The 50,435-nt window shown below is 68.6% G+C and carries 48 protein-coding genes and 1 pseudogene; 16 read left to right on the top strand and 33 right to left on the bottom strand.

Annotation, left to right across the window (positions count from 1 at the left end; genetic code table 11):
• On the top strand, positions 1-611 hold a 611-nt coding region (locus tag A4R44_RS10420), incomplete at its 5' end, for a VC0807 family protein (RefSeq protein ID WP_067578799.1).
• Here A4R44_RS10420 and A4R44_RS10415 read toward each other — a convergent pair.
• On the bottom strand, positions 608-856 hold the full coding sequence (locus A4R44_RS10415; RefSeq protein ID WP_067578667.1) for a helix-turn-helix domain-containing protein: 249 nt from the start codon (positions 854-856) through the stop codon (positions 608-610). The two genes, A4R44_RS10420 and A4R44_RS10415, sit on opposite strands and share 4 nt — an antisense overlap.
• 182 nt (positions 857-1,038) lie before the next feature.
• Here A4R44_RS10415 and A4R44_RS10410 point away from each other — a divergent pair, with 182 nt between their 5' ends.
• The gene (locus tag A4R44_RS10410; RefSeq protein ID WP_067578665.1) at positions 1,039-1,437 is read left to right on the top strand and encodes a hypothetical protein; all 399 of its coding nucleotides are present in this window, start codon (positions 1,039-1,041) and stop codon (positions 1,435-1,437) included.
• Positions 1,434-2,048 (top strand): DUF3558 domain-containing protein, encoded by a 615-nt coding sequence (locus tag A4R44_RS10405; protein WP_067578662.1) that lies wholly within the window; start codon positions 1,434-1,436, stop codon positions 2,046-2,048. The genes A4R44_RS10410 and A4R44_RS10405 overlap by 4 nt, the downstream gene beginning before the upstream one ends.
• On the opposite strand, the gene A4R44_RS52265 is transcribed toward A4R44_RS10405, so the two are convergent.
• Positions 2,026-2,334: a hypothetical protein gene (locus A4R44_RS52265; RefSeq protein ID WP_369805867.1), complete on the bottom strand. Its 309-nt coding sequence runs from the start codon at positions 2,332-2,334 to the stop codon at positions 2,026-2,028. The two genes, A4R44_RS10405 and A4R44_RS52265, sit on opposite strands and share 23 nt — an antisense overlap.
• 393 nt (positions 2,335-2,727) lie before the next feature.
• Here A4R44_RS52265 and A4R44_RS52260 point away from each other — a divergent pair, with 393 nt between their 5' ends.
• Both A4R44_RS52260 and A4R44_RS10395 read left to right on the top strand, forming a co-directional pair.
• Complete coding sequence (locus tag A4R44_RS52260; RefSeq protein WP_369805866.1) at positions 2,728-3,291, top strand: hypothetical protein; 564 nt, start codon at positions 2,728-2,730, stop codon at positions 3,289-3,291.
• Positions 3,288-3,998: an ESX secretion-associated protein EspG gene (locus A4R44_RS10395; RefSeq protein WP_067578659.1), complete on the top strand. Its 711-nt coding sequence runs from the start codon at positions 3,288-3,290 to the stop codon at positions 3,996-3,998. Before A4R44_RS52260 ends, A4R44_RS10395 begins: the two co-directional genes overlap by 4 nt.
• Here A4R44_RS10395 and A4R44_RS10390 read toward each other — a convergent pair whose 3' ends face one another.
• Positions 3,999-4,367, bottom strand: a complete 369-nt coding sequence (locus A4R44_RS10390) for a MerR family transcriptional regulator (RefSeq protein WP_067578657.1) — start codon at positions 4,365-4,367, stop codon at positions 3,999-4,001.
• A 101-nt stretch (positions 4,368-4,468) separates the two neighbouring features.
• Between A4R44_RS10390 and A4R44_RS10385 the strand changes: the two genes are divergently transcribed.
• Complete coding sequence (locus A4R44_RS10385; protein ID WP_067578655.1) at positions 4,469-5,161, top strand: SDR family oxidoreductase; 693 nt, start codon at positions 4,469-4,471, stop codon at positions 5,159-5,161.
• A gap of 36 nt (positions 5,162-5,197) precedes the next feature.
• On the opposite strand, the gene A4R44_RS10380 is transcribed toward A4R44_RS10385, so the two are convergent.
• From A4R44_RS10380 to glf, 4 genes are all read right to left on the bottom strand, one after another.
• On the bottom strand, positions 5,198-5,764 hold the full coding sequence (locus A4R44_RS10380; protein ID WP_067578652.1) for a hypothetical protein: 567 nt from the start codon (positions 5,762-5,764) through the stop codon (positions 5,198-5,200).
• A gap of 115 nt (positions 5,765-5,879) precedes the next feature.
• Positions 5,880-6,830 (bottom strand): decaprenyl-phosphate phosphoribosyltransferase, encoded by a 951-nt coding sequence (locus A4R44_RS10375; RefSeq protein WP_067578797.1) that lies wholly within the window; start codon positions 6,828-6,830, stop codon positions 5,880-5,882.
• Positions 6,831-6,916: 86 nt separating this feature from the next.
• Positions 6,917-7,435 carry a phosphatase PAP2 family protein gene (locus tag A4R44_RS10370; protein WP_067578650.1) on the bottom strand — a complete coding sequence of 173 codons (519 nt, stop codon included), beginning with the start codon at positions 7,433-7,435 and terminating at the stop codon, positions 6,917-6,919.
• Entirely contained in the window at positions 7,428-8,651 is a 1,224-nt protein-coding gene (gene glf / locus A4R44_RS10365) for a UDP-galactopyranose mutase (protein ID WP_067578648.1), read from the bottom strand. Before glf ends, A4R44_RS10370 begins: the two co-directional genes overlap by 8 nt.
• A gap of 89 nt (positions 8,652-8,740) precedes the next feature.
• Between glf and A4R44_RS10360 the strand changes: the two genes are divergently transcribed.
• On the top strand, positions 8,741-10,753 hold the full coding sequence (locus A4R44_RS10360) for a DUF6541 family protein (protein ID WP_067578646.1): 2,013 nt from the start codon (positions 8,741-8,743) through the stop codon (positions 10,751-10,753).
• 40 nt (positions 10,754-10,793) lie between these two features.
• Here A4R44_RS10360 and A4R44_RS10355 read toward each other — a convergent pair whose 3' ends face one another.
• The gene (locus A4R44_RS10355) at positions 10,794-11,681 is read right to left on the bottom strand and encodes an LLM class flavin-dependent oxidoreductase (protein WP_067578796.1); all 888 of its coding nucleotides are present in this window, start codon (positions 11,679-11,681) and stop codon (positions 10,794-10,796) included.
• A gap of 57 nt (positions 11,682-11,738) precedes the next feature.
• On the opposite strand from A4R44_RS10355, the gene A4R44_RS10350 reads away from it, so the two are divergent.
• Complete coding sequence (locus A4R44_RS10350; protein ID WP_198545236.1) at positions 11,739-12,563, top strand: HAD family hydrolase; 825 nt, start codon at positions 11,739-11,741, stop codon at positions 12,561-12,563.
• A gap of 115 nt (positions 12,564-12,678) precedes the next feature.
• Here the strand turns inward: A4R44_RS10350 and A4R44_RS10345 are convergent.
• Both A4R44_RS10345 and A4R44_RS10340 read right to left on the bottom strand, forming a co-directional pair.
• Positions 12,679-13,439 (bottom strand): annotated as a pseudogene (locus A4R44_RS10345) (lysophospholipid acyltransferase family protein).
• Between the two features lie 64 nt (positions 13,440-13,503).
• Positions 13,504-15,021, bottom strand: a complete 1,518-nt coding sequence (locus A4R44_RS10340) for a hypothetical protein (protein WP_067578645.1) — start codon at positions 15,019-15,021, stop codon at positions 13,504-13,506.
• Positions 15,022-15,241: 220 nt separating this feature from the next.
• On the opposite strand from A4R44_RS10340, the gene A4R44_RS10335 reads away from it, so the two are divergent.
• A complete protein-coding gene (locus tag A4R44_RS10335) occupies positions 15,242-17,137 on the top strand; it encodes a DUF6541 family protein (RefSeq protein WP_232791561.1) in 1,896 nt (631 codons plus the stop codon).
• Positions 17,138-17,156: 19 nt separating this feature from the next.
• Here the strand turns inward: A4R44_RS10335 and A4R44_RS10330 are convergent, their stop codons facing one another.
• The 3 genes from A4R44_RS10330 to A4R44_RS10320 all read right to left on the bottom strand — a co-directional run bounded on the left by A4R44_RS10330 (position 17,157) and on the right by A4R44_RS10320 (position 22,142).
• Positions 17,157-17,555 (bottom strand): hypothetical protein, encoded by a 399-nt coding sequence (locus A4R44_RS10330; RefSeq protein WP_067578639.1) that lies wholly within the window; start codon positions 17,553-17,555, stop codon positions 17,157-17,159.
• Positions 17,556-17,568: 13 nt separating this feature from the next.
• A complete protein-coding gene (locus tag A4R44_RS10325) occupies positions 17,569-18,045 on the bottom strand; it encodes a hypothetical protein (RefSeq protein WP_067578637.1) in 477 nt (158 codons plus the stop codon).
• Between the two features lie 131 nt (positions 18,046-18,176).
• Entirely contained in the window at positions 18,177-22,142 is a 3,966-nt protein-coding gene (locus A4R44_RS10320; protein ID WP_067578635.1) for a nucleic acid/nucleotide deaminase domain-containing protein, read from the bottom strand.
• 390 nt (positions 22,143-22,532) lie between these two features.
• Between A4R44_RS10320 and A4R44_RS10315 the strand changes: the two genes are divergently transcribed.
• Positions 22,533-22,940 carry a hypothetical protein gene (locus tag A4R44_RS10315; protein ID WP_067578633.1) on the top strand — a complete coding sequence of 136 codons (408 nt, stop codon included), beginning with the start codon at positions 22,533-22,535 and terminating at the stop codon, positions 22,938-22,940.
• A gap of 47 nt (positions 22,941-22,987) precedes the next feature.
• Complete coding sequence (locus A4R44_RS10310) at positions 22,988-24,526, top strand: tachylectin-related carbohydrate-binding protein (RefSeq protein ID WP_157904847.1); 1,539 nt, start codon at positions 22,988-22,990, stop codon at positions 24,524-24,526.
• A 67-nt stretch (positions 24,527-24,593) separates the two neighbouring features.
• On the opposite strand, the gene A4R44_RS10305 is transcribed toward A4R44_RS10310, so the two are convergent.
• The 7 genes from A4R44_RS10305 to A4R44_RS10275 are packed head-to-tail and all read right to left on the bottom strand — an operon-like array spanning position 24,594 to position 31,072.
• Positions 24,594-25,607: a lysylphosphatidylglycerol synthase transmembrane domain-containing protein gene (locus A4R44_RS10305; protein WP_067578632.1), complete on the bottom strand. Its 1,014-nt coding sequence runs from the start codon at positions 25,605-25,607 to the stop codon at positions 24,594-24,596.
• A gap of 14 nt (positions 25,608-25,621) precedes the next feature.
• Positions 25,622-26,866: an acyl-CoA reductase gene (locus A4R44_RS10300; RefSeq protein ID WP_067578631.1), complete on the bottom strand. Its 1,245-nt coding sequence runs from the start codon at positions 26,864-26,866 to the stop codon at positions 25,622-25,624.
• Complete coding sequence (locus tag A4R44_RS10295) at positions 26,863-27,915, bottom strand: acyl-protein synthetase (protein ID WP_067578630.1); 1,053 nt, start codon at positions 27,913-27,915, stop codon at positions 26,863-26,865. Before A4R44_RS10295 ends, A4R44_RS10300 begins: the two co-directional genes overlap by 4 nt.
• Positions 27,912-29,321, bottom strand: coding sequence for an AMP-binding protein (locus tag A4R44_RS10290; protein WP_067578628.1), 1,410 nt, complete (start codon positions 29,319-29,321; stop codon positions 27,912-27,914). The genes A4R44_RS10295 and A4R44_RS10290 overlap by 4 nt, the downstream gene beginning before the upstream one ends.
• A gap of 28 nt (positions 29,322-29,349) precedes the next feature.
• Positions 29,350-30,081: an SDR family NAD(P)-dependent oxidoreductase gene (locus A4R44_RS10285; RefSeq protein WP_067578626.1), complete on the bottom strand. Its 732-nt coding sequence runs from the start codon at positions 30,079-30,081 to the stop codon at positions 29,350-29,352.
• The gene (locus A4R44_RS10280; protein ID WP_067578624.1) at positions 30,074-30,319 is read right to left on the bottom strand and encodes an acyl carrier protein; all 246 of its coding nucleotides are present in this window, start codon (positions 30,317-30,319) and stop codon (positions 30,074-30,076) included. Before A4R44_RS10280 ends, A4R44_RS10285 begins: the two co-directional genes overlap by 8 nt.
• Before the next feature lie 9 nt (positions 30,320-30,328).
• Positions 30,329-31,072, bottom strand: coding sequence for a UDP-N-acetylglucosamine acyltransferase (locus tag A4R44_RS10275; protein WP_067578622.1), 744 nt, complete (start codon positions 31,070-31,072; stop codon positions 30,329-30,331).
• Positions 31,073-31,263: 191 nt separating this feature from the next.
• Between A4R44_RS10275 and A4R44_RS10270 the strand changes: the two genes are divergently transcribed.
• Together A4R44_RS10270 and A4R44_RS10265 are read left to right on the top strand one after the other, a co-directional pair.
• Positions 31,264-32,370 carry a DegT/DnrJ/EryC1/StrS aminotransferase family protein gene (locus A4R44_RS10270; RefSeq protein ID WP_067578620.1) on the top strand — a complete coding sequence of 369 codons (1,107 nt, stop codon included), beginning with the start codon at positions 31,264-31,266 and terminating at the stop codon, positions 32,368-32,370.
• Positions 32,367-33,320, top strand: coding sequence for a Gfo/Idh/MocA family protein (locus A4R44_RS10265; protein ID WP_067578618.1), 954 nt, complete (start codon positions 32,367-32,369; stop codon positions 33,318-33,320). Before A4R44_RS10270 ends, A4R44_RS10265 begins: the two co-directional genes overlap by 4 nt.
• Here the strand turns inward: A4R44_RS10265 and A4R44_RS10260 are convergent, their stop codons facing one another.
• The 7 genes from A4R44_RS10260 to A4R44_RS10230 all read right to left on the bottom strand — a co-directional run bounded on the left by A4R44_RS10260 (position 33,321) and on the right by A4R44_RS10230 (position 38,949).
• On the bottom strand, positions 33,321-34,055 hold the full coding sequence (locus A4R44_RS10260; RefSeq protein ID WP_067578615.1) for a hypothetical protein: 735 nt from the start codon (positions 34,053-34,055) through the stop codon (positions 33,321-33,323).
• Positions 34,052-34,552: a SigE family RNA polymerase sigma factor gene (locus A4R44_RS10255; protein ID WP_067578612.1), complete on the bottom strand. Its 501-nt coding sequence runs from the start codon at positions 34,550-34,552 to the stop codon at positions 34,052-34,054. Before A4R44_RS10255 ends, A4R44_RS10260 begins: the two co-directional genes overlap by 4 nt.
• 125 nt (positions 34,553-34,677) lie before the next feature.
• The gene (locus tag A4R44_RS10250) at positions 34,678-34,962 is read right to left on the bottom strand and encodes a hypothetical protein (RefSeq protein ID WP_067578609.1); all 285 of its coding nucleotides are present in this window, start codon (positions 34,960-34,962) and stop codon (positions 34,678-34,680) included.
• Between the two features lie 10 nt (positions 34,963-34,972).
• The gene (locus tag A4R44_RS10245) at positions 34,973-35,590 is read right to left on the bottom strand and encodes a DapH/DapD/GlmU-related protein (protein ID WP_067578607.1); all 618 of its coding nucleotides are present in this window, start codon (positions 35,588-35,590) and stop codon (positions 34,973-34,975) included.
• Positions 35,590-36,807: a glycosyltransferase family 4 protein gene (locus A4R44_RS10240; protein WP_232791560.1), complete on the bottom strand. Its 1,218-nt coding sequence runs from the start codon at positions 36,805-36,807 to the stop codon at positions 35,590-35,592. Before A4R44_RS10240 ends, A4R44_RS10245 begins: the two co-directional genes overlap by 1 nt.
• A gap of 37 nt (positions 36,808-36,844) precedes the next feature.
• Complete coding sequence (locus A4R44_RS10235) at positions 36,845-37,774, bottom strand: NAD-dependent epimerase/dehydratase family protein (RefSeq protein ID WP_067578603.1); 930 nt, start codon at positions 37,772-37,774, stop codon at positions 36,845-36,847.
• Positions 37,775-37,800: 26 nt separating this feature from the next.
• On the bottom strand, positions 37,801-38,949 hold the full coding sequence (locus A4R44_RS10230) for a DegT/DnrJ/EryC1/StrS aminotransferase family protein (protein WP_095213273.1): 1,149 nt from the start codon (positions 38,947-38,949) through the stop codon (positions 37,801-37,803).
• A gap of 114 nt (positions 38,950-39,063) precedes the next feature.
• Here A4R44_RS10230 and A4R44_RS10225 point away from each other — a divergent pair, with 114 nt between their 5' ends.
• Positions 39,064-42,141, top strand: coding sequence for a BTAD domain-containing putative transcriptional regulator (locus A4R44_RS10225; protein ID WP_067578599.1), 3,078 nt, complete (start codon positions 39,064-39,066; stop codon positions 42,139-42,141).
• The gene (lhgO, locus tag A4R44_RS10220; RefSeq protein WP_338080505.1) at positions 42,101-43,387 is read left to right on the top strand and encodes an L-2-hydroxyglutarate oxidase; all 1,287 of its coding nucleotides are present in this window, start codon (positions 42,101-42,103) and stop codon (positions 43,385-43,387) included. Before A4R44_RS10225 ends, lhgO begins: the two co-directional genes overlap by 41 nt.
• Positions 43,388-43,424: 37 nt before the next feature.
• On the opposite strand, the gene A4R44_RS10215 is transcribed toward lhgO, so the two are convergent.
• The 3 genes from A4R44_RS10215 to serS all read right to left on the bottom strand — a co-directional run bounded on the left by A4R44_RS10215 (position 43,425) and on the right by serS (position 46,220).
• Entirely contained in the window at positions 43,425-44,426 is a 1,002-nt protein-coding gene (locus tag A4R44_RS10215) for a DUF3558 family protein (protein ID WP_067578594.1), read from the bottom strand.
• Positions 44,427-44,450: 24 nt separating this feature from the next.
• Positions 44,451-44,864 carry a hypothetical protein gene (locus A4R44_RS47815; RefSeq protein WP_157904846.1) on the bottom strand — a complete coding sequence of 138 codons (414 nt, stop codon included), beginning with the start codon at positions 44,862-44,864 and terminating at the stop codon, positions 44,451-44,453.
• Positions 44,865-44,951: 87 nt separating this feature from the next.
• A complete protein-coding gene (serS, locus tag A4R44_RS10210) occupies positions 44,952-46,220 on the bottom strand; it encodes a serine--tRNA ligase (protein WP_078870231.1) in 1,269 nt (422 codons plus the stop codon).
• Between the two features lie 152 nt (positions 46,221-46,372).
• Here serS and A4R44_RS10205 point away from each other — a divergent pair, with 152 nt between their 5' ends.
• Positions 46,373-47,653, top strand: a complete 1,281-nt coding sequence (locus A4R44_RS10205) for an aspartate aminotransferase family protein (protein ID WP_067578591.1) — start codon at positions 46,373-46,375, stop codon at positions 47,651-47,653.
• A 203-nt stretch (positions 47,654-47,856) separates the two neighbouring features.
• Here A4R44_RS10205 and A4R44_RS10200 read toward each other — a convergent pair whose 3' ends face one another.
• From A4R44_RS10200 to A4R44_RS10190, 3 genes are all read right to left on the bottom strand, one after another.
• Positions 47,857-48,771, bottom strand: a complete 915-nt coding sequence (locus A4R44_RS10200; RefSeq protein ID WP_067578589.1) for a haloalkane dehalogenase — start codon at positions 48,769-48,771, stop codon at positions 47,857-47,859.
• A 37-nt stretch (positions 48,772-48,808) separates the two neighbouring features.
• On the bottom strand, positions 48,809-49,261 hold the full coding sequence (locus tag A4R44_RS10195; RefSeq protein WP_067578586.1) for a DUF350 domain-containing protein: 453 nt from the start codon (positions 49,259-49,261) through the stop codon (positions 48,809-48,811).
• Positions 49,262-49,315: 54 nt separating this feature from the next.
• On the bottom strand, positions 49,316-50,435 hold a 1,120-nt coding region (locus tag A4R44_RS10190), incomplete at its 5' end, for a glutathionylspermidine synthase family protein (RefSeq protein ID WP_067578790.1).

Here is a 50,435-nt window from a genome sequence, read left to right as displayed (position 1 = left end):
CCGATCTCGTCGCGCCAGTCGGCGGCTATTACCTGCTTCGGGCCTTCGACGTCCCGCCGGTGTGGGCGCTGCTGCTGAGCGGCCTGCCGCCCGCGCTGCGCGTGCTGTACACGCTGGTCACCCGGCGACGCGTGGACGGGATCGGCCTGCTCGTCCTGATGTTCCTGGCCGTCGGCCTGGCCACCACGCTGATGACCGGCGACGCCCGGCTGATGCTCGTGCGCGGAGCCTGGTTCAGCACACTGGCGGGCGTCTGGCTGCTCGCGAGCCTGGTCGTCGGCCAGTACCCGACGACGTATCAGGCCGCCCGCGCCCTGCTGCCCGGCCGCGGCTCCCGGCTGGACTCGGCCTGGGAAGAGCGGCCGTCGTTCCGCCGGACGTGGCGGACGCTGACCGTGGTGTGGGGCGTCGGCAGTTTGGTCCACAGTGGACTGAGCATCGGGATGGCGTACACCCTGCCGGTCGACGACGTCCCCGCGCTCGACGCGGGGCTGTCGATCGCGTTTTTCGTCGGACTGCAGGTGATCACGCAGATTCTGCTGATCCACGAGGGCACGCTGCGGCAGGTAATGCGCCCGTCCACAGTGGACTACTCACCGGGCAAGGGCTAATCCGGTTCCGAAGGCGGACGCAAGCCGTCCACGAGTTTCGCGGGGTTCACCCCGAGCCCGTCGGCGAACTTGAGCAGGTTGTGCAGGTTGATGTTGCGCAGGCCGCGCTCGACCTGGCTCACGAACGTCCAGTGCACTCCAGCCGCCTCGGCCAGCTGTTCCTGATTGAGCCCAGCATTGTTCCGGCACTCGCGCACGCGCTCGCCGATAATGCGCGCGGCAGCGGAGATCGGGGGCTTGGCCATGGTCAGGTAATCACACACGTCTAGCGCCAGCAAAACCAGAGCACAAATAATCAGAGTATTTATGTCCATAGCATTGATGTCTAGTCGTTGAGCACCTTTCAGAATCGCGTCCACCGCGGGTGATTGATCGGCTACCGTGCTACCTGTAACCAATTGCCGACACCAGCGTCGAGGGGGCACAGGTGTGGGAGGACACGGCGTTCACCGTCGCGAGCGGGCAGGCCAAGGCGACCGCGCCGGACGGCTTCGTCCTGGAGCCAGATGAGGCAAAACAGCTGCTCAGCAAGCTGATCGGGGTCAAAGAGAAGCTGGCGGAGATGCGCCGGAAGGCGATCAACCTGTGCGGAATGAAAGCTCCGGCGCAGGATCCGTCGACGCTCGCCGCACATGTGGCAATGGTCGGGGACGGCACAAGCGAACTAGGCGCCTACTCCTACGGCGGAGGTCACATCGACCTTCAGATCGCCTACGTCGATGAATTCATCCAGCGCATCGCGGAAGCGCTCGGCATGACAAAATCAAACGATCGCCAGCAGACGACCCTCATTAACCGAGTCGACCCCCAGGAAACGACCGAATGAACCTCCGCACGCCAATCGTCCTGCTCAGCTCCGCAGCCCTGCTCACCGCTTGTTCGGGCACCACCGCCGGACACCCGACGCCGGTGGCGAGCAGCAGTTCATTGCCGGGCAACGAGGTACCGCCCTACGGCGGCGCCCCCAAGGTCGAGGCCCCGCTGCCCGATTCCGTGCTCTCCGGAAGCGCGTGCGACGCGCTCAGCCCCCAGCAGATCCGTCAGGACATCGGCGAAGGCGTTACCGGCAAACCCGAAGACGGAGCTCTCGGCCCTAAATGCACCTGGTCGGATCACCAGGGCGGCTCCATGCTGACGATCTTCTACACGACCAAGCAACGAGAAGGCTTGAGCATCATCTACAAGCAGGTCAAGCCGCAGATGAAGCGTTTCGACGTGCTTCCGCCCATCCAGGGCTTCCCCGCCGTCGCCTACGACCCGAAGCCAGGCCCGCGAACAGATGGGTGCCAAGTAGCGGTCGGGCTTTCCGACACTCTCGAATTCGAGGTCGGACTTGACCTCGGCTTGTCCAACAGCGGCAAAGCTGACGCCTGTGACCTCGCGGCCGAGGTCACCGGGGACGTGATTACCACGCTCAAGAAGAAGGCGGGGCGCTGAAATGGGCTGGGTGGAATCCACCAAAGCGCTGCTCGACAGGTACCAGGAGATGACGGTGCCGATCGAGGAGATCGTCCCGCAGATCCAGGCAGGTCAGCCCGGCATCTGGCATGAAGGAAGCGACATCGCCAAGGAACTGGCGCGTGATCAGGAAGCGGTCAGCCAGGACGTCTCGGCGGTTCTCGGCGGACTCGAATCCGTCTGGAGCGGCACCGCGGCGGACATGGTCTCGCAGCGGCTGCGGACGGTGCGCTCCTCGATGACCAGTGCTCAGCAGACGTTCCACGACAACAGCGGCACACACGCCTCCGCGGCGTCGATGCTCGACAATCTACGCAACCAGATGACGCCCATGTCGGCCGAACCGCTCACGAACGCGCTGAAGAGCGGGAAAAACCTGTTCGACTCCGACGTCATGACCGAGATGCGCGACCACAACGCGGCCTCGGCCAAGAATCTCCAGCTCTATCAGGACTTCACCCACCAGACCCAGGCCAACTCGGGGCAACTGAAGTACGACTACGGCAAGATCAGCGCATACGACGGCGGCGTCACGGTCCACCATTCGCCGAGCGTTCCCGGTCCGGCCCATCCGCCGGCTGGCAAGTCGGCCCCCGGCGGTCAGTGGCCAGGAGGCAGCAGCCCACGCACGACTGGACCGGCCGGTCAAGTACCCAGCGTGAGCGGGACGAGCGGCCAGACTCCCGGGGTCAACGGGGGCCGCGGACCGTACAGCGGCAACGGCAATCCGGGCAGCTACCCGCATTCGCCGAATCCGGCGGACGCGACCAGCACCTCCAGCTACCTTGAGCCGACCGGTTCCGGCCAGTCTCGGTTCGCTCCTCCTGCGATCGCCGGGTACCAGCCCGGCGCCGCCGGTCCGAATTCCGGTGGGTCTGGCCTCGGCTATCCCTCCGGCATCGGATTCGGCTCGACCGGCGGAGGAAGCGAAGGCGCGACACCACCCCGCGGCCCAGGCGGCGGTTCCCGTGCCGGCACTGGGGAATTCGGCCCACGGGGCAGTGGCAGTGCCGGGACGGGCGCCCCGCGCGCAGGTGCGGCCGGCGAGCGCGGCATGCCCGGGGCCGGGATGAGCGGCGGCGGTCGCGGCGGCAAGAAAGAAGACGACGCCGAACACAGCCGCAAGTACGTCCTGGACACTGACGACATTTTCTCCGGCGAAGAGGCGACCGTCGATCCCGCCACCGGCCTCCGGTCGACACCGCCCACTCTCGGCGCATGACCGGACTGGATCCGGTGGTACGGCTGCCGACGGCGGTGTTGTCCGTGGTGTGGGACATGCTCGACCTCGGTGAAATGCATCCGATGCTCGACGGTAAGCGACTTTGGGTGCGAGACGGCGCAGACCGCCGGCTGCATGCCGAGACCATCGAGTACCTCGCGCAACTCGGGCTGGCACGCAACGAGGCGCCAACGCCGCGCTTGCGGGCGACCTTGCAGGTGATCGCATCCGCCGAAGGCGAATACTTCGCGCACTCGCAATTCAGCACCGGGACCGATCGCGGAGCACTAGTCGCGCGGCGCGGGACGGACGCGGTGGTGGCGGCCGTACAGGACGACGTGGTCGAACTCCGGCCGACTGCCCCGAACAGGCTGGCCACCGCGCTTTTCGACACGTTTCCGCAGCTCCCCGGCGCGCCGGTGCGCTCGGTGTCGGTCGCATCCGACGAAACACCGGACCCGTTCGACGAAAGCACCAGCGCCGAGTACCTCAACGCAGTACTGGATCAGCCCCGGGAAGCGGTGCACCAGTTGTACGTCGGTTGCCGGACCGGCGGCAGGCACCTCACCGGCGGCCCGATCTTCGCCGTGGACCTGGGAACCGGCCGGGTCCTGACCTACCGGACCACCGCCGGCCGGACCGAACTCATCTCCGGCACCCCGCGCGCGATCGTCAAGATTCTGAACGACGCTTTCGAGGCGCTCTGATCAGCCCAGCACGACCGGGCAATGCGGATTCGGCGTCTCCGCCAGTTCGATCATCTTTTCCAGCCGCTCGCGAGTGCGTTCGAGCCCGGAGATGTACTCGTCGAGCCGGGCCTTCTCCGCGCGCAGCCGAACGCGCGACTCCGGCGTGCTGACGCCCGCGTGCAGGCACGGCATCAGCTCGCGGATGGTCGCGCTGGACAGCCCGGCCGCGTAAAGCTGCTGGATCAGCCCCACCCACGACACCGCGTCCTCGCCGTACCGGCGCTGCCCGCCGGACGTGCGCGTCGACTCGATCAGGCCTTGCTGCTCGTAGTAGCGCAGCGAACGCACACTGACCCCGGCGCGCTCCGCCACCTCTCCGATCCGCATCCGAGCCTCCGTGATCCGCACCACAAACCCGAGAACCTGACATTGACGTCAGGATCCAGGATAGCCGTTGTCCCCTACCGACGGCTTTCCAGGAGAACCCCATGCAGATCGCAGGCTCGACCGCGCTGGTCACCGGTGCCGGACGCGGGCTCGGCACCCACTTCGTCCGCGCCCTGCTGGAGCGCGGCGCGGCCAAGGTCTACGCCACCGCTCGCCGTCCGGTCGACCTCGACGGTGCCGTGTCGCTACCGCTGGACGTCACCGATCCCGATTCGATCGCGGCCGCGGCCGCCGCCGCCCCGGACGTCAACCTGCTGATCAACAACGCCGGAATCGCGTCCTTCACCGACCTGGCGACCGGCGACCTGGACTCGATTCGGCGCGAAATGGAGACCAATTTCTTCGGCCCGCTGCAGGTCATCCGTGCATTCGCGCCAGGGTTGAAGAATGGCGCGATGCTGAACGTCCTGTCCGCCCTGTCCTGGGCGACCTACCAGGGCTCCGCGGGATACGCCGCGTCCAAATCGGCGGCGTGGAGCATGACCAACTCGGTGCGGCTGGAGCTGCTGGCCCAGCACACACTGGTGAGCGGCCTGGTCATGGCCAGCACCGACACCGACATGATGGCGGGCTTCGACATCCCGAAAAACGACCCCGCCGACGTCGTCCGCGCCGCATTGGACGGGGTGGAGGCGGGAGAGATCGAGATCATCGCGGACGCGGACAGCGCGACAGCGAAAGCCGGGTTGTCCGCGCACCCGACGGTGCTGTACCCGGCACTGCTGGGCGACTGAGGTCGAGCGGGCAGAGATTCTGCGTGAATGAGCCGCTCAGTTGCCTGTTCCGGAGCTGGTGCCGCCGCCGTTGCCGAACCCGGGGCCGTTGTTCTGGTTGCCGCCGTTCTGGCCGTCCGGAACGCGGTGGCGCTGGCCGGGACCGCCGTCGTTGAAGCGGTGGCCGCCCTGGTGCTGGCTCATGCCGGGGTGGTGTGTCGCGGCCATGACACCGCCGACGATGCCGCCGCCCACCGCCAGTCCCAGGACCCCCACCGCGACCAGTTGCGTGGCCCGGTGGGCGACGAACCGGCGGAAGCCGCTCTGCTTCGGCGGCGGCAGCGGCATGCCCCACGGGCCGGGTTGAGCGAAGTGGCCGGGCGGATTCGGCTGCTGAGCGGCCGGGCCGGCCTGCTGACCAGTCTGTTCCGCGGCCGGAGCGGGCTGGTCCAGTTGGCTGGTCCGCTCGGCGGGCGGCACTGCCTGACCGGGCCGCGCGGCCTCCCCGGCCGCCCCCGGCTGACCAGCCGAGCCCTTCCCGGAAGAGTCCCCGACCTGGCCGAACTGCTCGGTCGGCTCCTGCCCGGCAGGCTCGCCGGGCGAGGGGTTCTTGTCGTCGTTCATCGTCGGTCCTCCGGGCTGAGCGGGCGGGAGGCGGGGTGTCCCGGCTCCCACCCCCGAGGGTGACCTTCGATGCTGTGCAGAAGCTGAATCCCAGCTGTTTAAATCCGCGCGCCGTTCACAGGTAGAACGACAGGAACAGGGTCACGACCCAGGCCGCGCCGAGCACCTGCAGCACGCGGTCCTTCAGCGCGATCTCGTCGGGCGCGCCGGCGTTGCCGCCGTCCACGTCGACCGCGTAGCGGAGCACCGCGATGACGAACGGGACCATCGACACGACCGCCCACACCGAGTTGTGCTCGGCCTGGCGGATCTCGAACGCCCACAGGCAGTAGGACATGATCAGGATCGCCGCGGAGGTCGCCCACACGAAGCGCAGGTAGCTCGCCGAGTACTTCTTCAGCGAGGACCGGATCTTGGCTCCGGTGCGCTCGAACAGCATGATCTCCGCGTACCGCTTGCCCGCCACCATGAACAGCGAGCCGAACGCCGTGACCAGCAGGAACCACTGCGACATCGCGATGCCGCCCGCGACCCCGCCGGCCACCGAGCGCATCAGGAAGCCCGAGCCGACGATCGCCAGGTCCACCACCGGCTGGTGCTTCAGGCCGAAGCAGTAGCCGAGCTGCACGGCTTCGTAGACCGCCAGCACGATCGCCAGCCGCCAGTCCGCCGCGAACGACACGGCGAGCCCGGCGAGGAAGAACACGACGGCCGAGGCGTAGGCCACCGGGACCGGAACGATGCCCGCCGCGATCGGGCGGTTGCGCTTCGTCGGGTGGGCCCGGTCGGCCTCGACGTCGACCGCGTCGTTGATCAGGTAGACCGACGAGGCGGTGAGCGAGAACGCCACGAACGCGATCAGCGCGTCAACGACCAGCTCGGTCCGGTTCGTCGCCTTGGAGAAGGCGAAGAACGGCGCCGCGAAGACGAGGACGTTCTTCACCCACTGCTTCGGCCGCGCTGTTTTGATCACCCCGAGCACGAGACCCACGGGGCTCGGGCCCGACGCCGGGGCGGCCGGAGCCGGGGATTCGGTCTTCTCGACCTTCTCGGTCTCCTCGGCCACGTCGGTCTTCTCGGCAGCCGATTCCTTCGCTTCCGCGGATTCGGCCGTACCGGACGCGTTTTCGGTTCGCTCGTCGGTCGTTTCGCTCATCGCTTCTTGGTCAGCTTCCGTCGGATCAGACCGCCGACGACGCCTCCCAGGGCGGCTCCGGCCAGAACGTCTGTCGGATAGTGAACGCCGAGCAGCAGCCTCGAGGCGAGCATCGGCGGTACCAGGGCGGGGACCAGGTTACGCCCGGTCAATCCGGAGTAGAGCACCGCCGCCGCTGTCGTCGACGTCGCGTGCGACGACGGGAAGCTCAGCTTGCTCGGCGTGCCGACCAGAACCTCCACGCTGGGATGGTCCGGACGGCGCCGCCGCACGACGCGTTTCACGGCGATCGACGCGGCGTGCGCGCCCACCACTCCGGCCGACGCGACCAGCCAGTCCTTGCGCCGGTCGCGGTCCACCGCCGCTCCGAGCAAACCCAGCGCGAACCATCCCGCGCTGTGCTCCCCGAACAGCGACATACCCCGCGCGACCTGCACTGTGCCCGGCTTCTTCAGCACCTTCTGGGTGCTGGAGAGCACGGCCAGTTCACCGCGCGGGGTGTCCTTCTCAAGCATCAATCGACCCGTCCAGCGGTGCACCGTCGGTCAGGTGCGGGGCGATCTTGTTGTCGAACATCGACAGCGCCGACCCGATCGCCATGTGCATGTCGAGGTACTTGTACGTGCCCAGCCGTCCGCCGAACAGCACGTTCTTCTCGCGTGCCTCGGTCTTCGCCAGCTCGCGGTAGCTTTCCAGCTTCTCGCGGTTCTCGGCGGTGTTGATCGGGTAGTACGGCTCGTCGTCTTCCTTCGCGAAGCGGGAGTACTCGCGGAAGATGACCGTCTTGTCCTTCGGGTAGTCCCGCTCCGGGTGGAAGTGGCGGAACTCGATGATCCGGGTGTAGGGGACCTCTTCGTCGTTGTAGTTGACGACCGAGGTGCCCTGAAAGTCACCGGTCTGCGCGACCTCGGACTCGAAGTCGACGGTGCGCCAGGTGAACCGGCCCGCCGAGTAGTCGAAGTAGCGGTCGAGCGGCCCGGTGTAGACGGTCGGGGTGCCCGCCGGGATGTGCTCGCGGACGTCGAAGTAGTCGACGTTCAGCCGGATCTCGATGTTCTCGTGCTCGGCCATCTTCTCAAGCCACGCGGTGTAGCCCTTGACCGGCAGACCCTCGTAGGTGTCGTTGAAGTACCGGTTGTCGAAGGTGTAGCGGACCGGCAGCCGGTTGATGATGTTCGTGCCGAGGTTCTTCGGGTCGTTCTCCCACTGCTTCGCGGTGTACCCGCGGATGAACGCCTCGTAGAGGGGGCGGCCGACCAGGGAGATCGCCTTTTCTTCGAGGTTCTGGGCGTCCTCGGTCCGGAACTCGGCGGCCTGCTTCGCGATGAGCTCGCGCGCCTCGTCCGGCGTGTGCGACTTGCCGAAGAACTGGTTGATCAGGCCGAGGTTCATCGGGAACGAATAGACCTGGTCGGCCACCCTGGCGAAGACCCGGTGCTGGTAGCCGGTGAACTCGGTGAAGCGGTTGACGTACTCCCACACCCGCTTGTTGGACGTGTGGAACAGGTGCGCGCCGTAGCGGTGCACCTCGATACCCGTTTCGGGCTCGACCTCGGAGTAGGCGTTGCCCCCGAGGTGGTGGCGGCGTTCGAGGACCAGGACCTTCTTGCCCAGCTCGGCCGCGGCCCGTTCGGCGATGGTCAGGCCGAAGAAACCGGACCCGACGACGACGAGGTCGTAACCGCGAAAGTCGTCTTCAGTAATCTTGGCGGAGTTCGTGTGCTCGCTCACGGGCGCTCAGGGTACGCAGTCGTGCGACCGCGGCCCGAACCGACCTCGGCATCCCGCCAGGTTTTACCCGCACTACACACGTGAGAAGCATGCCTGCACCAGACACCTTCTGGACCTATCTCGGCGCGGTCGCCAGCTACCTGGCCGTGCTGGCAGTCCCGGGCGGCCTCATCGGCCGGGCCGCGGGAGTGCGCGGGTGGGCCCTCGCCGGGCTCGCGCCGCTGCTCAGCTATGCCGTCACCGGTTTGGCTGGGCCCTGGTTGTCGACTGTCGGTCTCCCGTACAACGTCTTCACCGCCGCGGCCTGCACGCTGCTGCTGGCGGGGGTCGCGTGGGGGGTCCGGCGGCTCTGCGTCGTCCGCGGCTGGATCAAACCGGGCGTGGAGGAGCCTCCTGCCGTCTGGAGCACGCGTGCGCAGTGGTCGGTCGCCGCGTGCGTCGCGGTGGCGACGGCGCTGTCGATCGCCGTGGTGCTGTCCGCGCGCGGCGGGACGACGGCGGTCTTCCAGCGCTGGGACACCGTCTTCCACGCGAACGGCATCCGCTACATCGCCGACACCGGCGACGGCTCGCTCATCGGCATGGGCAAGATCAACTGGTATCCGAACGGATCGTTCTATCCAAACGGCTATCACCTGGTCGGCGCGCTGGTGTACCAGATCTCCGGGTCGAGCATCCCGGTCACGCTGAACGCCATCACCATGCCGGTCGCAGGCATTTTCGCGCTGTCGATGGTCGCCCTGATCCGCCAGATGGGCGGCCGTGCGGTCTTCGCGGGCTGCACCGCCCTGATCGCCGCTACTGCGACGACGGGCGCGTACGAGTCGGTGTCGAGCGGCCTGCTCCCGTACGCGCTGGGCATCGTTCTCACGCCGCTTACGGTGGTCGCGCTGCAACGCTTCCTCGTACGCCCGGGCGTCGACACTGGCCTGGTGTTCGCGTTGGCCGCGGACGGTCTGCTCACCGCGCACTCAAGCGCGTTGTTCGGCGGCGTCCTCTTCGCGGCACCGCTGGTGCTACAGCGCTGGTACCGCTCGCTTCGCGGGCTTCGGGTGGACGGTGTGCCGGAGGGGCGCAACGGGCTGCGCGTGATCGGCGGCGACATCGTGCGCACAGTGCCGGTCATGGCGGCCGCAGTCGTCTTCGCCGCGCCGCAGATCCTGGGCGCGATCAGCTTCACCTCCGGCGCGTACCCGTACCAGCCGTGGAACTCTGACCTGCCGGTCCTGTCGGCGCTGAACATGCTCGGCACGTTCCAGCAGGTGCTGCACACGCCGCAGCTCTGGCTCACCGTGCTGCTCGTGGTCGGCGTGCTGGCCTTCCGCACGCTCGACCGGATGCGCTGGCTGATGCTGTCCGCGATCGGGCTGTCCGGACTGTTCGTGCTCGTCACGTCGTACGGTGCCTCGCCGCTGGTCATCTCGATGTCGCGGCCGTGGTGGAACGACCGGTTCCGGCTGATGGCGCTGGCCGCGATCCCGCTGTGCCTGCTCGCCGGGCACGGCATGGCGGAGCTGCAGCGCTGGACCGCGCAGCGGATTCGCTCGATCGGCTGGGCGAAGACGCGGCCGAGGGTGGTCTCCCGGCTCGGGATCGCGGCGGCGGCGGTCGTCGTGGCCGTGACCGCGGTGCTGACCGGCGGTTTCTACCGCACCGCGAACGCCACCGCGGTGTCGTTCCTGTACTACAACGGGCCGGAGGGCGAGGTCACGCCGCCGGTCAGCCCGGACGAGATCGCGGCCATGGATTTCCTCGGCCGGATGCACATCCCGCCGGAGGAGAAGGTGCTGAACGACCGGCTGGACGGCACCGCGTGGATGTACGCGCTGACCGGCGTGCACCCGGTGGCGGGCCACTACGACGGCGGCGGCCCGGTCTCGCCGGACGCGACCTACCTGTCGCTGCACTTTCGCGACTACGACCTCGACGTGCGCGTGCGCGAGGCGGTCCATCGGCTGAAGGTGCACCACGTGCTGGTGGGCAGCGGTTCGATCGCCAAGGGCGCGCCGATCTCCCCCGGCCTGCGCGACCTCATGGGCAGAGATTTCCTGCGGCTGGTCTACCGCAACCCCGGCGCGCAGATCTACACGATCATCAACTGAGCCTGGTGGCCGCGACCTCCCCGGCCGCGGCCATCAGGTGTCATTCGGCCTTGAGGCCCGGCAGCACTTCTTCGACGACCTTTTCCAGCACCGATTCGTGCCCCTCGTACGGCCCGCTCGAGCGCGGCCAGTGCGCGATGACGTCGGTGAAGCCCAGCTCACCGGCCCGTTCGGTGGCCTCGCGGAACGCCGCGACGCTGCTGAGCGAGAACACCGGCGCCGCGTCGAGGCTCAGGTGCCGCTGAATGCCCGCCGGTTCGCGGTCGGCCGCTTCGAGCCGCTGGTCGAACGTGCGGACCAGTTCGGCGATGCCGGTCCACCACTCGTCGAGGGTGTCCCCGCCGCGCCCGGTGGTGACCCAGCCCGCGCCGAACCGCGCGGCCAGCGTCATGGTGCGCGGGCCGTTGGCCGCGACCAGGAACGGCAGCCGCGGGCGCTGCACCGTGCCGGGCAGGTTCCGCGCGCCGCGCGCGGAGTAGTACTCGCCGGAGAAGTCGAAGTTGTCGGTCATCAGCAGCCCGTCGAGCGCCTCGACGAACTCGGTGAAGCGGTCGACCCGCTGCCGCGCGGTCAGCTCCGGCGCGGCGAGCACCTGCGCGTCGTAGCGCGAACTGTCCACGCCGGCTCCGACGCCCAGCACGAACCGCCCGTCGGACACGTCGTCAAGGGTGATCAGCTCGCGCGCGAACGGCACTGGGTGCCGCGCGACCGGCGAGGCGACGAAGGTGCCCAGCCGGATCGTGGAGGTGACCATGGCGGCCGCGGTGAGGGTGGGCACAGCGGAGAACCACGGCCCGTCGACCAGCGATCGCCAGCCGAGATGGTCGTAGGTCCACGCGTGGTCGAAGCCGTACTCCTCGGCCGCGCGCCACTTCGGCTCGGCCGCCCACCAGCGGTCTTCAGGAAGAATTACGATGCCTGCTCGCACGAGGCCGACCGTAACGTCCGGCACTGACATTCGCTCGAACGGGCGGCGACCGGGAGAATGAGACGCGTGGAGAAACCCCGGTTGATCGCGTCCGACGTCGACGGCACCCTGCTCGGTCCCAGCGAACAAGTGACGCCGCGCACAGTGTCGGTCGTACAGCGAGTGCTGGCCGACGACGTGCCGTTCGTGCTGTGCACCGGCCGCCCGCCGCGCTGGATCGCGCCGATCGCCGGACCGCTCGGGCTGACCGGCTACGCGGTGTGCGCCAACGGAGCCGTGCTGCTCGACATCGGTACCGACTCAGTGGTCGCGGTGCACGGCGAGCTTGAGCCGAAACTGCTGCACGACCTGGCCTCCGCCCTCGACAAGGCACTGCCCGGCTGCCGGCTGGCGGCGGAACGGATCAGCACCGGATCGGTCGACCACGAGCTGCGCAATTTCGTGATCGAGCCGGAGTACCACAACCCGTGGGGCGACGAGGAGAGCCGGATCGCGCCGCGTGCCGAGGTGCTCGGCAAAACGGCGATCAAGCTGCTGGTCAGCCGCCGCGGGATGACCTCGGAGGAGATGGCCGTAGCGGTGCGCGCGGTGCTCGACGGGGCGGTGGACGTCACGTACTCGTCCTCGGGCGGGCTGATCGAACTGTCCGCACACGGCGTGACCAAGGCGACCGGTCTCGCGGACATCGCCGAACGCTTCGACGTGCCCCAGTCGTCGGTGATCGCCTTCGGCGACATGCCCAACGACGTCGAGATGCTGCAGTGGGCCGGGCACGGCGTCGCGATGGCCAACGGCCACCCAACCGTGCTGGCGGTGGCCGACGAGGTGACCGGACCGGCTGCCGAGGACGGGGTGGCGCAGGTGCTGGAACGCTGGTTCTAAGCGCGCCCCGGCCGACTGCCCCGGCGCGCGCGATGCCGTAGTACGTGAGGGGAACCCTGCGGGAATCAGAGTCAATGAGGGTTCCCCTCACGTACTTTCGCGCACTGCGCGGGGCTCACGAACGGCGGTCGAGCGCGGCGGCCTCCTCAGGTGTCGGCGCGCTGCCGCCGAGGTGCGCGGGCAGCCACCAGCGCTCGGCGTCGCTCTCCGGGGCCTCCGGGTACTCCGCCTGGGCCTTTTCCAGCAGCTCCGACATCCGGGCGCGCAGGTCCGTCGTCAGCGCTTCGCACGAGTCCTCCGGACCGGCGCGCATCGGCTCCCCGATCACCACCCAAAACGGCACGNCTCGCCGATCACCACCGAAATCGGCACGTGCCTGCGGGTGAGGTCCCTCGGACGGCCCTTCGTCCACAGCCGCTGCGTGCCCCACAGCGCCATCGGGATCACCGGCACCCCCGCCTCGGCGGCCATCCGGACCGCGCCGGTCTTGATGTCCTTCACGGTGAACGACCGGCTGATCGTGGCCTCCGGGAAGACGCCGACGACCTCGCCCGCGCGCAGCCGCGCCACTGCCTCGTCGTAGGACGCCTGCCCGGCGGCGCGGTCCACCGGGATGTGGTGCATGCCGCGCATCAGCGGGCCGGCGACCGAGTTGCTGAAGATCTCCTGCTTCGCCATGAACCGCACCAGCCGCTTCGCCGGACGGGCGCCGAGGCCGCAGTAGATGAAGTCCAGGTAGCTGACGTGCGTGCAGGCGAGCACCGCACCGCCGCGGGCGGGCACGTGTTCGGCGCCGGTCACCCGGATACGGTTGTCGAGCAGCCGGAACATCAGCCGCGCGGCGACCAGGACGGGCGGGTACACGAAGTCAGCCATGCGCCCAAGGCTACGGGACCGTAGGTTTCCCGCCGGTAGGTCGCGCGGTCGGCTCCGCCACACTTCAGGGGCAGGACACGTAGTGAAAGTCCGGGGCGCGGTCGAGTTCGCCGACGAGCCTGCTGGCGTCGTCGGAGCGCGGGTAGACCGAGATCCAGAACGGCGTCCCGGTGCGCCGGAAGGTCGCGACGCGATACCAGGCGGGCAGGTCGTCGGCACAATCCTGGCGATCGGCGTACCCCGACCGGCCGGGCACGGCGAGCGTCGACCGTTCCGAATCCAGCCCGACCACCAGCACTCGCGAACCGGCCCGGCTCGCGAGCAGCCCCGGCGACCCGGCGCTCACGGTGGATCCCGGCGGCAGGTAGCGGGCGAGCCAGTCGCCGACCTCGGCCAGCTGCGCGCCCTGTGTGCTCCAGGCCCGCACGCGCTCCAGCACTTCGGGGCTGAACACCGAGACCGCCACCGCGACCCCGGTGAGCGCCGCGGCAACCATCGGAACCGCCCGGGAGATCGCACGCGGCCTCGGCACCGGAATGAGGACTCCGCACCCGGCCACCGCGGCGACCGCCAGCAAGGGCGGCACCGGCACGAGCAGTCGCCACGACAGTCCCGGATCCTCCTCGAAAAGCAACACGATCCCGGTATGGCAGAGGGCGAGCGCCAGCAACAACCACAACGCCGACCGGGCTTCCGCCGCGCGTCCCCGGGACGCCACCAACCCCGCTACGACCGCGGCCGGGACGAGAAAACCCAAGTGCGCCAAGGCGAAGCTGCCCAGATACGGCCAATCCGGTGCGGGCGGCAGACTCGCGGCCGGCACGAAACGGTCGTAGTAGGTGACACGCCAAGCCGTCCACGGGGCCAGGAATACCAGCGCACCCAGCACAAACCCGACCGGTGCCCACCAGGTATGCCGCCCGCGCGCCGCGGCGAAAACGAGCCACCCCGCGCCGACGACCGCGAGCACAATCCCTTCCGGCCGCGTCATCACCGCACTGGCCACGAGCACGCCGGCGACCAACGGCCGGCCAGCCACCAAGGCGTACGCGACACAGAGCATGAGCAACGCGAACATCGGCAGCTCAGTGCCCGAAAGTCCATACACCGCGAGCCCGTTCGCCCCCGCGGTCAGCAACGCCGCCGCGACCCCGGCCGCGCGCCGAGGCTCAACCCCTTCCGGCAACCCGAGCGCGGCAAGGCGATTGGCGAGGAAATACGCCATCAACACGCACCCCAGCGCGGCCACGCCGCTCAACCCGACGGCCGCCGTCGGCACTTCCGCTCCGAATGCCCCGCGCGGCAAAGCGATCACCACGAGCCAGAGGAAATTCGCGTAGGTCTCGCTGCGGTCGCCCGTGTTGAATACCGGGCCGTTGCCGTCGGCGATGTTCTGCGCGTACCGGAAACTGACGTACGCGTCCTCGGTCACGGTGGCGAACAACAGCTGATGCAGCAGCGAAAACCCGAGCACGAGCAGAAGAACACCGACCCGCCACCGCCGGTCCTGCCCGATCCGCCGCCAAGCGGCGACGATCAGCGCGGCCAGCGCCAGCCATCCCCCCACGACCGCGTAAACCACGCGCCCCCAGCCTCCCGCGCCCCTCACCCGTCCGGCCGACCCCTGGCGGACCGATCCTCACCAGCTCCAGTCAAGCGCGCGGCCGCGCTTCCCGGACATCAGCCGTTCGGGTGTATATGGGGTGCAGTTAGCCTAGGGCCCGATTCCCATCCGCCACGGGGAGCAGGCGGACGCCTACGACGCGAGGAAGACTGTGCCGAGCGATCCCACATCGTTGTCCGTGGCAGCCAGCATCGCCTGCTGCCTGCTCGTGCTCGGGATTCCCGGGCTCGTCACCGGAGCCGCCGCCGGATTGCGCGGCTGGCAACTGGCCGGCCTGACCCCGCTGCTGAGCTACGCCATCGGCGGCCTCGCGGGTCCGTGGACAGCGGCGATCGGGCTGCCCTTCAACGCCTGGACCTTTGCGCTGGCCACCGTGCTCTTCGCGGTTGTCGCGTTTGGACTCCGGTGGTTCACGGTGCGCCGGTGGCCGCACGAGCCAGAGGTGCGGGCTTGGGAACCGCGGGCGAACTGGGCAGTCGGTGCCTGTGTCATCCTCGCAACCGCCATCGGGTTCTACACGGCCGTGCGCGGCATGGGTCACCTCGGCGCGATCGCGCAGGGCGGAGACGCGCCGTACGCGGCCAACGGCGTGCGCTACATCGCCGAAACCGGCGACGGCAGCCTTTTCGGCATGGGCACGGTGAACTGGTACGGCGACGGTGCACCGCCTTTCTACCCCAACGCGTATCACCTGCTCGCCTCCGTGCAGTACACGCTCAGCGGCGGTTCGATCCCGCTCACCCTGGACGTGAACACGGCGTTGCTACCGGGCTTGCTGGCGCTTTCCCTCGTGGTGCTGGTGCGGGCGTTCCGCGGTCGCGCTGTGCTGGCCGGAGCCGTCGCGCTCGCCTCGGCCGCGCCGGTGATGGGCATGTACGAGTCGATGGACCGGGGGCCGCTGTACCCGTTCCTGCTGGGCATGGCGCTCACCCCGTTGGCCGCCGTAGTGCTGCGCCGGTACCTCGACCGGGTCGCACCGGACACCGGCTTCGTGCTGCTGGTCTCGGCGGTCGGACTGCTGTGCATTCACTCGTCCACGCTGTTCGGCGCGATCCTGTTCGCCGGCCCGCTGCTGGTGCAACGCTGGATCGAGCGGTGGCGCTCGATCGGCAAGGACCTGCTGGCGCTGCTGCCGATCGCGGTGCTGGCGATGCTCGTGGCGTGGCTGCAGCTGTTCGGCGCGCTCGGGCTGGCGAACAGCTCAACGGTGCAGTATCTCGGCTGGCCCAGCGAATGGCGCGCGACGACCGCGCTCGGCGCGTTGCTCGGGTTCCAGCATTTCCAACCACAGCCGCAGATCTTCCTGTCAGTGGCGCTGCTGGCCGGTTTCATCTTCTTCCGCAGGCTTGGCGCGCTGCGTTGGATCGGCTTGACCGCACTGATCACCGGCGTGTTCTACATGGCGGTCTCGTCCTCGGACGCACCGCTGGTCATGGCGCTGGCACGGCCGTGGTGGGACGACCCGTACCGGTTCATCACGATGGCGACCGTGCCGCTGTCGTTCATCGCGGGCCACGGAATCGCGGCGCTGCACGAGTGGCTGAAGGAACGGCTGCCAGCGCGGGTGCCGCCGGCAGCGCTCGCCGCAGTGGTACTGATCGCCTTCGTGGGAGCCACGAAAGGCCTGTACACCCGGACCAACAGCGAGGTAGTCGCGAAGGGATACCACCGCCCCGATCCACGCACCCAGGAAATCACTCCCGGCGAGGAACGCGCGATGACGGAACTGGGCAAGCTCGCGAAGCCGGGTCAATGGGCGATGAACGACCGCTGGGACGGCACGCCGTGGACCTACGCGCTCAGCGGCGTCCGTACCGTCGCCGCCCACGACGACGGTACGAAACCGCCGTCGGACGCCGTGCTGCTCGCCGCGAAATTCCGCGACTACGAAACAGACCCAGCGGTCCGCGCCGCGGTACAGCGACTGAACATCCGCTGGGTGATCCTGGGCCGCCCGGCGGCCCCGCCGAAACGCGCGTACGCGGATCCGGGCTTGAACGGGCTGGCCGGGCTGCCGTTCCTGAAAGAGGTGTACCGCAACGAGGACTCGGTGATTTACCAGCTGAATCGCTGAGGGGCTGGCCGCAGTCCAGTTATTCCAGGATCAAGTACGGCCTCTTCAACACTCGGAAAATATAACTGTCAGACCCCACCTTCTCGATCAGAGTCTGGAAGTTCGCCGCACTCAGCACCGAGTACATCGTCTCCTCGAGGAGATCTTTCGCGGCGGTCAGGTACTGCTCGGCGGCATCGTCCGGTTCGGCGACCGCGGGCATCCACCTGACGACAACGCCGTACGGCGGCCCCGCGTTCACCTCCAGCACCGCGCCCGGGCTCGCTTCGGCCCACGACTCGCCATGGGCGTGCACGACAGTCGGAATCCCGGTCCGCACCAACTCGTCGCGGGCGACATTCGCCAATTCAGTCCACACCTCGACCGCTTCCGCCGACGCCTGGACGGCCGGGCCGCCCTCGCTGGACCACGTTTCCATCAACCGAAGCGGATCAGACACTCTTGGTCCCCCTCAACCGAACCGGCGCGGCCAAAATCCGGTACTCGTAGTTCATGTGCGCGGAATTATCGATGAGCACCCGGAAGCCGGCCTTGTCCAGCAAGCGGTGCACCGCGCGCTCCATCATCCTGGCTACCTCGAACACCCGGACCACCAGCGGATCGTCCACCTTCTGCGCGATCAGCTTCGCCTGGAAGCTCTCCGAATCGACGATGGGCGAATTCCAGCTGAACAGCACCCCGTAGGGATACCGGTCGGCTACGTGAATCCGCGCTCCCGGAGGGCTTTCCAGCGCAAGAGGTTCATCAGGCGCCTCCACCGACGCGGGAACCCCCATTCGCCGCAGTTCAGCGCAAGCCAGGCCCGCCAATTCGAACCACGTCGCGACCGCGTCGTCCGGAGCTCGGACTTCGACCACCTGATGCTCGTCAAGGAGGTTCTTCTTGGAGAATTGAAAAGGGTCAGTCATGTTGGTTCCTCGTCACCGCAGGCCCGCTCGGGGAAGTGGCGGCCCAGCAGTACGGCTGGACCGCCACGACACCTCGGGAGAATACCTCAACCGGCACTGTAGCGGCACCTCGACCGCCAGCGCCGAGAATTCTAATATCTGGCTACCCGGTCTTTGAGAAGAGCGAGCAACGTCTCCCAGTCTCGATCTTTCAGATAAGTTACCGCATATTCGACAATCGTGCCCGGGCTGAGCTCATTACTCAGGAGCGGGCCGCAGACATCCGCGCAGGGCGACCGCTCGGTGAACAATCTTTCAATAGTCTTGGGATCGATCTTCGCCTTGCGCAGCGTATTGATGATCACCTCTTCGGAGTGCCCGGCGGCTCCGCTGATCGCGCCGATGTACCCGTCCGGAAGGATTCCCGCCGGATCCTTGTATCCGGGAACCTTGGCAATCGCGATGTTCCTTTTCATGTCGCCCTTGAAGCGAAACCCCAGCTCCATCCGGTAGCGGAAGGCCAGGTTGGCGAGATCGTTCGGGTCCGCAGTGGCACGTGCGTACAAAACCGGCTTGATGATCAGGCAAGGAACACCGGCCGCTACGGCCCGGCCCGCCGCCGCGAAGGTGAGGCACGATCCCGCGGAGTTGCGGATGAAATTCAGCGCGAGGTCGCCCAGCTTGTTGCGGACCGTGATCCCCTGGAGGAATCCCTCCTCGGTCAGCGCGCCCAATCTGGTCGCGAGCAGGGAATCGGCCGCCACCCCGGTCAGGAGGTCCGCTCCGATGGTGATCTCAAGACCCACCCCGGCCGCTTCCGCGAAGGCTCCGGCCGAAGCACCCGCCAGCGCGCCTACCAGCGGGGCGGTGCACGTCTCGGCACAGATGATCCCCACGCCGACGGCGACTCCGGCGACGATCGCACCCGCGATCCCCCACCAGCGGTCCGTGTCCGCCTCGTCCTCGGCCTTTTCCTTCGCGTCCGAGATCGCCTTGTTGATCAGGTACGTCAGCGCCGGGTTGTACGCGCCCTTGAGGCAGTCGTTGAACGTCTGCTCGCTGTACTGCTTGAGCTGATTGCAGACCGCGACGTTCCGCTCCGACTCGCCCTTCGGGTCGTTGACCATCCGCGAAGCCCTGGCAACGCAGTCATCGTGATCCGGGCCGCTGGGAACGGCGCCGCAGGCGTTGTTGACGTCGTCGGAGAACTTCTTCTTGGCATCGGCGATTTCTTGATTCGCCTTGGCTATCGCCTTGTCGCGCGCTTCGTTCGCGGCCTTGACCGCGTCGTTCGCGTCCTTACCGGCATCGATCGCGTCCTGGTACGCCTGATGCGCCGCGGCGATGGCACTCTGCGCGTACCGCGTCGCGATGTTCGCCGAGTGCCGCGCCGAAGCCGCCGACTGCGAAGCCCGAACAGCCGCTTGCGATGCTCGCTTCGCCGCGTCAGCGGCTTGCGCGGCGGACTGATTGGCTTGCCGCGCGGACTCCTGCGCGTCACGTGCGGACTGGACAGCCTGAGTTGCCGACGCCACAGCGTCTTTGGCGTAGCCACGAGCCTGCGCTGCGTAGGCTTCCGCGTCCTTGGCCGCGTTGCGCGCGGTCGCCGCGACAGATTGCGCGGTAGCCGCGTTTTCCGCCGCCTTGGCCGCGATCGACGTAGCTTCCGAGACCAATCCGGCGACGGCGGCGTTGTGTGCGGCGGACTCCCGGTCATGCCGGGCCGCGATGTACTGGCCGTTGAGCCGGTACTGCCGCACGATGTCCGGCGAACCCGCCAGCGCGGCCTGCGCGAGCATCCGCGCTTCCGGACCGGTGTCCTGGTTCGCGATGAGCTGATTCAGCGCGATCCGGTCGTCTTTTTCCCGGACGATGTTCTGCCCGGTATCCAGGAACTTCCGGTACGCCTCAACTGTTCCGGCGTCGAGCGCCTTCTGCGCTTCGGAAACGACGACGGCGTCACCGGACGCGCGCGCCGCGGCCAGCACCTGGTCGACCTGGATCCGGAAGTCGTTGTTCTCGCCCGGGTAATCCGGAGCCGCCAGGAACTGCTTGACGTCGGCGTCGCTTCCGGCCAACGCCTTTTCCGCTGCCGTCTTCTTGGCGGGCACCGCGTCGGCGACCAGTTCCTGCAGCGTCTCCCGGTCGTCCTGCCCCGCGGCACGGGCGATCCCGGTCTGGACGAACTCGATCACCTCGCGATCGGCACCGGAAAGCGCGCCTTCGGCCGCCGATTTGGTCCACGGGCCGCCGGTCTCCAGCAGCCGCAACGCGACCTTGCGACCATCGGTCACGACTAGCGCGGGATCTGTTCCCGGCGCAGTCGCCTCAGCGAGCAGGCGGTTCGTTTCAGCGTCGCGCTGTGCCTCTTGCGCGGCGTTCCACTTGCGAGTCAGCCCGAGCTGGTCCTGGACCTCGATCGCCTGGTGCGCCGCGTCCGTAGCCTGGTCTGCCTGGACAGCGAGACGATCGGCGTCGGCCTTCCGGGCAGCGTCGTAAATACGTTTGGCCTGCGCCGCCGCGTCACTGGCGATCTTCGCGGCAGCCGTTGCCGCGTTCGCGTGGTCCGTTGCCAGCTGAGCAGCGTGCTCAGCCTCGCCCGCATGCTGCGCCGCGTCGTCCGCGGCAGCCGCGGCCAACGCCGCGTCCACCACAGCCCGGGCGGCGAGTTCGCGAGCCTGCGCCGCAGCGGCATCAGCCTCGTCCGCGAAGGCCCGAGCAGCGGCAGCCGAACGATTGGCCCGGTCGGCCTCCCGTGCCGCCTTCGCGGCCGCTGCCTCTGCCTGGCGAGCATCCGCACCGGCATGCTGCGCCCATTTGACCGCTGCCCGCGCGGACGCGGCCGACTTCTCCGCGTTCTGCCCGGCCGAACCTGCCGCGTCGACCGCTTCCCGGGCATGGCCGAGAGCCACCCGGGCCAGGTCGATCGCGTCCTGGGCCTTCTTCGCCTCGATCGACGCGGACGCCGCGTCCTTCGCTGCCTTCGACGCGTCCCCAGCCTTGCCGCGATCCACCCGCGCTGCGGCGGCCGCATTCCACGCCGCAGCCGAGGCGTTACCGGCCTTCGAGGCCGCAGCAGCCGCACGCGAAGCAGCTTGTGCGGCTACCCGCGCCGCAGCGGTAGCCGCATTGGCCGCGCCCATAGCGGCCTGCGCCGCGCTCGCTGCCCGATTCGCTGCCGTCGCCGCGCGACCAGCCGCATCCGCTGCACCGGCTGCGTTGTCCTTGGCCGCTTCAGCGGCCTTCTCCGCGAGTTCGCTCGCTTGCCGGGCCTTGTCGGCTTCTTCCAGCGCACGGGCCGCGGAGTCCTTGGCGGCCTGCGTCTTCTCCGCGGCCTGCTGCCCCGCGATCTTCGCCGAGTCCAGCAGTTGCTGGATGCTGTCGGTCTCCTGGTCCCGAGCTGCCGCGATTTCCCACTCGCGGTCGAGGAAGATCCGCAGTGCGTTCGGGGAACTGTCACCGAGAGCGGTCTGTGCGGCGGCCTGCACTTCCTTTCCGCCGACGGCCAGGATCTGGTTGACCCGCAGCCGCAGATCGACCGCCTCCGCCTTCGCCGCGGTGGTGTTCAGGAACTCGTGCAGTGCGTCTGAACTGCCGTCGTCCAAGGCGGTCTGGGCGGCCTTGCGCACCTGCGGACCGCCGGCCGCGAGGATCTGGTTGACCCTGACCCGAAGGTCGGTGGTCGACGCGGTGCCCCAGCCCGCGTCCAGGAAATTCCGCAACGCCTTGGGATCCGTGTCCGCGGCGTCGAGTGCCCGCTGAGCGGCACTCTTCACGGCGGGTCCGCCGGAAGCGAGAAGCTGGTCGACCGCGATCCGGTCGTCCAGAGTGGTCAGCCGGTCTAGATTGTCCGTCAGGAACGCGTTGACCTCGGCGTCCGATCCGGTCAACGCACGCTCTGCGGCCGCTTTCGTCTGGGATCCGGCGTCCCGCCAGATGATCAGGACCTTGCCCCGCGGGCTCAAGATCGGGCTGGCCGAGCCGGTGGCCGCGGGTGCGGCTTGCCGCGCCGGTTCGGCCGCTGCCTGCCGGACGCCGAGTTGCATGGTCAGGGCCATCACGAGGATGGCGATCAGGCTGGCGCGCCATGCCCGCCACGTTCTTCGAACCAGTTTCATGACCCTCTTCTCGAGAATGTCTTGTTTTGTCAAAAGGACATGACAAAGAAAGCCGAGTCAGCAGAATCGAGATCGGCGAACCAGTCTGCGAAAGCCTGGCACTAAACCACAGATAAGCCGCGAACAAGACGCGGCCACGTCAGGTTAGCAATCAACAGGAACCGAGATAGCTGTGACTCTCCTCACAGCAATGCCCAGTAATACCCGCATTTCACCAGCGATAGCAATGCAGACGAGCGGTAGCGATCAATCGAACGGATTGACATGCACATCAGGAAACTGGGGATCAGCACTGTCGCCGCGGCGGCAGCAATTACTTCATTCAGCCTATGGACCGCGGAAGCTTCTACTGATACTCCGCAGGCTGCGGCCGACGAACCAGGTTCTCTCGTGGAGGACTATTCGTACCCGGGTGCCGCCTTAATTCAGCAGAAGTACAACGTGGTCCTCACCTCCGGCGACGGACACATTGTTTTCGCCGACTGTGCGACCCCGCCCGACGGAAACGTCGGCGTGCTCCAGGTCCGTTCTACGGAAAACGTAGGCAAGGACGGGCTTGTCTGCTTCAAGGTTCTCGCGGCCACCGGACGCCTCGAGCTTCGGATTCCCGCGGTCTTCGAGATCCGCGGCGACGGCCGGGTCTCCGGCTCCGGCCACAAGATGAAGGCCGACCTCACCACCGACGCCGGCCAGCACTCGACGGTCGACGTCGCCGGTTACGGCAGCACCCCGGTCGGCATCGGCAGCAATCCGAACAACGCTCCCACCACGCTCCTCCAGCTCACGGTCAGCCCTTGAGCCAGCGAAAGGCCAGCACTCCGCCGGATCTCGACGGAAGAACGTCCGTGCCTCGAAAAACCCGCAGAATCCTGGCTCTCTCCGCCACTCTGGTCACCGGTGGCGCGCTCACCGCAGTCCCAGCGCACGCGATTTCCGGCGGTACTGTCGTGCCCTCCGGAACGTCGGGCTACCTTGCTCGCATCACGACGCCCACCAAAGCCTGCTCAGCCGCACTGATCGATCCGTCGTGGGTGATCACCTCGGCGAACTGCCTGACCGCGAGCGCCACCGGTGCTCCCACGGAGAACGCGACGGTGAGCGTCGGTGCGGTCGACGTCAGCACCGGAGCAGGGACGAACGCCAAGGTCGTCAAGGTGATCGGACGAAGCGACCGCGACGTCGCGCTGGCCAAACTCGACAAGCCCGCAACCGGGAGCACGCCGGTCGCGCTGGCCACGACCGCTCCGACGAGCGGGGAGACCCTCCAACTGGCCGGGTTTGGCCGTACCGCGACCGAATGGGTGCCTGCCCGGCCGTCCGTCGCCTCGTTCGCTGTCTCGTCGGTGAACGCCACCGAGGTGGCGGTGACCTCGGCCAGCGGCTCGGACACCTGCCTCGGCGACGCTGGCGGCCCCGCCTTGCGCACGGCGGGCGACAAGGTCGAGGTCGTGGCGGTCAACAGCCGGTCCTGGCAGCACGGTTGTCTCGCGGTCACCGAAACCCAGCAGGGCGACACCGAAGCCCGGGTCGACGACCTCGCCGACTGGGTCCGGCAGAACACCGTCCCGACGCCGGTGAGCTGCCCGAACGGCGCGGTCGTCTGGGACGACATGGCAGACGGCAGCCTGTGGCGGCACATCCACAATGGACCGGTGAACGGCACAGCGAGCTGGACCGAACCGACCAAATCGAGCGGCAACGGCTGGTTCGGGCGACCGGTCGCGGGCAAGAACGGCGCGATGTGGGACGTCCACCGTTCGTACGGCGCGGGCGATCCGTACGGCGACGGCGTGCTCAAGCTCTGGAAGTGGGACGGCGCGAACCTGACCGGCGGCAAGGCGGTCGGCGACGGCTGGGCCCGGTACCTCACGCCGGAGTTCAAGAATCGCATCACCGTCGACCAGTCCGGTCGCATTTTCATGGTCAACGACCAGGGCGAGCTGCGCGCCTACTTTTGGGACGACGCTGCCAACAAGTGGGGCGACGGCAACGGCCAGCTCGTCGACACCGGCTGGACGAAGTACGACTCGATCACCGCTGCCGGCGACGGCGTGCTCTACGCCCGGACGCCGAACGGCAATCTGTACCGCTTCCAGTACGACTTCGGCGCGGCGAAGTGGACTCAGCGGGAGAAGCTGGTTGGCACCGGATGGAATATCTTCAGCGGCATCTTCTCGCCTGGAGCTGACATCCTGTACGGCCGCGGGGCCTACGGTCCGGGCCCGTGGGACGGCAAGGACGGCCCGGTTCTGCGCTGGTACCGATACTCCGCGAACACCGACACCTGGCTGCCGGTAGGCACCAGCGGCACGAGCGTCGGTTCCGGTTGGAACACCGACCTCCACGCGACGGCCGCACCGGACTCGTGCCGGCTCGTTCCGTGAGCTGAGCTCTCTTTCAACGACTGAGGGGGCCACCCGAACCCGGGCGGCCCCCTCAGTACGCGAGAACTCAGGCGGCGTCGACCGGAACCGGCCGCCGGGCCGCCATCTTCGCGCCCAGCGCGGCGAAACCGGCTGTGAGCAGGTCCGCCACGGTGAACATGACCCGCGACGCCACCGCGAACGCCGTCGCCTGGCCGACCGTCAGTCCGCTTGCCGTGAGAACCGCGACCTGCGCGACCTCGCGGACGCCGACCCCGCTGGGCAAGATGAAGGCGAACGTGCCGACCGTCATCGCGACGGCCATCGCGCCCACGCACAGGATGAAACCGTTGAAGCCCGGCGCGCCGACCGAGTTTGCCAGCAGCCACAGGTGCACACCCTGCAGGGCCCACGCGCCGGTGGAGGCGCCGAACGCCTTGAGCACCACGCCCCAGCCCAGCGATTCGGCGAGCGGTGGACGGCGCAGGAGCTTCAGAACCAGCGACGTGCCCCAGGTCAGGATGCGCGGGTGCAGCAGCGCGAGACCGACCGGGATCAGCACGAACAGCCACATCGCGCGCGGGCTGTTGCTGAACACCGCCGGTGCCGCGAGCAGCGACACGACCAGCGCGGAAACCACGCTCACGCCCAGCTGGATCAGCGAGCCGGTGAAAATCCGGGCCCTCGCCAGGCCCGCCTTGCGGCCCAGTTCCATCTGCAGCAGGTAGGCCCACACCGAACCCGGCACGTATTTGCCGAGCGAGCCGACCAAGCAGATCTGCGCGCCGCGGGCGTAGCCGATCGGCTTGCCTAGGTGGTCGACCAGGACCTGCCAGCCCCAGGTGGACACCATGATCGCCAGGATCAGCGCCACCAGGCTCAGGGCCGAGGACTGCCAGGCGACGTCGGACAGCGTGTGCCAGAACTCGTCCCAGTTGGACGCCAGGCTCTTCGCCGCGAAGCCGATCACCAGGAGGATGGCGACCCAGCGCACGACGTCGAGCACCCGCGCCTTGGTGGACTTGGGGGCTTTTCCGGTGGTCGGGGCGTCCTCAGTGGACGGGGTGTCGTCCCCCGGGCTCTGCGTACGAACGGTCGTCACTGCCTCTCAGCTCCTCAGGCCTGTACCGTGACCAGCCGGCTGAACTCGGACAGCAGATCGTAGCCGTCCCAGACCCCGGCGAACGTGAGGGCCGAGCCGAAGGGCACGACCCGGTCCACCCCGCGTCCGCCGAGCGCCGTCACGAATCCGGTCAGTTCCTCGCGGGTGAACCCGAACTGGCTCACCGTCTGGTCCTTGCGCTGCACGATCGGCACCAGCTCGTCCAGCGACGCCACCGAGGCGTTCGCGAACGTGCCCGCGCCCAGCCATTCGCGCGGCATCACCGTGGCGTCGGCCAGCTCGAGCGTCGCCAGCGCGTTGCCGTCGAAGTGGATCGACGACACCAGACCGTCGACCGCCGCGCCGTACGCCGACACCCGCTTCTGCACGGCCATTGCCGGCTCGGTGACGTGCTGTTTCGCCGCCAGCACCGCGGCGAGCAACTCGCGGAACTCCTGTCCGGCGGCCTGCGCACCCGTCTCCTCGCCGACCCAGAACACCGCGCGCGGCGACGAGCAGGCGGCCTGGTCGAACCAGTACGAGTCGTTGTAGAAGCCCTCGGCGGCCGCTTTGCGCTGCTCCGGCGCTGCCTCCTGCCAGCCGCGCACCGACGCGATCGCGAACGACGAGCGGTCCGGGAAGGTGAGGTCCCGCGCGTGCGGGGCCAGCGGGTACTTCCGCAGCGCGGCCACGGAAGCGTCGCCGCCCCAGATCACCCGCAGGTCCGCGGCCAGCGACAACGCGCCGCTGATCTCGTCGCTGCGGTCGTAGGTGACCATGCGCTGGGTGGCGCGGATGGTCGCCGCGGTCTCCGGCGAGACGTCTTCCATCGCCGCGTTCAGCGCTTCCAGCACGGCTTCCGCCGCACCGGCCGAACGCGAAGACACGCGCACGACGTTGCTGTTGCCCGCCAACGCCGACAGCGCCCACGAGTACACGAAGATGGTGTCCACATTGGCCGGCGGCACGTGGAAAACGAGCCCGCGCGGGAACCGCAGCGAGTCACCGCTGGTTTCCAAAGTGGACAGTGACTTCGCGAGTTCTCCCTTGCGCAGGAAGAAACCCAGCGAGGCCAGCTCCGGGAAGCGCCGCGCCAGCGCGGGCGCGAGCAGCTTTCGCGCGAACTTGGTGACGAACTCGACCACCCGCGGGTCGCCGACCTTCAGCCGTCCGCCGGGCGGTTCCTCGCGCAGCTCGTCCAGCAGCGCACCGGCCGAAACCGAGTCGCCGAGCGGAAAACGCTGTTCCAAACCACTCACGCGGCAGCTCCCTGGAACGTGTCCGAGCACCCGCGGGCCTCGGCCTTCGGCAGCCTGCCCAGCACGGAGAAGTGCTTGCCCGGCCAGTCGCCGTCGTCGATTCCGTTGCAGACGCCCAGATCCTCGGTGAGCAGCACGTGTCCCGGATACGACCGCGGCAGCGTGCTCACCACCTCGATGACGCCCGGCTTGCCGACCGGCTGCTCTTCCCAGGTCTCCGGGTCGCGGATCACAACGTCGGCGAAATCGGGGCAGTACAGGGAGTTCCCGGAGGGGCCTTCGAGGAACACGGTGCCGATCTGCTCGATCATCCCGTAGTAGTTGTGAATCCGGGTGAGCCCGGTGTCCTCTTTGAACCGCCTGCGGAACTCGCTGTTGTCGACCGCGCGGTCGATCAGCTTCTTCCAGCCGCCGGAGTGGATGAGGATGCCGTTCGACAGGTCGAGCTTGTGCTCGCGGGCGACCTCGTAGAGGTACTGCCACACCATGAAGGTGAAGCCGAAGATCAGGAAGGGCTTGTCCCCGTACTCGGCGAGGAACTTCCGCACGGCCTCGACGTCCGGCTTGTCGTTCTCGTCCAGCACGTAGGTGTGCTTGCGGCCGAAGTTCGCCATGCCGAGCACGCCCGCGCCGCGCGCGGAGAACGAACGGCGGTTCTTGATGATGCCGATGGTGTCGACCATCAGCATCGGCAGCCGCTCGCCGCCCAGTACCTCCTGCAAGGTGGCACCGAGCTGCTTCGTCTGCGCGCCCGCCGCCTCCTTGTCCAGGTAGATCCGCGAGGCACCGGCCCCGGTGGTACCCGAGGACGTGAGGGTCTTGAAGACCTCGGCGTCCGGAATGGACTTCAGATCGTGCGTTTTGAACATCCGCACCGGCAGCCACGGCAGGTCGGCGATCGTGGCGAACGCCGCGTCCGGCGCGAAACCGAGCGAGGCGAGGATGCGCTCGTACCCGGCGGAGTTCGCCCGGTGGTGCGCGGTCAGCTCGGCGAGCTCAGGGAGCAGCGCCGCCTCTCGCTCCGCCTGCGAGCGCGTGAACACACTCATACCCGTCCTTCCAGCGACCGGTAGTCGATCTTCCCGCTGGCCAGCAGCGGCACTGTGTCGATCGGACGCACGTCGAACCCGCTGGCGTGCAGGTGCAGCCGCTCGGCCAGCGCCCGCGCCGCGTCCTTGCAGATCGCCTTCGCGCCGTCGCCCTCGGGCAGTTCGGCGAACAGCACGACCTTGTCGCCCGCGGGCACCGCGGCCACCACGTCGATGCCCACCGCCGCCGTGCGCACGGCCTGCTCCAGGTCGTCCAAGCTGACCCGGTTGCCGAACACCTTGCCGATCCGCTTGAGCCTGCCGGTGATGTACAGGTACCCCTCGTCGTCGAGGTACCCGAGATCCCCGGTGGCCAGCGTTCCGCCGTATTCGTCGCCCGCGCTCAGCTCTGCTTCGTCCTCGGCATAACCCATCATCACGTTAGGCCCACGGTAAAGGACCTCACCGACAATTTTGGGATGCGTGGTCTCCTCGCCGTCGTCGCGGCGGATGGCGAACGAACCGCCGGGCAGCGCCGGACCGGCCGAGCCGATCTTGTCCGCGAGCCGCTCGGCGGGCACCGTGGTCATGCGCGGGGACGCCTCGGTCTGGCCGTACATGACGTACATCCGGCCGCCGACCGCGAGCATCTTGTCGTTGAACTCGGCGACCAGCTCGTCCCGCAGCTTTCCCCCGGCCTGGGTGAGGGTGCGCAGGGTCGGGTACTTCGCCGGGTCGAATTTCAGCCGGCGCAGCATTTCGTAGTGATAGGGCACGCCGGACAGCGAAGTCACGCCGTATTCCTTCACCGAGTCCCAGAATCCGCGGCCAAGCACGCCAGAAGATTCGATAACCACAGTCGCACCACGCAAAAGGTGCGAATTCAGCACCGAAAGGCCGTAGCTGTAGTGCAGCGGCAGACAGGTCGGCGCGACCTCCTCCGCGTCGATCGCCAGCACCTGCGCGATGGCGTCGGCGTTGGCCAGCAGGCCCTGCCGGGACAGCCGGACGAGCTTCGGATTGCCGGTGGAACCGCTGGTCGGAAGCAGCACGGCGAGGTCGGGATGCGGGACGGCGCCGTCGGCGGCCGCGCGCACCCAGTGCCCGTCTTCGGCCCGGTAGCCCTCAGGCGCGTCCGCTTCGGGAGCGGCCAGCACCGCGGCGGGCCGGAACCGGGTGATCAGGCCTTCGAGCACCTCGGCGTCGAGCGCGGGGTCGATCAGCGCGATCGCCCGTCCCGCCTCGAACGCGCCGAGGTACCGCAGCACGCTGTCCAGGTCCAGCGACATCCGCGCGAACAGCACGCCGGGCGGGAGCTCCGCCAGCGCGGCCGCGGACTGCTCGACCTCCGCTGTCAGCTCGTCGCCCGCCAGCGTGCGGCCCCCGGCCACATCGACCAGCCGGGACCCTTCGCCAACCAGATTCACCGAACCTCCTCGCCCTCGCGAGCGCACTTCACAGCACCAAGCCGCCGTCGACGCCGAGCACCTGACCGGTCACGAACGACGCCTCGTCGCTCACCAGGAAGCGGATCGCCTTCGCCACGTCCTCGGCCGCACCGAGCCTGGCCAGCGGCGTGCGCGCGATGTTGTCCGCCTTCGCGTCCTCGGCGAGACCCGCGGTGAGATCGGTGTCGATCACGCCCGGCGCGACCGCGTTCACGCGGATGCCGGAGCGGCCGAGTTCCTTCGCCGCCGAACGCGCGATGTTCGCCACCGCCGCCTTTGACGCCGCGTACACCGTCTGACCAGCGCTTCCGTACTCGCCGACGATACTGGCCAGCACGACGATCGCGCCGGTCTTCTTCCGCATCATCGCCCTCGCGGCGGCCTGCACGGTGTGCAGCGTGCCGGCGACGTTGGTGCTCAGCGTGGTGTCGACCAGGTCTTCCTTGATCATGCCGAGGAGCGCGTCCTCCATGATCCCGGCATTGGCCACGACGATGTCGAGCTTGCCGTGTTCCTTCGCCACGCCGCGCACCAGCGTGGAGACCGCCTTCGCGTCGGTCACGTCGAGCGCAAGCCCGGCCGAAGCGCTGGCGGCGGCCGCGGCCTCCTTCGCGCGCGATTCGTCGCGACCGGTCAGCACCACGGTGGCCCCGGCCTCGGCCAGGGCCTTCGCCGTGGCGAGGCCGATCCCGCGAGTCCCGCCGGTGACGAGCGCGACGCGTCCGGACAGATCAGTCATTCTTCGACTTCAGCTCGGTCACCATGTCGACCGCGACCTTGAAGCTCGACATGTCGATCACCTGGTCGGTGTCGAACTCGACGTCGAACTCGTCCTCGATGGCGGCGACCAGCGCCATGTGGCCGACCGAGTCCCACGCCTCGATGTCGCGGTACTTGAGGTTCTCGACGTCAACGTCCCCGTCGAGGTCCAGCGCCTCGACGAAGACCTCTCGCAGCTTGGGGGCGATTTCCGACATTCACAGCTCCTAGTGTTCGTCGCGGGGGCGGGCGTCCCACGCCTTGACCACGGTAGAGAGGTCCCCGGGAAGGCGATCGGCCAGCCCGTCGTCCGGCAGTTCGCCCTTGCCCTTCAGCCACGGCGAGAGCGCCTCGATCATGGTCTCGTCGAGGCCGCGCCGGGACAGCCCGACCACATTGACGCCGGTCACCCTTGCCGGGTTGCCTACCGCGATCGTGAAAGCGCCCACTTCTCGGCGGACCGCCGAGCTCATCCCGACCATCGCGCCAGGCCCGATCACGACACGCTGGTGCAGCACAGTGCCCATGCCGAGGTTCGCGCCGTCCCAGATGTGGCAGTGCCCGCCAGTGATCACGTTCGATGCGACGGTGACGCCCGAGCCGACCAGGCAGTCGTGCGCGATGTGGCTGCCGCGCAGGTAGTAGCCGTCGCTGCCGAGAGTGGTGGTGCGCCAGGTGCCCTGGTGCACGCTGACGTACTCGCGGATGCGGTTGCGGTCGCCGATCACGACGCCGTAGCCGTCCTGGTCCGGATCACCGATCGGCGTTTCCTCCCAGGCCGCCGGATGCGGACGCCCGCGGTCCTCGCCCGGCGTGCCGATGGTCACGTGCGGTCCGATCCAGTTCCCGTCGCCGATGCGAGCCGGGCCGACGATGACCGTGTAAGGGCCGATGACGTTGCCTTCGCCCAGCTCCACGCCCTCGCCGACGACTGCCGTGGGGTGAATCCGGTTGGGTGCCGCAGGTGACACAGTCGGTGATCCGTTTCGTCGCTTCCGGCCTGGACGGCCTGGGGTCAAGGGCTGGCGGCGGCGCCCGGTAACGTGTGGCCCGCGTGCATGCAGGGTGGCCGGGCGCAGAACCGGCGGCTTTCCGGCCTCGCGGCCGGAGCGCCTAGCACTGTACCGGACGCATAGAAATCCCCAGCCGAGAGAGACTGCCGATGATCCCCATTACCGTGGTCGACGTCCGAGACGCGGAGGACCTGGTCGTCGAGGTGCTGCGATCCGGCGCCATCGCTCAGGGGCCGATGGTCAAGCGCTTCGAGGACGCTTTCGCGCAAGTCGCGGGCACGAAGCACGCCATCGCCGTGAACAACGGGACGACCGCGCTCGTCGCGTCGCTGCAGGCGCTGGACCTTCAGCCCGGGGACGAGGTGGTGACCTCGCCGTTCACCTTCGTCGCGACGCTGAACGCCATCCTGGAGGCGGGCGCGACCGTCCGGTTCGCCGACATCCGGCGCGACGACTTCGCGCTCGACCCCGACGCCGTCGCCGCCGCGGTCGGCCCGCGCACCAAGGTGCTGATGCCGGTCCACCTGTACGGCCAGACCGCGGACATGGGCAAGCTCGCGCCGCTCGCCGCCGAGCACGGGCTGCGGGTCATCGAGGACTCCGCGCAGGCCGTCGGCGCGTCTTTCGAGGGCAAGCAGGCCGGGTCGTACGGCATCGGCTGCTTCTCGCTGTACGCGACGAAGAACGTGACCACCGCCGAGGGCGGCGTGATCACCACGGACGACGACGCGCTGGCCGACAAGCTGCGCGTGATGCGCAACCAGGGCATGAAGGCCCGTTACCAGTACGAGATGGCCGGGCACAACTACCGGATGACCGACCTGCACGCCGCGGTCGGCATCCCGCAGCTGGAGAAGCTCGACCAGCTCACCGCGGCCCGCCAGGCCAACGCGAAGCGGCTGTCCGAGGGGCTCGCCGGCACGCCGGGTCTCGAAATTCCGCAGGTGCTGCCCGGCCGTGAGCACGTGTGGCACCAGTACACCGTGCTGGTCGGCCCGCACGCGATGCTCTCGCGCGAGGAATTCGCCTCCGCGCTGACCGAAAAGGGCATCGGCAATGGGATCTACTACCCGAAGATCGTCTTCGACTACGACTGCTACCGCGGGCACCCGCTGATCCCGGATGCTCGCGTCGAGGACTTCCCGGCGGCGTCCGCCGTTGCCGCGCAAGCACTTTCGCTGCCGGTGCACCCGCATCTGACCGAATCCCAACTGGACCGCATCATCGAGGCCGTTCGCGAGGTACTGGGCGCATGACACACCGCATCGCACTCGTCGGCACCGGCAACATGGGCTCGTTGCACGCGCGCGTCCTGTCGCAGAACGACCGGGTGGACCTGGCCCGCGTGATCGACCCGCGCGAGGAAGCGGGCCGCGCGGCCGCCGAACGCTACGAAACCCAGTGGACGCCGGAAATCGGCTCGCTGTCCGATGTGGACGCGGTAGTGCTCGCCTCGGCCACCGAGGTGCATTACGAGCTGGCGCAGGAGATTCTCGGCCAGGGCAAGCCGATGCTGGTCGAGAAGCCGGTGTGCGACAGCCTCGAGTTCTCGCAGGAAATCGTTGCCCTGTCGGCGAAGAAGGACGTCCCGCTGATGTGCGGGCTCCTGGAGCGCTACAACCCGGCCGTGATGACCGCACGGGCGCTGGTGAACGAACCGGTGCACCTGATGGCGCGCCGGCACGGCCCGTACGCGCCGCGGATCAAGACCGGCGTCGCGTGGGACCTGCTGGTGCACGACGTCGACCTGGCGATCCAGTTCTTCGGCGGGGCGACCCCGAGCCGGGTCACCTCCAGCGCGGGGTACTTCCACCCGCAGTCGGTCACCGGGGCCGAGGACACCATCGAGACGGTGCTGTCGTTCCCCGCCGGGCTGGCCACGGTGTCGGCTTCGCGGCTGGCGCAGCGCAAGGTCCGGTCGCTGATGGTGTCCGAACTGGACCGGATGATCGAGATCGACCTGCTGCGCCGCGATGTGACCATCTACCGGCACGTCTCACACGATTCGGTCACCCCGGACGGGCTCGGCTACCGGCAGCAGACCGTCATCGAGATCCCGGAACTGGTCACCGCGCGCGAACCGCTGGCGACCCAGCTGGACCGGTTCGTCGACCTGCTGGAGGGCAAGGTCGACGCGGACGTCGAGCGGGCATTGATCCTGCCCTCGCACGAGGTCGTGGCGCAGGTGCTGGCCGAAGCCGCCTGATTACCTGGTGAGGCGTTTGCCGTCCGCGGAGTAGGCGACCAGCGGGGTCGCGCTCTCCGCGGACGGTACGTCGTCCTGGTCGAACCAGAAGACGACCACGTCGGGATCCTCGCTCCAGCGCGCGGTGTGCGCCGGGATCGTGCGACCGTCCACTGTGGTCTCGATGCGCGCGGCCGGTCCGCTGAAGTAGCCGTACACCGGCACCCAGACATCGGACACGGTGGTGCCGCCCGAGGTGGCGTGGAAGCCGAAAGAGCGGTCCTTGCCTTCGGATTCGTTGGCGAGGTACAGCGGACGCAGGTCGCCGTCCGGCTCGTACAGGCTGGCCATCACTCCGAATTGGACAGTCGGAAGGTTGTCCGGATCGTCGATTTCCGTCGCGTAGAAGACAAGTTCCGCGCCGTCGGCGTAGGTGCCGGTGGAGATAACCTCGCCGAGCGGCCGGGATTCCGCCGACGTCGGGGCCGGGACCGAAGTCGACGAGGACACGTTCGTCACCATCGGCGGCGACGCGGCCGCGTGCACCTGCTCCGGCGCGCCGCCCGGCGACCGTAGCCAAGCCGCGCCGAAGACCACGGCTACCACAGCCAGCGCCGCCCCCGAGGAGGTCAGAAACCGCCGTCGACGCCGGATCCGCGCGCCGTCTTTGAAAATCCGGTCGAGATCGGGCTCCGCGAAGGGTTCCGCAGGCGCTTCCTGAAGCGCGGCGCGCAACCGGTCAAGTTCGTCAGTCACGCGCTCACCTCCCCGACCAGCGCTTCGCCGTCCACGCGCAACTTCGCCAGTGCACGGGAATTGGTGCTCTTGACCGTGCCGACCGACACGCCCAGTTCCTCGGCGACTTGGTGTTCCGGCAAATCGAAGAAATGCCGGAGAACGACCACGGCCCGCTCCTTCGCGGTGAGCCGGGCCAAGGCGCTGGAAAGCCATTCCCGATCGGCGACGGCGTGCGAAATGTCCGGCACCTTCGGCGGTTCCGGCATCTCCTCGGTGGCGTATTCGCGGATCGGGCGGCGCCAGATGTCAATGACGTGATTGGCGAGCACGCGCCGGGCGTAGGCGTACGGGTTCTTGCGCCGCACCCGGGGCCAGGCGGCGTAGGTACGGGTGAAGGCAGTCTGCGCGGCGTCCTCGGCCTGGTGGCGATCGCCGGTGAGCAGGTAGGCCGCGTGGGTGAGCCGGGCAGAACAGGACCGCACGAAGTCGGCGAACTCGTCGTCTCCGCGCACCATCCCCACCTCTGTTTCCTGGTTGCCTTGCGGTCCAGGTTACGGGGGCGGGGGACGTGCGTCGACGTAATGGCTGGTCAGTCTTGTCTCAATGACGCGACGCATGGTGTTCAGGGAGGTGCTTGGTGTCAGCGTTGCGCACACGGGTCGATGAGCGCGTAATCGCCGTCCATGAGCCGGTCAGCGATCATGCTGACCGGCGGATCCAGATCTACGATCCAGTAGTGCTCGATACCGGCATCGGCGCTCATCTCCGGGCAGAGCTGGAACCACATCGGACCCGGCGACACGGACGGAACTTCTTCGACAACCTCGATCCGAACCCTCGGGTTCTCCGGAAGGTCCGCCCAGCCGGCAAGGGTCAGGAGGTGGTGAGGCCATTCAAGGACAGCATCCGCCAGCGCGTGACGCACCGTGTCCGAATTACTTCTCCGTGAAGTCGCCTGACGGAGAACCCCACCCCGACGAGTCGTCCGACAAGGCGCGGCGGCGGGCGTTTTCCTCGCGGACCCGCTTCACCTCCGCCTCGATGTACTCCTCGTCGTAGCGCTGGAACACCCGCGCCGGGTTGCCCGCCACCAACGAACGCGCCGGAACATCCTTCGCGACCACCGAGTTCGGCTGCACCGTCGCGAAGTCACCGATCGTGACGCCCGGCATGATCACCACGAGGCCGCCGATAAAGCAGCCCTTGCCGATTTTCACCGGCTTGCGTTCGATCAAATCGCTGCCGGAATGATTTTCCAGCGCCATGTTCGCCAGCCAGCTCGAATGCGTGAACACCAGGGTGTTCAGCCCGATGCTGGTGTGCTCTCCGATTTCCAGCCCGCCGCTGGCGTCGAGGGCCGCGCCCTCGCCGACCCAGCAGTGCTCGCCCATCGTGAGGTTGCCCGGGCTGACGATCTTGACTCGCTCCCGCACCCGGCACGACTCCGGCAGGCCGTAGAACGCGGCCCGCTCGGCGTCGTTCAGGTACTGCGAAACGAGGTCGTTCAGGATCATCGGGCGCAGCCGGTTGCTGCGCTCGTCGTCGAAGAACATCAGTTGTCCGCCACCAGTTTCGTGAGCACCCGCAGGTGTTCCTCGGCCACTACGTCCAGTCCGAAGTTGTCCCGGACCATCGAGGCTTCCCGCTCGGCGATCCGCGCGCGCTCCTTCGGATCGTCCAAAAGGGACAGCACGGTGGACTTGACCGCTTCGGAATCGTTCGGCCGCACCAGCAGGATGTTCTCGCCATTGTGCAGTTCGATGCCGGGGTAGTTGTCCTCGGCGACCGACGCGATGGTCGCCGTGCCGGACAGCATCGCCTCAAGCGACGCGGTACCGCAGCCGCCGTTGAGGTCGTGCGTGACGATGTCCGCGGCCGCGAAGTACGCGGGCACGTCCGCCTTCGGCACCGCGCCGGTGACGATCAGCGCGTCGGCCACGCCCAGTTCCTTGGCGCGCTGCTGGAACGCGTCGTGATACACCCGGCCGACGATCACCACGCGCAGCCCGGGGTGCCGCTCCAGGATCGCGGGCAGCGCCTCGATCAGCGGCAGCCGGTTGCGCAGCGGGATCACGTGCCCGAGCGACACGATCAGCGGCGCGTCCCCGATCTCCAGTTCCGCGCGCACGTCCTTGGTCACCGGCTTGGCGAAATGCCCGGTGTCGACCGCGATCGGGAAGTACTCGGAGTTGTCGTCGCTCGTGCCGTAGCGCTCGACGCAGTAGTCCACACCGAGCTTGTCGAGGATGACGAAGCGCGGGCGCAGGTACTTCAGCACCGGGTTCACCAGCATCGCGTCGAGCACCCGGAACACGCGGCCGTACATCTTGTTCTCGCTGGTCAGCAGCGTGTGGATGGTCAGCAGAACGGGCAGTTCGCGGCGGCGCGCGTAGATGCCGACCATCCAGGACAGGTCGAAGAACTGCCCGTGCAGGTGCACCGCGTCCGGTTTGAACTCGTTCAGCAGCTTCCACAGCCGCCGCCAGTTGCCCGGCCGCATCGACGCGAACGTCATGTCGAAGTCGATCGACAGGCCGAGCTGCGGCATTTTCACCGCGGGGAGGCGCACGACGCGGTATCCGTCGCGCTCCTCCTCCGCCGGCGCGTCACCGTAGGCAGCGGTGATCGCCAGCACTTCGTGTCCGGCTGCCGCGTACTCGGCGGCCAGTGAGGCCGACATGTGCGCGCTCCCGCCCACGCGCGGCGGGAAGAAGTTGTTCACCACCACGATCCGCATGGGTTTTCCTTCGGCCGGGCCCGCAGTGCTCATTACGCATTCCCCTCGGAAGACGCGCCGACGGCGAGGCTCACTCGGAGTCCCGCACCAAAGCGCGCATGCCCTCTTCGACGGTGATCTGCGGCTCCCAGCCGAGCACCTCGCGGGCCCGGGTGATGTCCGCGGCACGGCGGGACACGAGGACGTCGCGCTTGTTGAACACCGGCTCGACGTCGACCCCGACCGCCTCGATGAGGATCTTCGCCAGGGTGGCGATCGAGGTGTCGATGCCGGTGCCGATGTTGATCGGCAGGTTCGACTGCTCCGACTCCAGCGCGGCGACGACGCCCTTGGCGAGGTCGGTCACGTGCACGAAGTCCATCGACTGGTCGCCCGCGCCGTCGATGATCGGCGGCTGGCCGGCGCGCAGGCGCTGGATGAAGTGGTTGATGACCGAGGTGTAGTACGCCTCGATCTTCTGGCCGGGGCCGTACACGTTGAAGAACCGCAGCGCGTTCCAGGAGAGGCCCTTGGTGCGCTCGTAGAAGCCGAGCAGGTCCTCGCCGGCGCGCTTGGAGATGCAGTACGGGGTGAGCGGGTTCAGCTTATCGTCCTCGTGCATCGGCAGCTTCTCCGGCTCGCCGTACACCGAGGCGCTGGAGGCGAAGACCAGACGCTCGACGCCCTCGTCGGCCGCGGCCGCGAAGACGTTGTTGTTGCCGACCATGTTGATGTCGATCGACTCGCCCGGGTCCGCGATCGACTTGTTGATCGACACGGTGGCGAAGTGGATCGCGTGCGTGCAGCCCCGCATGGCCTCGCGGACGCCGACGCCGTAGCGCACGTCCTTCTCGATCAGTTCGACCTTGCCGGTGGCGACGAACTCGTTGACGCGGTCGCGGTCGCCGCGGGTCATGTTGTCGAAGATCCGGACCGTGTAGCCCTTCTCCAGCAGGATCGGGATCACGTGCGAGGCGATGAAACCGCCGGCGCCGGTGAAGAAAACTTTCTTGTCGGACATGGGTTCTCCTCAGAGAGCTCGGCGGGTCAGGAAAGAGCGGACACGGCTTCGCGCACGGTGGTGACCACGCGCTCGACTTCGCTGTCGGTGAGTTCCGCGTGCATCGGGATGGCCAGCTGGCGGCGGAAGGCGTCGGCGGAGACGGGCAGCGGCTGCTGCTCGCCGTACACCGGCTGCAGGTGGGAGGCGTAGGTGCCGAAGTTGCACTGCACGCCCTGTTCGCGGATCCGCAGGGCCAGCGCGTCGCGGCTGATCTCCGGGGCCACCGTCATCAGGTAGGCCTGCCACGGGTGTTCGCGGTCGGGAGCCTCGACCGGCACGGTCAGCGCGTCGACGTCCTCGAACGCCTCGTGGTAGCGCTTGGCCACCGAACGGCGGGCGGCGAGCAGGTCGGGCAGCCGGTCGAGCTGGACGCCCATGATCGCGGCCTGGATGTCCGAGAGCCGGAAGTTCCAGCCGAGCTCGTGGAAGGACGGGATCGGCAGCGTGTCCGAGCCTTCGCGGCTGATCGCCGGCTCGATGCCGTAGGTGTGGATCTTGCGCGCGTGCGCGATCAGGTCCTCGCGGTTCGAGACCAGCGCGCCGCCCTCGCCCGCGGTGATGCCCTTGCGGCCGTGGAAGGAGAACGCGGCCAGGTCGGCGAGGCTGCCCGCCGGGCGGTTGCGGTAGGTCGCGCCCGCGGAGCAGGCGGCGTCCTCGAACAGCCACAGGCCGTGCTTGTCGGCGATGGCGCGGTACTCGTCGAAGTCGCCGGGCTGGCCCGCGACGTCGACGGCCAGGATGCCGACCGTGCGCGGCGTGATGAGCGCTTCGATCGCGACCGGGTCGGCGCTGAAGATGTCCGGGCGGATGTCGGCGAAGACCGGCTTCGCGCCGGCCTGCAGCACGGCGTGGCCGGTCGCCGGGAAGGTGTAGTCGCCGACGATCACCTCGTCGCCGGGCTGGACGCCGAGCACCTTCAAGCCCAGGAACAGGGCGGATCCGCAGTTGCTGGTGGTCAACGCGTGCGCGGTGCCGGTCAGCTGCGCGAAGCGCTCCTCGAAGCGACGGCACGCCGGGCCCGCGCCGGCCAGCCAGCCAGAACGGAACACTTCGGCGACGGCTGCGAGCTCTTCGTCGCCGACGGTCGGCTTCCCGAGCAGGACGGGTTCGCCCACTGTAGATCTCCTGTGCATCGGGGTGTCCCGCATTGCGCGGGGTCGCGCCAAAGTGTATAGAAGTCGCGTTCGCCTCCTGTTTCGGGGACAGAACCCACGGGTAAGCACCCGTTCCGGGCATAGGCTCACGGGATGCGGATCGGGGTGCTGGGGGCCGTCGTCGCGTGGGACGGCGCGGGCGGGACGGTCGCCGTGGGCGGCCCGCGAGGCCGGGCGCTGCTGGCGTTGCTCGCGGCGGACGCCGGACGGTTCGTGTCCGCCGAGCGGCTCATCGACGGGCTCTACGGCGAGGAACCGCCGGACGGCGCGGCCAACGCGCTCCAATCGCAGGTCTCGCGGCTGCGCAGCGCGCTGAAACTGCCGATCGAACTCACCTCGGCGGGGTACCGCCTCCGGATCGAACCGGACGAAGTGGACGCACACCGGTTCGAACGGCTGGCCGGCGAGGGCCGGCGCGAACGGGCCGAGGGCGACCCGACGCGGGCCAGCGATCTGCTCGGCGAGGCGCTCGCGCTGTGGCGCGGACCAGCGTTCGCCGACGTCCCGGCCGCAGCGGTCCAGGCCACCCGGCTGACCGAACTGCGCGCCGAGGCAGCCGCCGACCGGATCGACGCGGAGATCTCGCTCGGCCGCGCCGCTGGTGTCCTCGACGAGTTGCGCGCCACTATCGCCGAGCACCCGCTGCGCGAGCGGCCGCGCGCCCAGCTGGTGCGGGCGTTGCACGCGGCTGGCCGGACCGCCGAGGCGCTGGCCGCGTTCGAGGACGCCCGTCGCACGCTCGCCGACGAACTCGGCGCGGACCCTGGTCCAGACCTGACCGAGGCGCATCTGGCCGCCTTGCGCGGCGAGCCGGCGGACGCAGCGACGCCGTTGCCCGCACAGCTCACCAGCTTCGTCGGCCGGGACGGCGAGCTGCGGCAGGTCGCGGATCTCCTGCGGCAGGCCCGGCTCGTCACGCTGCTCGGTCCGGGCGGGACCGGGAAGACCCGGCTGGCCGTCGAAGCCGCGGCGGACGCGGGACCGTGCGTCTTCGTGGAGCTGGCCCCGCACGTCGCCGACGACGTTCCGCAGGCCGTTCTCACCGCGCTCGGCCTGCGCGAGGGGGCCCGCGGTCGCCAGGACCCGGTCGACCGCCTTGTCTCGGCCTTGCACGACCAGGCGACGTTGCTGGTGCTGGACAACTGCGAACACGTCATCGCCGCAGCCGCGAGGCTGGTCGCGCGGCTGCTGCCCGCCTGCCCCGGTCTGCGGGTGCTGGCGACGAGCCGGGAACCGCTCGGCATCACCGGCGAACAGCTCGCGCCGATCCCCCGCCTCGCCGTTCCGCCGCCGGGTGCCGAGACCGTCGAGACCTACCCCGCGGTCCGGCTGTTCCTCGACCGTGCCCGGGCGAGCGACCCCGCGTTCCGGCTGACCGACGAAACGGCGGCCGACGTCGTCCGGATCTGCACCGCGCTCGACGGCCTTCCGCTCGCGCTGGAACTGGCCGCCGCCCGCGTGCGCACGCTGCCGGTCGCCGACATCGCCGCGCGGCTCGGCGACCGTTTCCAGCTGCTGGCCCACGGCAGCCGCACCGCCGACGAGCGGCACCGGTCGCTCCGCGGCGTCGTCGAATGGAGCTGGGATCTCCTCGATGACGACGAACGCCGCCTCGCCCGTCGGCTCACCGTCTTCACCGGCGGCGCGACGCTCGCGTACGCCGAGCAGGTGTGCGACGTGCCCGTCGACCTGCTCCCCGAACTCGCCGACAAGTCGCTCGCCGAACCGTCGAACGGGCGCTACCGAATGCTGGAGACAATCCGTGCTTTCTGCGCGGAAAAGCTCGACGCCGCAGGCGAGACCGAACGCTTCCGGCACGCCCACGCGCAGGCGTTTCTGCGGCTCGTCGAGGAAGCCGACCCGAAGCTGCGTACTGCGGATCAGCTGGACTGGCTGCGAAAAATCGACGCTGAGTACGACAACATCGTGGCCGCGCTCCGGTGGTCGGCCGGGGCAGATCCGTCGACCGCCTTGCGGATCGCCACCGCGCTGTCGATGTACTGGTGGTTGCGCGGACGACGCTACGAAGGCGCGGCGCTGTCGATGGAAATCGTGCGCCACTGCCAAGCGGAGCCGCCGGAAGGGCACCGTGAGCAATTCCTCATGTGCCTGCTGACCGCGATGGCCGGTGCCCCGGAAGCCGCCGAGACGGCGAACTATCGGTCCTATGTGGAGCAGTACCTAGTAGACAGCTCCTGGACCCCGGAGCATCCGATGATGCTCATGCTGTCGGGCGTTGTGCTCGGGCCGCCGGAGGACGACGACGCGCGGCTCCGCCTGTCCGGGCTCGAAAAGCATGCCGACCCATGGCTCACCGCACTCGTGCCGACGGGCGACGGTCTGCGCTCGATGCTCGCCGGGGAACTCGACGAAGCCGAACGCGGTCTGCGCGAAGGCGAGGCGCGCTACCGGGCGCTCGGCGAACGCTGGGGGCTGTCGATGGCGCTCGACCACCTGTCGCAGCTGCTGGTTTTGCGCGGCCGTCACGAGGAAGCGCTCGCCGCGATGACCGAGTCCCTGTCGCTCATGCAGACGCTCGGGGCGACCGACGACTACGCGGACCTGCTGTGCCGTCGCGGCGACAGCCGAGCGTTGCGCGGCGACCTCGACGGCGCGAAGGCCGACTACGAGCGGACCGTCGAGCTGGCCCACCGCACCGGGATGCCCGAGACGCGAGGCAGCGGTCACGTCGGCCTGTCCGGTCTCGCCCGCCGCTCTGGAGATCTGGCCGGCGCGCGGGCTCTCGCCGAGCAGGCGCTCGCCGAATGCGCGGCGGACTCGTTCTCGGCCGCCATCGTGCGAGCAGCCGCGTCGATCGCGCTCGGCTGGATCGACGTGGCCGAACACCGCCCGGAGGACGCTCACCGGCGGATGCGACTCGGCGTCGAAACCGCGCACCGCTGGCATGACCACGGGTCACTGGCCACCGCGTTCGAGGGCGTCGCCGGGGTCTTGGCCGAGGAGGGCCGGTTCGCCGACGCCGCCGCCCTGCTCGGCGCGGCGGCCGCGGTGCGCGGGACCGCCGTGCCCGGCCAGCACGATGTCGCGCAGGTCACCGCGGCCGCGGAGAAGGCTCTCGGACCGGACGGGTTCACCGCCGCGTACACCGCCGGTCAGCAGCTGGAACCGCATCGACGTCTCGCGTTGGCCGGATTGTCCCCGGTTCAGTGAACAGCTACCACGCCGTCGGGGGGTACGCAGCGCCGCACCGGAGCGCGTAGCCTTCCCTGCCGTGCGGAACGTAGTTGTGATCGGTGGGGGAATCGTCGGGCTGTCGGTCGCTTGGGAGCTGTCCCAGCGCGGCCAGGACGTGACGGTGCTCGAAAAGGAAGCTCGCTGGGCGGCGCACCAGACCGGGCACAACTCCAATGTCGTGCACGCCGGGCTCTACTACAAGCCCGGCTCGTTCAAGGCGCGGATGTCGGTCGGCGGCAACCGGTCCATTGTGGATTTCGCCAGGCAGTACGGGGTGCCGGTGCAGGTGTGCGGCAAGCTCGTCGTGGCGACTCGCGAGGAGGAGATCCCCGCGCTGGACACGCTCGCCGAACGAGCCGAGGCCAACGGCGTGCCGGCCAAGCGGATCACCCCCGCGGAGGCCCGCGAGTACGAGCCGGAGGTGTCCTGCGTCGCCGCGCTGCGCGTCGAGTCGACCGGGATCATCGACTTCCCCGCGGTGTGCGCGGCGCTCGTGCGACTGCTCGACGAGGCGGACGCGGACCTGCGGCTGAACACGCCCGCGCTGGGCATCCGCCCGGCTCGCGGCGGCGGTGTCGAGGTGGCCACCGGCTCTGCGGTGCTGCACGCGGACGCGCTGGTCAACTGCGCCGGTCTGCACGCGGACCGGGTCGCCGAAATGGCCGGCATCACGCCGAGCGCGCGCATCGTGCCGTTCCGCGGCGAGTACTACGAGCTGAAGCCGGAGCGCCGCCACCTCGTGCGCGGCCTGATCTACCCGGTGCCCGACCCGACGCTGCCGTTCCTGGGCGTGCACCTGACCCGGATGCTGGACGGCAGCGTCCACGCGGGCCCGAACGCCGTGCTCGCGCTGCGCCGTGAGGGTTACCGCTGGGCGGACGTGTCGGTGAAGGACCTCGCCGACGTCGCCCGCTTCCCCGGTGCCTGGAAGCTCGCGCGCAAATACGCGTACCCGACCGGCCTGGAAGAGGTGCTGCGGTCGTTCTCGAAGAAGCGGTTCGCCGCCAGCCTCGCGCAGCTCGTGCCCGCGGTGACCGAGGACGACATCGTGCGCCACGGTTCCGGCGTGCGGGCACAGGCGCTGCGCCCGGACGGTTCGCTGGTGGACGACTTCCTCATCGAGTCCACAAAGGACCAGGTGCACGTGCTCAACGCGCCGAGCCCGGCGGCGACGAGCGCGCTGGAGATCGCCAAGTACATCGCCGACCGGGTGACCGACTGACGCCTGGCCAAGTGCCGCGCAGTCCGATGCGGCCGGTTCAGGAAGGCAGATTCCCCGACACCATCGGGATTCCGGCCTTGATCGCGTCGCACGCCTTGGTCTTGTCTGCCAGCTGCCCGCTGACGATCTGGATCGAGGCGGTGTCGGAAACCGGGAGCCCGGCCGCGCAGATCACGCCGCCGGAATCGTTGAAGTTCGGGAACAGCGACCACTTCCGGCCGTTCACGTCGATCTGCTCGGTCGGCGCGACGTCCATGCCGGGCCAGCGTTTCAACGGCACGTCCGGGCCGAGCCAGACCTCGAACGGTTTCTGCCCGCCGTCGCCGTCGGTGTCCTTCCACAGGCAGTAGGTCACGTTCGGCGAGATGACCTTGGAGCTGTCCAGTTCGCCGTTCGGCACCATGGTCAGCTGCTGCGCCTGCTCCGGCTTCAGCAGCTGGCACGGGTTGACCGACGCGAGCGGCCCGGTCGGCGCGGTGCCCTCCGGCGGCGTGCTCGGCGCGATCGGCGGCGCGGGCTGCCCGCCCGGCAGATGCGCGGCGACCTGCGGGATGACCTTCTTCGCCCGCTCGCACGCCTGCGCGTCGTCCGGATAGGACACGCTCACGAAGGCGAACGATTTCGGCCCGAGCGTCGTGTACAGGTCGCAGCTGCCGCCCATGAACCCGGCGTAGCGCGTCCACGGGAACCCGCCGAGCTGCACCGGGCCGGCCTTCTTGAGGGCGCCCTGGAGGTAGTCGTCGAGGCTCAGGTCCACCGACCAGCCGACGGACATGACCACCGTGTGCTCGGTGTCCGTCGCGGTCCACAAGCACATCGCGGGCGCGCGCTGTTCCTTGCGCGCCTGCACCGACCTGCCCTGCGGCTTGTAGCCGAGCCCGGCGAGCTGCTTCGCGTCGAGAAGCTTGCACGGTTCGACGACCGGCGTGACCGGTCCCTGGCCCGGCACCGGCGAAGCCACGCCGCTCACCTGCTGCGTGCACCCGGCGAGCAGCATCGCGGCCGCCGCCAGGGCGAGCGCCGCTCCGTTGAACCTCATCAGCTGCCTCCTCCGCTCCGCACCCTACTGACCAGTCCGGTTCCGCACCTGCGGAACCGGAAGGAAGAACCCGGCAATCACGGTTCGCCCGCGGCGCGGCGCAGGACGGCCGCCCTCACCCCGGAAGCGACCGCTGCCGTCACGACGAGCACGATCGCCATCGTGGCCCCGCTCACCTGCGGCCGGTTCGGGTACGAGGCCGGCACCTGCCGACGCGAGCACCAGCCCGAGCAGCCAGATCCGCAGCGAGCCCTGGCGAAGCGTGGTGCTGAATTTCGCTTCAGCAGAACGGAAAAAACGGTCGCCGGTCCGTCCTCGAAGCAGCATGACTCCGCTGATCGCCGCTGCGGCGATCAGCATCAGCCCGAACTGGAACGACGGATGCGTGCGCGGCTTCCCGGTGACCAGCAACCAGCAAGCGGCCGCGAAGGCCAGCACGTAGTCCGCAGCTGCCAGCAGGCCCGCCTTGCGCAGGGAACAGGGCTCTGCCGGATTCCATCTGAGGTTGTCTCGCCTTCGCGAAGTTCAGCGCTTGACCGGCTCCAGCACCTCAAGCCCGCCGAGGAACGGCCGCAGCGCCACCGGCACCCGGACCGAACCGTCGGGCTGCTGGTGGTTCTCCACGATCGCGACGATCCAGCGCGTGGTCGCCAACGTGCCGTTCAGGGTGGCCGCCGTCTGCGGTTTGCCGTTGTCGTCGCGGTAGCGGACGGACAGCCGGCGGGCCTGGAAGGTGGTGCAGTTGGACGTCGACGTCAGCTCGCGGTAGGTCTCCTGCGTCGGGACCCACGCCTCGCAGTCGTACTTGCGATAGGCGGACGTGCCGAGGTCGCCGGTCGCGGTGTCGATCACCCGGTACGGGACCTCGATCGCGGCGAGCATGTCCTCTTCCCAGCCCAGCAGCCGCTCGTGTTCGGCCTCGGCGTCCTCCGGCTTGGCGAAGACGAACATCTCGACCTTGTCGAACTGGTGCACCCGGATGATGCCGCGGGTGTCCTTGCCGTACGACCCGGCCTCGCGGCGGTAGCACGACGACCAGCCGGCGTAGCGGCGCGGACCGGCGGCGAGGTCGAGGATCTCGTCCGAGTGGTAACCCGCGAGCGGGACCTCCGAAGTGCCGACGAGGTACAGGTCGTCGTCGCGCAGCCGGTAGACCTCCGACGAGTGCGCGCCGAGGAAGCCGGTGCCGGCCATGATCTCCGGGCGGACCAGCGACGGCGTGATCATCGGCGTGAAGCCGTTCGCCGTCGCGCGTGCCACGGCCATGTTCAGCAGCGCGAGCTGCAGCTGCGCGCCGACACCGGACAGGAAGTAGAACCGCGAGCCCGACACCTTCGCGCCGCGCTCCATGTCGAGCGCGCCGAGGCCTTCCATCAGGTCGAGATGATCGCGCGGGGCGAAGTCGAACGACGGCACCTCGCCGACGGTCTTCAGCACCGCGAAGTCGTCCTCGCCGCCGATCGGCGCGTCCGGGTGCACCAGGTTCGGCAGGATCCGGAACAGCTTGTCGAACTCTTCCGACGCCTCGTTCTGCTCGACCTCGGCGGCCTTGACCTGCGCCGACAGATCCTTGGCGCGGGCGAGCAGGGCGGGCTTGTCCTCGGCGGAGGCCTTCGGCACCTGCTTGGACACGGACTTCTGCTCGGCCCGCAGCTTGTCGGCGGTCGCGATCGCAGAGCGGCGGCGCTGATCGAGATCGAGCAGCTTGTCGACCACTCCCTCGTCCTCGCCACGGGCACGCTGCGACGCGCGCACGGCTTCCGGGTCTTCGCGCAGAGTCCTGGGGTCAATCACGGACAGAAGGGTAGTCGCAGGCCAGCCACGACTTCGACGCGGTTTCCCGTACACACTGTGCGGCGCGCTGAAGACAACCCGACAGTCTGATCGTTGTCGCCCGTTTCCCGCGCTCCCCATACTCGCTAGAACCCGGAGCGGAGGGAACTCACATGACCGACGACCTGCTCGCGCGCCACCGCGCGGTGCTCCCGTCCTGGATGTCCCTGCTGTACGACGAGCCGATCGAAATCGTGCACGCGCAGGATCGCCGTCTGACCGATTCCACCGGCCGCACCTACCTCGACTTCTTCGCGGGCGTGCTCACCAACGCCATGGGCTACGACGTCCCCGCGATCAGCGACGCGGTCCGCAAGCAGCTGGACACCGGCGTCCTGCACACCTCGACGCTGTATCTGATCCGTTCGCAGGTCGAACTGGCCGAACGGATCGCGGAACGCTCCGGCATCCCGGACGCCAAGGTGTTCTTCACCAACTCCGGCAGCGAGGCCAACGACACCGCGCTGATGCTCGCCACCCAGTACCGCCGCAGCAACCAGGTGCTGGCGATGCGGAACTCCTACCACGGCCGGTCCTTCGGCACGGTCGCGATCACCGGCAACCGCGGCTGGTCAGCGTCCTCGCTGAGCCCGATCAAGGTCAACTACGTCCACGGCGGCTACCGCTACCGCAGCCCCTTCCGCGACCTGCCCGACACCGCTTACATCGACGCCTGCGTCGCCGATCTGGTGGAACTGCTGGAAACCGCCACCGCGGGCGACGTGGCTTGCCTGATCGCGGAGCCGATCCAGGGTGTAGGCGGCTTCAGTTCCCCGCCGGACGGCCTGTTCAAGGCGATGAAGGAAGTCCTGGACGACCACGGCATCCTCTTCGTTTCCGATGAGGTCCAGACCGGCTGGGGCCGCACCGGCGACCACTACTGGGGCATCCAGGCCCACGACGTGGTGCCGGACATGATGACCTTCGCCAAGGGACTGGGCAACGGCCTGGCGGTAGGCGGCGTGGTCGCTCGGGGCGACGTCATGGATTGCTTCCAGGCAGAGTCATTCTCCACCTTCGGCGGCAACCCGGTGTCCATGCAGGGCGCGCTGGCCGTCCTCGACTACATCGACGAGCACGATCTGCAAGCCAACTGCAAAGCCCGCGGCGACCAGCTGATGCGAGGCCTGCGTGCGGCCAACAGCCCCGTTGTCGGCGAAGTACGCGGCAAGGGGCTGATGATCGGCGTCGAACTGATCGAACCAGGCACCACGACGCCGAATACCGCTGCCGCCAAGCAAATGCTGGAAGAAACGAAAAAGCGCGGGCTGCTCATCGGAAAGGGCGGGCTGCACAAAAACGTGCTGCGCATCGGCCCGCCGATGACGCTGACCGAAGCCGAGGCGGCCGAAGGACTGCAGATCCTGCTCGACTCGCTGGCCGCCCTGTCCTGAACCTGCTTGCGCCCCAATGCCACGTGGTGCGACACGCAAGCTTCTCCGCCCCCCGCTGACGTCTGTGATCAGGACCAGCTTTGCACGCAACTGCGCCTGCGAACCTCAGCGGAAGCCGCCCCGCGCGTCTCGCTACCGAGAAACCCCACTATGGCATTCGGTGCGGCGCACCCAATGCCATAGTGGGGCGCTCAAGGCGAGAGTCACCGCCGCACCAACCGCGCCACGTGCTCGGCGAGTTCCTCCCCCGCATCCTCCTGCACAAAGTGCCCAGCCCCCGCCACCGTCGGATGGTCCAGACCAGCCGCCCCACGCATCGACCGCCGCAGAATCGGCCCCATCGCCCCGGTAATCGGGTCCCCGTCCGAGAATGCGCACAAGAACGGCACATCCAATTCCGTCAACGTCGCCCAAGCCGCCCGATTGGCTTCCGACGCCGGATCATCCGGCCGCGTAGGCACCAGCCCGGGCATAGCCCGCGGCCCGGCCTTGTACATCTCGTTCGGGAACGGCGCGTCGTAAGCAGCCCGGACGTCTTCCGACAGCGGCGTCTGACAGCCGGCCTGCACACACCGCCCGACATCGAGAATCTGCGCGCCCTCCACAGCTTCCCGGAACTTGTGCCACACCGGCGGCATGTCCGCGTCCCCGGTCGGCAATCCGGTGTTGGCCGCCACCACCCCGGCGAACCGGCCCGGATTCTCGGCGACCAGGCGCAGCCCGATCAACCCGCCCCAGTCCTGTCCGACCAGCGTGACCCCTTCGAGCCCGAGCACGTCGAACGCGAACCGCCGCGTCCATTCGACGTGCCGCGCGTACGTGTGGTCGACGATCTCCGCGGGCTTGTCCGACCGGCCGAATCCGACCAGGTCCGGGGCGATCGCCCGCAGCCCGGCGTCGGCCAGCACCGGAAGCATCTTCCGGTAGAGGAACGACCAGCTCGGCTCGCCGTGCAGCAGCAGGACGGGCGGGCCGTCCGCGGGCCCGGCCTCGACGTAGCCGACCCTGATCAGCCCGCCGTCCGGGTCGGACAGATCGGTGTACTGAGGTTCGAAGGCGAAATCGGGCAGGTCCGCAAACCGGTCTTCCGGCGTCCTGAGGAGTCGCACGCTTCCCACGTTAGTGGGAACGGGACCGCGCGGCAGTGCGCGAACGCTACGAAATCGCCACCGCGACGACCAGCCCGAGGCCGAGGTGTGCCGCCGCGACGACGACGCTCGCCGGCGCGAAGGTCTCGCTCTGGATCGTGGACCCGACGTCGATCCGGGTCGCCCACTCCAGCAGCCGCACGGCCAGCACCTGCACGATGACCCCGATCAGGCCGTAGACCAGCGAGGTGATCAGCCCGGCGGTCAGGTCGCTCGCGGAGTTGTAGATCGCCACGACCACGATGAACGCCATGGACAGCAGCCCGGACGCGGTCACGATCACCGCGTTCGGCAGCCCGCGGGTGACCAGCTTCGACAGCTTGCCCGGCGTGGTGAAGTCGATCGCGTAGAAGCCGGCGAACATCAGCAGCAGGCCGACGATGCCGTACAGCAGGATCGCGCCGATTCCGCGCACGAGGTCGGAACCAAACGTTGCGGGCAACGCGAGCGTCGAGGTCACGGGGTCTCCCTGAATGGCCAATTCAGCCTGTTGAATCGGACATCCAGGGTTGTATCACGACTCCGGGATCCGGTGCGGCACAAACGCCGCGCCGTCGTCGGTAACGAGTCCGCTGGTCTCGCGGATGCCAAGGCCCGCCGAGGAGTCCCCGACGATCCACGCGCCGAGCGCGGGCCGGTACCCGTCGAACTCGGGCAGCGGGTCGAACGCCTGGTAGACGTAGCCTTCCGCGCCGTAGACGCCGTCCGTCTGCGTCTCGTACCCGGTCGCCACGATCTGCACGTTCGCGCCCTCGCGGCCGAGCTTCGGCTTGCGCACGTACTCGGTGAGCAGGCCGGGGTCGTCGGCGAAGGCGGGCAGCAGGTTCGGATGCCCGGGGTAGTTCTCCCACAGCACGGCGAGCAGCGTCTTGTTCGACAGCAGCATCTTCCACAGCGGTTCGACCCACAGCGTGCGCGGCATGGTCTCGATCGCGAACTTGCCGAACTCCTCGTCGACCACCCATTCCCAGGGGTACAGCTTCACCACCGTGGACATCTGTCCCTCGGCGAGGTCGACGAACCGCTTGAGCACCGGGTCCCAGCCGATCTCCTCGATCGCGAGCCCGACCGTGTCGAGCCCGGCCTCGGCCGCGGTCTCTTGCAGGTACGCCGTGGTCACGTGGTCCTCGCCGCTCGGATCGGCCGCGGACCAGGTGAAATGCAGTTCGTTCGACGGCAGCTTGCCGCCGATCTCCGCCCAGCGCTCCACCAGCTTCTCGTGGATGGAGTTCCACTGGTCGTCTTCCGGGAAGACGTCGGTCTTCCAGTGCCACTGCAGCAGCGACGCCTCCAGCAGCGTGGTCGGCGTGTCCGCGTTGTACTCCAGCAGCTTGGCGGGCGATTTGCCGTCGTAGCGCAGGTCGAAGCGGCCGTAGACGTGCGGGTCCTGCCGCTTCCACGACTCCGCGATGTGCGGCCACACCCACTCCGGAATGCCGAAGCGCTGGTACTGCTCGGTGGTCACGACGTTGTCGACGGCCTCCAGGCACATCGAATGCAGCAGTTCGACGTCCGCCTCAAGCGAGAGCACCTCGTCCATGTCGAAGACGTAGTGCACCGACTCGTCCCAGTACGGCCGCGGTTTGCCGGTGCCGTCGCGCGCCGGGGTGCCGTAGACCAGGCCCTGCTCTTCG

This window comes from Amycolatopsis sp. M39, assembly GCF_001651785.1.
GTDB lineage: Bacteria > Actinomycetota > Actinomycetes > Mycobacteriales > Pseudonocardiaceae > Amycolatopsis > Amycolatopsis rubida.
This window is presented reverse-complemented; position numbering and strand designations above follow the sequence as displayed.

Excerpts from the sequence above, each read along its gene's own strand:
- A4R44_RS10380 (WP_067578652.1), bottom strand. The coding sequence starts at position 5,764 with ATGAACGACGACAAGAACCCCTCGCCCGGCGAGCCTGCCGGGCAGGAG.
- A4R44_RS10230 (WP_095213273.1), bottom strand. The coding sequence starts at position 38,949 with ATGCACAGGAGATCTACAGTGGGCGAACCCGTCCTGCTCGGGAAGCCG.
- A4R44_RS10240 (WP_232791560.1), bottom strand. The coding sequence starts at position 36,807 with ATGAGCACTGCGGGCCCGGCCGAAGGAAAACCCATGCGGATCGTGGTG.
- A4R44_RS10390 (WP_067578657.1), bottom strand. The coding sequence starts at position 4,367 with ATGCGGATCGGAGAGGTGGCGGAGCGCGCCGGGGTCAGTGTGCGTTCG.
- A4R44_RS10360 (WP_067578646.1), top strand. The coding sequence starts at position 8,741 with ATGCCTGCACCAGACACCTTCTGGACCTATCTCGGCGCGGTCGCCAGC.
- A4R44_RS10395 (WP_067578659.1), top strand. The coding sequence starts at position 3,288 with ATGACCGGACTGGATCCGGTGGTACGGCTGCCGACGGCGGTGTTGTCC.
- A4R44_RS10225 (WP_067578599.1), top strand. The coding sequence starts at position 39,064 with ATGCGGATCGGGGTGCTGGGGGCCGTCGTCGCGTGGGACGGCGCGGGC.
- A4R44_RS10235 (WP_067578603.1), bottom strand. The coding sequence starts at position 37,774 with ATGTCCGACAAGAAAGTTTTCTTCACCGGCGCCGGCGGTTTCATCGCC.
- A4R44_RS10415 (WP_067578667.1), bottom strand. The coding sequence starts at position 856 with ATGGCCAAGCCCCCGATCTCCGCTGCCGCGCGCATTATCGGCGAGCGC.
- A4R44_RS10265 (WP_067578618.1), top strand. The coding sequence starts at position 32,367 with ATGACACACCGCATCGCACTCGTCGGCACCGGCAACATGGGCTCGTTG.
- A4R44_RS10270 (WP_067578620.1), top strand. The coding sequence starts at position 31,264 with ATGATCCCCATTACCGTGGTCGACGTCCGAGACGCGGAGGACCTGGTC.
- A4R44_RS10405 (WP_067578662.1), top strand. The coding sequence starts at position 1,434 with ATGAACCTCCGCACGCCAATCGTCCTGCTCAGCTCCGCAGCCCTGCTC.
- A4R44_RS10280 (WP_067578624.1), bottom strand. The coding sequence starts at position 30,319 with ATGTCGGAAATCGCCCCCAAGCTGCGAGAGGTCTTCGTCGAGGCGCTG.
- A4R44_RS10350 (WP_198545236.1), top strand. The coding sequence starts at position 11,739 with ATGAGACGCGTGGAGAAACCCCGGTTGATCGCGTCCGACGTCGACGGC.
- A4R44_RS10370 (WP_067578650.1), bottom strand. The coding sequence starts at position 7,435 with ATGCTTGAGAAGGACACCCCGCGCGGTGAACTGGCCGTGCTCTCCAGC.
- A4R44_RS10320 (WP_067578635.1), bottom strand. The coding sequence starts at position 22,142 with ATGAAACTGGTTCGAAGAACGTGGCGGGCATGGCGCGCCAGCCTGATC.
- A4R44_RS10215 (WP_067578594.1), bottom strand. The coding sequence starts at position 44,426 with ATGAGGTTCAACGGAGCGGCGCTCGCCCTGGCGGCGGCCGCGATGCTG.
- A4R44_RS10285 (WP_067578626.1), bottom strand. The coding sequence starts at position 30,081 with ATGACTGATCTGTCCGGACGCGTCGCGCTCGTCACCGGCGGGACTCGC.
- A4R44_RS10385 (WP_067578655.1), top strand. The coding sequence starts at position 4,469 with ATGCAGATCGCAGGCTCGACCGCGCTGGTCACCGGTGCCGGACGCGGG.
- A4R44_RS10330 (WP_067578639.1), bottom strand. The coding sequence starts at position 17,555 with ATGGAAACGTGGTCCAGCGAGGGCGGCCCGGCCGTCCAGGCGTCGGCG.
- A4R44_RS10295 (WP_067578630.1), bottom strand. The coding sequence starts at position 27,915 with ATGAGTGTGTTCACGCGCTCGCAGGCGGAGCGAGAGGCGGCGCTGCTC.
- A4R44_RS10245 (WP_067578607.1), bottom strand. The coding sequence starts at position 35,590 with ATGTTCTTCGACGACGAGCGCAGCAACCGGCTGCGCCCGATGATCCTG.
- A4R44_RS10325 (WP_067578637.1), bottom strand. The coding sequence starts at position 18,045 with ATGACTGACCCTTTTCAATTCTCCAAGAAGAACCTCCTTGACGAGCAT.
- A4R44_RS10205 (WP_067578591.1), top strand. The coding sequence starts at position 46,373 with ATGACCGACGACCTGCTCGCGCGCCACCGCGCGGTGCTCCCGTCCTGG.
- A4R44_RS10255 (WP_067578612.1), bottom strand. The coding sequence starts at position 34,552 with ATGGTGCGCGGAGACGACGAGTTCGCCGACTTCGTGCGGTCCTGTTCT.